Annotated in this window: 47 protein-coding genes and 1 tRNA gene (1 of these 48 running past the window's edge); 19 read left to right on the forward strand and 29 right to left on the reverse strand. The window is 63.1% G+C overall.

Translation table 11 applies throughout. The annotated features are described in order from the left end of the window. The 6 genes in view from bamB to ndk are tightly spaced (at most 55 nt apart) and all read right to left on the reverse strand, a layout consistent with a single transcriptional unit that may run on beyond the window. Positions 1-987, reverse strand: the 5' portion of a protein-coding gene (gene bamB / locus ACVOK8_RS01270; protein ID WP_481565218.1) for an outer membrane protein assembly factor BamB. It extends 210 nt beyond the left edge of the window; 987 of the gene's 1,197 nt are visible here — the first part of the coding sequence; its start codon is at positions 985-987; the stop codon falls past the left edge of the window. Beyond that, positions 987-1,628 (reverse strand): YfgM family protein, encoded by a 642-nt coding sequence (locus tag ACVOK8_RS01275; protein WP_481565219.1) that lies wholly within the window; start codon positions 1,626-1,628, stop codon positions 987-989. The genes bamB and ACVOK8_RS01275 overlap by 1 nt, the downstream gene beginning before the upstream one ends. Positions 1,629-1,683: 55 nt before the next feature. Then, positions 1,684-2,523, reverse strand: coding sequence for a helix-turn-helix domain-containing protein (locus ACVOK8_RS01280; RefSeq protein WP_481565220.1), 840 nt, complete (start codon positions 2,521-2,523; stop codon positions 1,684-1,686). 6 nt (positions 2,524-2,529) lie between these two features. After that, a complete protein-coding gene (locus tag ACVOK8_RS01285) occupies positions 2,530-3,321 on the reverse strand; it encodes a type IV pilus biogenesis/stability protein PilW (RefSeq protein WP_481565221.1) in 792 nt (263 codons plus the stop codon). Beyond that, a complete protein-coding gene (gene rlmN, locus ACVOK8_RS01290) occupies positions 3,308-4,513 on the reverse strand; it encodes a dual-specificity RNA methyltransferase RlmN (RefSeq protein ID WP_481565222.1) in 1,206 nt (401 codons plus the stop codon). Before rlmN ends, ACVOK8_RS01285 begins: the two co-directional genes overlap by 14 nt. 15 nt (positions 4,514-4,528) lie before the next feature. Then, the gene (gene ndk, locus ACVOK8_RS01295; protein WP_057628193.1) at positions 4,529-4,954 is read right to left on the reverse strand and encodes a nucleoside-diphosphate kinase; all 426 of its coding nucleotides are present in this window, start codon (positions 4,952-4,954) and stop codon (positions 4,529-4,531) included. A gap of 209 nt (positions 4,955-5,163) precedes the next feature. Here ndk and ACVOK8_RS01300 point away from each other — a divergent pair, with 209 nt between their 5' ends. The 3 genes from ACVOK8_RS01300 (at position 5,164) to ACVOK8_RS01310 (ending at position 9,512) form a co-directional block, all read left to right on the forward strand. Continuing rightward, positions 5,164-5,817 carry a TetR/AcrR family transcriptional regulator gene (locus tag ACVOK8_RS01300; RefSeq protein WP_481565223.1) on the forward strand — a complete coding sequence of 218 codons (654 nt, stop codon included), beginning with the start codon at positions 5,164-5,166 and terminating at the stop codon, positions 5,815-5,817. A gap of 34 nt (positions 5,818-5,851) precedes the next feature. Next, on the forward strand, positions 5,852-8,224 hold the full coding sequence (locus tag ACVOK8_RS01305; protein ID WP_282267644.1) for a 3-hydroxyacyl-CoA dehydrogenase/enoyl-CoA hydratase family protein: 2,373 nt from the start codon (positions 5,852-5,854) through the stop codon (positions 8,222-8,224). A gap of 79 nt (positions 8,225-8,303) precedes the next feature. Further along, entirely contained in the window at positions 8,304-9,512 is a 1,209-nt protein-coding gene (locus ACVOK8_RS01310; RefSeq protein WP_303749719.1) for an acetyl-CoA C-acyltransferase, read from the forward strand. Positions 9,513-9,796: 284 nt separating this feature from the next. Here the strand turns inward: ACVOK8_RS01310 and galU are convergent, their stop codons facing one another. The 8 genes from galU to cmk all read right to left on the reverse strand — a co-directional run bounded on the left by galU (position 9,797) and on the right by cmk (position 18,108). Then, positions 9,797-10,675, reverse strand: coding sequence for a UTP--glucose-1-phosphate uridylyltransferase GalU (galU, locus tag ACVOK8_RS01315; RefSeq protein WP_481565224.1), 879 nt, complete (start codon positions 10,673-10,675; stop codon positions 9,797-9,799). Then, positions 10,675-12,591 (reverse strand): polysaccharide biosynthesis protein, encoded by a 1,917-nt coding sequence (locus tag ACVOK8_RS01320; protein WP_481565225.1) that lies wholly within the window; start codon positions 12,589-12,591, stop codon positions 10,675-10,677. Before ACVOK8_RS01320 ends, galU begins: the two co-directional genes overlap by 1 nt. Before the next feature lie 14 nt (positions 12,592-12,605). Continuing rightward, positions 12,606-13,580, reverse strand: a complete 975-nt coding sequence (locus ACVOK8_RS01325; RefSeq protein WP_481565226.1) for an MraY family glycosyltransferase — start codon at positions 13,578-13,580, stop codon at positions 12,606-12,608. Further along, positions 13,581-14,759, reverse strand: a complete 1,179-nt coding sequence (gene lapB / locus ACVOK8_RS01330) for a lipopolysaccharide assembly protein LapB (RefSeq protein WP_481508284.1) — start codon at positions 14,757-14,759, stop codon at positions 13,581-13,583. It abuts the gene before it with no gap. Between the two features lie 6 nt (positions 14,760-14,765). Next, positions 14,766-15,065: a lipopolysaccharide assembly protein LapA domain-containing protein gene (locus ACVOK8_RS01335; protein ID WP_481534974.1), complete on the reverse strand. Its 300-nt coding sequence runs from the start codon at positions 15,063-15,065 to the stop codon at positions 14,766-14,768. A 96-nt stretch (positions 15,066-15,161) separates the two neighbouring features. After that, the gene (locus ACVOK8_RS01340; RefSeq protein WP_057628209.1) at positions 15,162-15,467 is read right to left on the reverse strand and encodes an integration host factor subunit beta; all 306 of its coding nucleotides are present in this window, start codon (positions 15,465-15,467) and stop codon (positions 15,162-15,164) included. Between the two features lie 87 nt (positions 15,468-15,554). Next, complete coding sequence (gene rpsA / locus ACVOK8_RS01345; RefSeq protein WP_481508286.1) at positions 15,555-17,240, reverse strand: 30S ribosomal protein S1; 1,686 nt, start codon at positions 17,238-17,240, stop codon at positions 15,555-15,557. A 193-nt stretch (positions 17,241-17,433) separates the two neighbouring features. Continuing rightward, positions 17,434-18,108 carry a (d)CMP kinase gene (gene cmk / locus ACVOK8_RS01350; protein WP_481565227.1) on the reverse strand — a complete coding sequence of 225 codons (675 nt, stop codon included), beginning with the start codon at positions 18,106-18,108 and terminating at the stop codon, positions 17,434-17,436. Positions 18,109-18,299: 191 nt separating this feature from the next. Here cmk and ykgO point away from each other — a divergent pair, with 191 nt between their 5' ends. From ykgO to ACVOK8_RS01380, 6 genes are all read left to right on the forward strand, one after another. Then, on the forward strand, positions 18,300-18,425 hold the full coding sequence (ykgO, locus tag ACVOK8_RS01355; RefSeq protein WP_057628212.1) for a type B 50S ribosomal protein L36: 126 nt from the start codon (positions 18,300-18,302) through the stop codon (positions 18,423-18,425). A 197-nt stretch (positions 18,426-18,622) separates the two neighbouring features. Beyond that, the gene (locus ACVOK8_RS01360; protein ID WP_481546213.1) at positions 18,623-18,952 is read left to right on the forward strand and encodes a hypothetical protein; all 330 of its coding nucleotides are present in this window, start codon (positions 18,623-18,625) and stop codon (positions 18,950-18,952) included. Positions 18,953-19,021: 69 nt separating this feature from the next. Beyond that, positions 19,022-20,059 (forward strand): agmatine deiminase family protein, encoded by a 1,038-nt coding sequence (locus ACVOK8_RS01365; protein WP_481565228.1) that lies wholly within the window; start codon positions 19,022-19,024, stop codon positions 20,057-20,059. 491 nt (positions 20,060-20,550) lie between these two features. Then, positions 20,551-21,438 carry a carbon-nitrogen hydrolase gene (locus ACVOK8_RS01370; RefSeq protein ID WP_481565229.1) on the forward strand — a complete coding sequence of 296 codons (888 nt, stop codon included), beginning with the start codon at positions 20,551-20,553 and terminating at the stop codon, positions 21,436-21,438. A gap of 11 nt (positions 21,439-21,449) precedes the next feature. Next, positions 21,450-21,980 (forward strand): N-acetyltransferase family protein, encoded by a 531-nt coding sequence (locus ACVOK8_RS01375; RefSeq protein WP_481565230.1) that lies wholly within the window; start codon positions 21,450-21,452, stop codon positions 21,978-21,980. Beyond that, positions 21,973-23,205 (forward strand): TraB/GumN family protein, encoded by a 1,233-nt coding sequence (locus ACVOK8_RS01380; RefSeq protein WP_481565231.1) that lies wholly within the window; start codon positions 21,973-21,975, stop codon positions 23,203-23,205. The genes ACVOK8_RS01375 and ACVOK8_RS01380 overlap by 8 nt, the downstream gene beginning before the upstream one ends. 344 nt (positions 23,206-23,549) lie before the next feature. On the opposite strand, the gene ACVOK8_RS01385 is transcribed toward ACVOK8_RS01380, so the two are convergent. The 3 genes from ACVOK8_RS01385 to ACVOK8_RS01395 are packed head-to-tail and all read right to left on the reverse strand — an operon-like array spanning position 23,550 to position 31,226. Then, positions 23,550-26,621 (reverse strand): efflux RND transporter permease subunit, encoded by a 3,072-nt coding sequence (locus ACVOK8_RS01385; protein ID WP_481565232.1) that lies wholly within the window; start codon positions 26,619-26,621, stop codon positions 23,550-23,552. 4 nt (positions 26,622-26,625) lie between these two features. Beyond that, a complete protein-coding gene (locus ACVOK8_RS01390; protein ID WP_481565233.1) occupies positions 26,626-30,093 on the reverse strand; it encodes an efflux RND transporter permease subunit in 3,468 nt (1,155 codons plus the stop codon). Beyond that, positions 30,090-31,226 carry an efflux RND transporter periplasmic adaptor subunit gene (locus ACVOK8_RS01395; protein ID WP_481565234.1) on the reverse strand — a complete coding sequence of 379 codons (1,137 nt, stop codon included), beginning with the start codon at positions 31,224-31,226 and terminating at the stop codon, positions 30,090-30,092. Before ACVOK8_RS01395 ends, ACVOK8_RS01390 begins: the two co-directional genes overlap by 4 nt. 222 nt (positions 31,227-31,448) lie before the next feature. Here ACVOK8_RS01395 and ACVOK8_RS01400 point away from each other — a divergent pair, with 222 nt between their 5' ends. Together ACVOK8_RS01400 and ACVOK8_RS01405 are read left to right on the forward strand one after the other, a co-directional pair. Beyond that, complete coding sequence (locus ACVOK8_RS01400; protein ID WP_481565235.1) at positions 31,449-31,841, forward strand: c-type cytochrome; 393 nt, start codon at positions 31,449-31,451, stop codon at positions 31,839-31,841. Between the two features lie 9 nt (positions 31,842-31,850). Then, positions 31,851-32,312, forward strand: a complete 462-nt coding sequence (locus ACVOK8_RS01405; RefSeq protein WP_481565236.1) for a c-type cytochrome — start codon at positions 31,851-31,853, stop codon at positions 32,310-32,312. A gap of 219 nt (positions 32,313-32,531) precedes the next feature. Here the strand turns inward: ACVOK8_RS01405 and ACVOK8_RS01410 are convergent, their stop codons facing one another. Further along, on the reverse strand, positions 32,532-34,331 hold the full coding sequence (locus tag ACVOK8_RS01410; protein ID WP_481565237.1) for a hypothetical protein: 1,800 nt from the start codon (positions 34,329-34,331) through the stop codon (positions 32,532-32,534). Between the two features lie 13 nt (positions 34,332-34,344). Next, a complete protein-coding gene (locus ACVOK8_RS01415) occupies positions 34,345-34,944 on the reverse strand; it encodes an NfuA family Fe-S biogenesis protein (RefSeq protein ID WP_481565238.1) in 600 nt (199 codons plus the stop codon). Positions 34,945-35,032: 88 nt separating this feature from the next. Here ACVOK8_RS01415 and ACVOK8_RS01420 point away from each other — a divergent pair, with 88 nt between their 5' ends. The 3 genes from ACVOK8_RS01420 to zupT are packed head-to-tail and all read left to right on the forward strand — an operon-like array spanning position 35,033 to position 36,617. Beyond that, positions 35,033-35,380: a 4a-hydroxytetrahydrobiopterin dehydratase gene (locus ACVOK8_RS01420; RefSeq protein WP_481514891.1), complete on the forward strand. Its 348-nt coding sequence runs from the start codon at positions 35,033-35,035 to the stop codon at positions 35,378-35,380. A gap of 1 nt (position 35,381) precedes the next feature. Further along, complete coding sequence (locus ACVOK8_RS01425) at positions 35,382-35,798, forward strand: energy transducer TonB (protein ID WP_481565239.1); 417 nt, start codon at positions 35,382-35,384, stop codon at positions 35,796-35,798. 9 nt (positions 35,799-35,807) lie between these two features. Then, positions 35,808-36,617, forward strand: coding sequence for a zinc transporter ZupT (zupT, locus tag ACVOK8_RS01430; RefSeq protein ID WP_481534962.1), 810 nt, complete (start codon positions 35,808-35,810; stop codon positions 36,615-36,617). Positions 36,618-36,823: 206 nt separating this feature from the next. Here zupT and ACVOK8_RS01435 read toward each other — a convergent pair whose 3' ends face one another. Further along, a complete protein-coding gene (locus tag ACVOK8_RS01435) occupies positions 36,824-37,795 on the reverse strand; it encodes an RluA family pseudouridine synthase (protein WP_481553680.1) in 972 nt (323 codons plus the stop codon). Positions 37,796-38,205: 410 nt separating this feature from the next. Here ACVOK8_RS01435 and rne point away from each other — a divergent pair, with 410 nt between their 5' ends. Then, entirely contained in the window at positions 38,206-41,391 is a 3,186-nt protein-coding gene (gene rne / locus ACVOK8_RS01440; RefSeq protein ID WP_481565240.1) for a ribonuclease E, read from the forward strand. A 347-nt stretch (positions 41,392-41,738) separates the two neighbouring features. Here the strand turns inward: rne and ACVOK8_RS01445 are convergent, their stop codons facing one another. The 3 genes from ACVOK8_RS01445 to ispG form a co-directional block, all read right to left on the reverse strand. Further along, positions 41,739-42,386, reverse strand: a complete 648-nt coding sequence (locus ACVOK8_RS01445) for a response regulator (RefSeq protein WP_481565241.1) — start codon at positions 42,384-42,386, stop codon at positions 41,739-41,741. A gap of 316 nt (positions 42,387-42,702) precedes the next feature. Then, positions 42,703-43,392, reverse strand: coding sequence for a phosphatase PAP2 family protein (locus tag ACVOK8_RS01450; RefSeq protein ID WP_481565242.1), 690 nt, complete (start codon positions 43,390-43,392; stop codon positions 42,703-42,705). Further along, positions 43,373-44,638: a flavodoxin-dependent (E)-4-hydroxy-3-methylbut-2-enyl-diphosphate synthase gene (ispG, locus tag ACVOK8_RS01455; protein ID WP_481565243.1), complete on the reverse strand. Its 1,266-nt coding sequence runs from the start codon at positions 44,636-44,638 to the stop codon at positions 43,373-43,375. The genes ACVOK8_RS01450 and ispG overlap by 20 nt, the downstream gene beginning before the upstream one ends. 82 nt (positions 44,639-44,720) lie before the next feature. On the opposite strand from ispG, the gene ACVOK8_RS01460 reads away from it, so the two are divergent. Beyond that, positions 44,721-45,947, forward strand: a complete 1,227-nt coding sequence (locus ACVOK8_RS01460) for an ATP-binding protein (RefSeq protein WP_481565244.1) — start codon at positions 44,721-44,723, stop codon at positions 45,945-45,947. Next, positions 45,944-46,510 (forward strand): response regulator transcription factor, encoded by a 567-nt coding sequence (locus tag ACVOK8_RS01465; protein WP_481534956.1) that lies wholly within the window; start codon positions 45,944-45,946, stop codon positions 46,508-46,510. The genes ACVOK8_RS01460 and ACVOK8_RS01465 overlap by 4 nt, the downstream gene beginning before the upstream one ends. Positions 46,511-46,692: 182 nt before the next feature. On the opposite strand, the gene pgi is transcribed toward ACVOK8_RS01465, so the two are convergent. The 6 genes from pgi to pcnB all read right to left on the reverse strand — a co-directional run bounded on the left by pgi (position 46,693) and on the right by pcnB (position 52,340). Next, positions 46,693-48,204 carry a glucose-6-phosphate isomerase gene (gene pgi / locus ACVOK8_RS01470; RefSeq protein WP_481565245.1) on the reverse strand — a complete coding sequence of 504 codons (1,512 nt, stop codon included), beginning with the start codon at positions 48,202-48,204 and terminating at the stop codon, positions 46,693-46,695. Then, positions 48,201-48,581 (reverse strand): aspartate 1-decarboxylase, encoded by a 381-nt coding sequence (gene panD / locus ACVOK8_RS01475; RefSeq protein ID WP_282268181.1) that lies wholly within the window; start codon positions 48,579-48,581, stop codon positions 48,201-48,203. The genes pgi and panD overlap by 4 nt, the downstream gene beginning before the upstream one ends. Before the next feature lie 195 nt (positions 48,582-48,776). After that, the gene (gene panC / locus ACVOK8_RS01480; RefSeq protein ID WP_481565246.1) at positions 48,777-49,619 is read right to left on the reverse strand and encodes a pantoate--beta-alanine ligase; all 843 of its coding nucleotides are present in this window, start codon (positions 49,617-49,619) and stop codon (positions 48,777-48,779) included. Then, entirely contained in the window at positions 49,616-50,431 is an 816-nt protein-coding gene (panB, locus tag ACVOK8_RS01485; protein WP_481565247.1) for a 3-methyl-2-oxobutanoate hydroxymethyltransferase, read from the reverse strand. Before panB ends, panC begins: the two co-directional genes overlap by 4 nt. A gap of 31 nt (positions 50,432-50,462) precedes the next feature. Further along, entirely contained in the window at positions 50,463-50,951 is a 489-nt protein-coding gene (gene folK, locus ACVOK8_RS01490) for a 2-amino-4-hydroxy-6-hydroxymethyldihydropteridine diphosphokinase (protein ID WP_481565248.1), read from the reverse strand. A gap of 6 nt (positions 50,952-50,957) precedes the next feature. Continuing rightward, positions 50,958-52,340 carry a polynucleotide adenylyltransferase PcnB gene (gene pcnB / locus ACVOK8_RS01495; RefSeq protein WP_481565251.1) on the reverse strand — a complete coding sequence of 461 codons (1,383 nt, stop codon included), beginning with the start codon at positions 52,338-52,340 and terminating at the stop codon, positions 50,958-50,960. A gap of 42 nt (positions 52,341-52,382) precedes the next feature. Here pcnB and ACVOK8_RS01500 point away from each other — a divergent pair. Then, positions 52,383-52,457 (forward strand) — tRNA-Glu (locus ACVOK8_RS01500). 174 nt (positions 52,458-52,631) lie between these two features. Further along, positions 52,632-52,955 carry a ferredoxin FdxA gene (gene fdxA / locus ACVOK8_RS01505; RefSeq protein WP_481509654.1) on the forward strand — a complete coding sequence of 108 codons (324 nt, stop codon included), beginning with the start codon at positions 52,632-52,634 and terminating at the stop codon, positions 52,953-52,955. Positions 52,956-53,110: the final 155 nt, after the last annotated feature.

Raw genomic sequence — 53,110 nt, forward strand, 5'->3', positions numbered from 1 at the left:
GCGGCGCGCCAGCGCCTGCTGTGACCACATTGCCGAGCCGGAGGTCTTATCCAGCCCGTACACCACACCCTTGCCATCGGTGACCACGACATTACCCGAGGACACCGCAACACCACCGCCACCGCCGTGGTCACGCGACCACATCGGACGACCGGTCGGGCCTTCGATGGCCATGGTTTCGTTCTTGAAGCTGGTCACGTACAGCGTATTGCCTTCCAGCACCGGCGCGCCATCGATGTCAGCCATGCGCTCCAGTTCGGTACGGCCTTCCGGCGTACCCACCATCTGTTCCCACAGCGGGCGACCATCCTGCATCGACAGGGCGGCGACGGTGCCGTCGTCGTTGCCGATGAACAGCACGCCCGGGCCGGTCACAACCGGCGCGTTGCCGCGAACGGTCAAGGACGGCAGTTCCTGCGAGTTGAACCAACGCTGCTCGCCAGTGGCGGCATCCAGCGCGGTAGTGCGACCATCGTTGCTGCGCACGAATACCAGACCCTGTGCGACGGCCGGAGCGGCAATCACTTCGCCAGTGACCTTGGACTTCCACTTTTCGCTGCCATTGGCCGCGTCCAGCGCAATCACCTGCCCGTCCAGCGTACCGATCACCACCAGGCCATCGCCAACGCCTGGACCACCGGAAAGACGAAGCTTGGGCTTCTTCTTTTCCTTGGCCGGGCTGTATTCCCAGACTTCCTTGCCGGTCTGCAGGTCAAGTGCATGCACGCCGCCCTGCACCGCTGCCGCGTATACGCGACCATCGGCAACCACCGGCGCCTGGCGCAGACCAATACGGCCTTCGCCTTTGCCAACGTTTGCCGACCAGATCTTGTTGACCTTGGCAGTCGGCTCGAACTTGGTCAGCTCAGCCGGCTCCAGCGCCTTCTTGGCCGCCGCGTCCTTGCCTGCAAACCAACCCTTGACGGTGGAACAGCCGGTCAATGCAACTGCCATCAAGGCAATGCCCGCAACTTGCTTGAACTTCATCAATTCTTCTCCGCTGCAGGATCAGCCACGGTGCCGCCGGCGTCCATCAATTTGGTTTCCAGCAAGCGGCGCTGCGGTGCAGCCACGTCCAGCTTGGCCAGCGCCTGGGTGTACAGCTCGCGCGCTTCATCACGTTTGTTCTGCGCCATCAAAGCATCAGCACGGATTTCCAGACCCGCGCTATCGTCAGCCTTGCCCAACAGGGCCGCCGCATCCTGCGGCTTGCCGGTTTCAATCAACAGGCGTGCAATGCGCTGGTCAATCAAGGCCTTGAATTCGCCCTCAGTCTTGAGCGCACGCAAGGTTTTGATCGCGTCATCGTACTTGCCCGCTTCGACCTGGGCCTTGGCCAGCTCCAGCGATGCCAGGTCGGCATAGATGCTGGCCTTGCTGCCGCCCAGCGCCGCAACCTCTTTGGCCGCCTCGTCCAGATTCTTGGACTGCAGACTGCGAGAAACGGCTTCGTAACGGACGTTGGCATCGGCAAGTTTGCCGACCTGCTCTTTCTGCCACCACTGCCAACCGGCAATAGCGCCAATACCGAGAACTACTCCGCCGAGAATTCCGGCGCCATTCTTGCGCAGCCACGTGCGGACACGTTCGCTTTGTTCGTGCTCGTCGAGCAGGTCGTCAATCGCCATGCGTACTCTCGCTCACCCTGGCGGGGAGCCTTGTTGTTTTGTCAGACGCCTGGTTTCAGTGTGAAACCGGCGCCACGGAGCCTTCAGAGGATACCGTAAAGCGGGCCACATTGCCGCGCTTGTAAGGAGCCAGGTCGACGTTACCCGCCGCCTGCTGAACCTCAACCTCGGCCGCATTGCCCAGCACCATGCGCCCCACCTGACCTGCTGCGAAGCTACGGCTTTCACCGGCGCGTATCAGGGCTTTTTCAACCGTCGTGCCGTCTGGAGCAGTGATGTCCACCCAGCTGTCACCCTTGAAACTTAGGGTTAATGCCGACGGAGCGGCGGCAGCCGGACGCGCAATGGGCGCCATTGAGGCGATGTAAGGGCCGGCATCTGCAGCTGGCGCAGCGGCCACCGGCTGAACAGGCGCGCTCGACTGCCCGGCAACTGCCGGCACCGACGCTGGCAGCACATCCAACGAAGCTGTGCTGGGCGGGGCGCTATTGGAATTGCCACTGATCACATACCAGACCGGCACCGCCAGCACTGCCGTGATCACCACATAGACCGCACGGCGCCCGATATTCTCAGCCGCCCGCCGCAGTCGCGGGGTATGGGTATGACTGACCAACTTGGGCGGCTCGACCGGCGCGATCCGCGCCTGTTCCAGCAAGCCCTCCAGGTCCACCTTCAGCAAGCGCGCATAACTGCGCAGCTGACCACGCACAAATACCGCTGCCCCAAGGCGCGACCAATGCTCGGCTTCCAGCGCGGCAACCACCTGCTGCGGCATGCGCAACTGAGCGGCGACCTGATCCAGGGACAACCCGGCGGCCTCTCGTGCCCTGCGCAGCTGCTCACCGCAACCCACTACACCATCTAAAGCATTTACACCCGGATCATTGATCACAATGCGTCAGCCTTGGGGATTCGAGGTTGCTGGCGAAGGAAACTCTTCGCGCAACCGCTGTTGGAACCGACCGGCAGCCATCCTGTCGCCGAGTCGCTCTTCAATCTGAATGGCAAGTTGTAACACGGAAACCGTGGCCGGCGCAGCCGCCAAACGCCGCTGGTAGAAGGCCCTGGCCTCAAAATAACGACCATGCAGCACTTCATTGCGGGTCATGGACTCCAGCGCATAGGCATTGCCCGGCGCCAACGCCAGTGCCTGGCGAAGATCATCTTCGGCCCGTTCAAGCTGCCCGGCATCCAGTGCACAGCCGCCTGCATTGGCCAAAGCATCGGCACGCCCGCCATAGTTCGGGTCAGCCAAGGCACGATCAAACCAGACCAAGGCCTCTGCCGGGTGGCCATTGCCACACAGCCAGGCACCGTAGTTATTGAGCACGTCGCCCTGCTGCGGGGCCAACTCGGCTGCCTTGCGGTAGAGCGCACCTGCCGCCGTGTTGTTGCCTTTATGCCCTTCGATCACTGCCTGCAGGGTGTAGGCAGCCGGCAAATCAGGCTCCATCTTCTGCGCTGAAAGCGCGAACTGCAGCGCCTCGTCCAACTGCCCACGCCCAAAGCGATCACCTGAAAGGCGCAGGAACTCCTGGTAGCGCATCCGCTTGTGTGCGGCCTTGTCCTGCTTGATGCTGTACTCCGGCGCCACTATCTGCGGGCGCTTGACCTTGAGATTGTCCCGCCCGCACGCTGCAGTGAGCGCGACCAGCACGATCCACAGCAGCCAGCGATCAGGCGACCGCATCCCCGCCTTCCTGTTCCTGCAGCAGGCGATTGAACTCGGCCTGACGACGAGTACGATCCATCACCTGGCCCTTTAGCTGGCCGCAGGCGGCATCGATATCGTCGCCACGGGTACGGCGCACCATGGTCAGCACCTGCGAATCCAGCAGGATCTTCTGGAACGCACGGATCTGTTCTTCGTCCGAGCGCTCATAGCGCGTACCCGGGAACGGATTGAACGGAATCAGATTGACCTTGCCCGAGTCCTTGGCCTGCACCGCGTTGTCGAACTGACGCATCAGCCGCGCCAGCTGGCGGGCGTGCTCAGGCTGGTCGTTGATGCCCTTCATCAGCGTGTATTCGAAGGTCACCGAGTCGCGCTTCTTGTTGCTGCGCAGGTAACGCGCGCAGGACGCCATCAACTCGGCAATCGGGTATTTCTTGTTGAGCGGCACCAGCGTCTCGCGCAGCTCGTCGTTCGGCGCATGCAGCGACACCGCCAGCGACACATCGCTCTCAACCGAGAGGCGATCAATCTGCGGCACCAGACCCGAGGTGGACAGGGTCACGCGCTTGTTGGCCAGGCCGTAGCCCAGGTCATCGCGCATGATGCTCATGGCGCGGATGACATTGTCGAAATTCATCAACGGCTCGCCCATGCCCATCATCACCACGTTGGTGAGACGACGCATCTGGTGCGGCACATTGCCCAGGTGGCGCGCAGCGACCCACACTTGGCCGATGATCTCGGCGGTGCTCAGGTTGCGGTTGAAGCCCTGGGTAGCGGTTGAGCAGAACGTGCAGTTCAGCGCGCAACCAACCTGCGAGGACACGCACAGCGTGCCGCGGGTTTTGTCCGGGATGTAGACGGTTTCGATGGCGTTCTTGCCATCCACGCCCATCGCCAGCAACCACTTGTGGGTGCCGTCGGTCGAGGGCTTGTCGAACACGATGTTCGGGACGACGACCTCGGCATGCTGCTGCAGCTTTGCGCGCAGCGACTTGCCGAGGTCGGTCATCTGGTCGAAATCGGTGACGTAGCGATGGTGGATCCACTTCATCACCTGATGGGCACGGAACTTCTTCTCGCCGAGGATATCGACGAAGAAATGCTCCAGGCCCGCGCGATCAAGGTCGAGCAGGTTCTGCTTGCCAGCTTTGGCTGCCGTTTTCGGCAACGGCTGGATGGCGGGTGTCTGTACGACCTCGTTCACGACTTCAACCTCTAATTAACGCGAAACAACTTCGGTAGCAGCAAAGAAGTAAGCCACTTCGTTGGCTGCGTTCTCGACCGAATCCGAACCATGAGCGGCGTTGGCATCGATCGAATCAGCGAAATCAGCGCGGATGGTGCCCGGCGCTGCGTCCTTCGGATTGGTGGCGCCCAGCAGGTCGCGGTGGGCCAGGACGGCGTTCTCGCCTTCCAGGGCCTGGATCATCACCGGGCCGGAGATCATGAACTCGACCAGCGCGTTGAAGAACGGACGCTCGCGGTGCACGGCGTAGAAGCCTTCGGCTTCACGGCGCGACAGCTGCTTGTACTTGGCAGCGACAACCTTCAGGCCGGCCTTTTCGAAGCGGGCGTAGATTTCGCCGATCACGTTCTTGGCAACGGCGTCGGGCTTGATGATGGAAAGAGTGCGCTCGAGCGCCATGGGAATTCTCCGGTAGTGGGCCGGTCGGCCCGAGGGTACATGAAAAAACCCGCGTGCGGACGCGGGCTTAGCCTGAATTGCGGTGGCTAATTCTACCGGGTGACCCCGGCGTTTGCACAGCGGCAGATGAATGATGCTGCGACGCAGCATGACCTGAACGACCAGCCGGGCGTAGCATCCAAACAATCGTTTGATTGACTGAGCCAACCATGGGCAAACCCGCCAGCTTCTCCACCAAGGACCGCATCCTCGGCGCGGCCGAGGAACTGTTCGCCCAGTACGGCTTTGCCGGCACTTCACTGCGCCAGGTAACCAGTCACGCCGATGTAAACATTGCTGCGGTCAACTACCACTTCGGGTCCAAGGACAACCTGGTCAATGAAGTGTTCCGCCGCCGTATGGACGAAATGACCGCCGCCCGCCTTGGCCAGCTGGAGCAGGCCCGCAGCGCTCACCCCGGCGATCTGCGCGCAGTTCTGGCCGCCTTCGTTGAGCCAGCACTGGCCTTGGCCCAGGACCGCCAAAGCGGCGGTGCCTTTGTCCGCGTCATCGCCCGCGCCTACGCCGAGAAGAACGACAACCTGCGCAAGTTCCTGTCTGACCACTACGGCCACGTGTTGCGCGAGTTCGGCAAGGCCATCGACGCCTGCATCCCGGGCCTGAGCAAGGAAGAGCTGTACTGGCGCCTGGATTTCCTGGCCGGTTCGCTGACCTACGCCATGGCCGATTTCGGGCTGATCAAGCGCCCGCACAACATCAGCGAGGCCGAGCACCGCAGCAAGGCCGCGCAGGAATTGATCCATTTCGCCGAAGCCGGGTTCCGCGCCAGCGTGCGTAATCCGACCTCCCCCGTCGTTCCCTGATCCAACCGTCATCGCAGACCAAAGGTTTATCGATATGTCCAATTCCCTGCTTGTCCGCCGCGCCGCCGTACTTGGCGCAGGCGTCATGGGTGCGCAGATCGCCGCCCACCTGACCAATGCCGGCGTCGACACCGTGCTGTTCGACCTGGCCGCCAAGGAAGGTCCTGCCGACGGCATCGTGCTCAAGGCCATTGCCAACCTCGGCAAGCTGAGCCCGGCCCCGCTGGCCAGCAAGGCGCTGGCCGAAGCCATCACCCCGGCCAACTACGACTCCGGCCTGGAACAGCTGCGCGACTGCGACCTGATCATCGAAGCCATCGCTGAACGGATGGACTGGAAGCAGGACCTGTACAAGAAGATCGCGCCGTTCGTGAACGAACACGCGGTGCTGGCCTCCAACACCTCGGGCCTGGGCATCAACAAGCTGGCCGACGTGCTGCCGGAAGAACTGCGCCATCGCTTCAGCGGCGTGCATTTCTTCAACCCGCCGCGCTACATGCACCTGGCCGAGCTGATCCCGGCCAAGACCACCGACAAGTCGGTGCTGGAAGGCCTGGAAACCTTCCTGACCACCAACTTGGGCAAGGGCGTGGTCTACGCCAAGGACACCCCGAACTTCATCGGCAACCGCATCGGCGTGTTCTCGATCCTGTCGACCATCCACCACACCCAGCAGTTCGGCCTGGGCTTCGACGAGGTGGACGGCCTGACCGGCCCGCTGGTCGGCCGCCCGAAATCGGCAACCTACCGCACCTCCGACGTGGTCGGCCTGGACACCATGGCCCACGTCATCAAGACCATGGGCGACACCCTGCCCGACGACCCGTGGCACAAGTACTTCAACGCGCCGGCATGGCTGGGCGCGCTGATCGGCAAGGGTGCATTGGGCCAGAAGACCGGCGCCGGCATCTTCCGCAAGGTCGGCAAGGACATCATGGTCGTCGATCTGGAAAAGCAGGACTACCGTCCGGCCGACCGCGTCGCTGCACCGGAAGTGGTCGAGATCCTGAAGATCAAGAACCCGGCCGAGAAATTCGCCAAGCTGCGCGAAAGCCAGCACCCGCACGCGCAGTTCCTGTGGGCCACGTTCCGCGACCTGTTCCATTACAGCGCCTACCACTTGGCCGACATCGCCGAAACCGCGCGCGACGTCGACCTGGCCATTCGTTGGGGCTACGGCTGGTCGCTGGGCCCGTTCGAGACCTGGCAGGCTGCCGGTTGGAAGCAGGTGGCACAGTGGATTGCCGACGATATCGCCGCCGGCAAGAGCATGAGCAATGCGCCGCTGCCGGCATGGGTGCTGGACGGCCGTGACGGCGTGCACGCCGCCGAGGGCAGCTACAGCCCGTCGCAGAACGCATTGGTGCCGCGCTCGTCGCTGCCGGTGTACCAGCGCCAGCGCTTCCCGGACGCTCTGCTGGGCGAGAAGTTCGCGCAGGGCGAAACCGTGTTCGAGAACGACGGCATCCGTCTGTGGACCGACGGTGACGGCATCGGCGTCATCAGCTTCAAGACCAAGATGAACACCGTTTCCGACCAGGTCCTGGACGGCATCCAGCATGCCATCGCCCTGTCCGAAAAGCAGTTCAAGGGCGTGGTGATCTGGCAGAACAAGGAGCCCTTCTCCGCCGGTGCCGATCTGTCCGGCGCACTGGGCGCGTTGAAGGCCGGCAAGTTCGCCGAGTTCGAGGCGATGGTTGCCAACTTCCAGCGCACCAGCCAGCGCATCAAGTACGCCACCGTGCCTGTTGTCACCGCGGTGCGCGGCCTGGCTTTGGGCGGCGGCTGTGAATTCCAGATGCATGCGGCCAAGTCGGTTGCAGCGCTGGAAAGCTATATCGGCCTGGTTGAAGCCGGCGTCGGCCTGCTGCCGGCCGGTGGTGGCCTGAAGGAAATCGCCGTGCGCGCATCGCAGGCAGCTGGTCCGGACGGCGACGTGTTCGCCGAACTGAAGAAGACCTTCGAAACGGTCGCCATGGCCAAGGTCTCCAACTCGGCGGTCAACGCCAAGGAACTGGGCCTGATGCGTGGCACCGACAAGGTCGTGTTCAATAGCTTCGAGCTGCTGCACATCGCCAAGGCCGAAGTCACCGCGCTGGCCGAAGGCGGCTACCGTCCGCCGATGCCGGCACGCCGCATCCGCGTGGCCGGCGACGTTGGCATCGCCACCTTCAAGATGATGCTGGTCAACATGCTGGAAGGCCGCTTCATCAGCCCCTACGACTATGAGATTGCCGAGCGCATCGCCACCGTGTTGTGCGGCGGCAAGGTCGACCGCAACAGCGTGGTCGACGAAGAGTGGCTGCTGACCCTGGAGCGCAAGCACTTCGTCGAACTGGCCCAGCAGGAAAAGACCCAGGCCCGCATCGCGCACATGCTGACCACCGGCAAGCCGCTGCGGAACTGAGTGAGCGTGCCTCGTGGTGGCGCTTCCATCGCCACCCTCGCCCGCCCTCACGCTCACACCTATTGAAGAGATCACTGCAATGACCAAGCAAATCCAGGACGCCTACATCGTCGCCGCCACCCGCACCCCGGTTGGCAAGGCGCCCAAGGGCATGTTCCGCAACACCCGCCCGGACGACATGCTCGCCCACGTGCTCCGCTCCGTGGTCGCGCAGGCCCCGGGCGTGGACGTCAACCGCATCGACGACGCCATCATCGGCTGCGCCATGCCCGAGGCCGAGCAAGGCATGAACGTGGCGCGCATCGGCGTGCTGCTGGCCGGCCTGCCCAACACCATCGCCGCGCAGACGGTGAACCGCTTCTGCTCGTCCGGCCTGCAGGCCGTGGCGATGGCAGCTGACCAGATCCGCCTGGGCAACAGTGACCTGATGCTGGCCGGCGGCACCGAGTCGATGTCGATGGTGCCGATGATGGGCAACAAGATCGCGATGGCGCCGAGCGTGTTCGACAACGACCACGTCGCCATCGCCTACGGCATGGGCATCACCGCCGAGAAGGTCGCCGAGGAATGGAAGGTCTCGCGCGAAGAACAGGACGCTTTTGCCTTGGCCTCGCACCAGAAGGCGATCGCTGCGATCCAGAACGGCGAGTTCAAGGACGAAATCAGCCCCTACGACATCGTCTCGCACCTGCCTGACGTCGCCGACGGCAAGCGCATCATCACCCGCAACAAGCTGGCCGATACCGACGAAGGCCCGCGCCTGGATTCGTCCATCGAAGGACTGGCCAAGCTGCGCCCGGTGTTCCGCAACGGTCAGTTCGGCGGTTCGGTGACGGCAGGCAACTCCTCGCAGATGAGCGATGGTGCCGGCGCAGTACTACTGGCCTCGGAGCAGGCGATCAAGGATTACGGCCTGACCCCGCTGGCCCGCTTTGTCAGCTTCTCGGTCGCAGGCGTGCGCCCGGAAGTGATGGGCATCGGCCCGATCGCAGCAATTCCGAAGGCACTGAAGCAGGCCGGCCTGAGCCAGGACCAGTTGGACTGGATCGAGCTCAATGAAGCCTTCGCCGCACAGTCGCTGGCGGTGATCCGCGATTGTGGCCTGGACCCGTCCAAGATCAACCCGCTGGGCGGCGCCATCGCCCTGGGCCACCCGCTGGGCGCTACCGGCGCGATCCGTACCGCAACCCTGCTGCACGGCCTGCGCCGTCGCCAGCAGAAGTACGGCATGGTGACCATGTGTATCGGCACCGGCATGGGCGCTGCAGGCATTTTCGAATCGCTGTAAGCGGCTCGTTGCAACGTTGACTGAAGAAGGCGGCCGCAAGGCCGCCTTCTTTGTTGCTCAATCCCAGCAATCACAACTGGAGCATGTAGTGCCGAGTCATGCTCGGCAGCGGCGTTCCCGATAAAGCTTCAGCGCAGCACGGCTACGCTCTACAAAGGCCCGCTCACCCAGAACAGCAGATATCTCTCTCGCAGGCAATCCAGGAACAGAAAGGCAGCCTCTTGGCTGCCCTTCCAATCCACAACGCCGACAAACGCCATCAGCGCTCAGAATGATCCCGCCGCTTACTCCGCCAGCATCTTCTGAATCAACTCGCGCGCCGGCCCGGCCAGCTTCTCGTTCTCCAGCGCGAAGCGTACGGTCGCCTCGACCAGTCCAAGATGCGTGCCACAGTCAAACCGTGTGCCTTCAAAACGATACGCATCCACCTGCTCAGTCTTGAGCAGCTGCGCGATCGCATCAGTCAGCTGGATTTCGCCACCTGCACCTGTGCCAGTAGCTTCCAGCAATTCGAAGATCTTCGGGCTGAGCACGTAGCGGCCCACCACCGCCAGATCGCTGGGCGCGTCCTCAGGCTTGGGCTTCTCGACGATCTGGGTGATATGCCCTTTGCGACCATCGAACTTGTCGGTCGCAACGATGCCGTAGCTGCCGGTCTTGTCATGCGGGACGTCTTCCACCGCGATGACGCTGCCACCACTGACCTCACTCAGGTCAGCCATCTGCTTGAGCGCGCCTTCGCCGCGATTCCAGATCAGGTCATCCGGCAGCAGCACCGCAAACGGCTCGTCACCGACAATCGCCTTGGCACAAAGCACGGCGTGACCAAGCCCAAGCGCCTCGGCCTGGGTCACGAATACGGCACGCACGCCCTTGGGCAGCACGTGGCGGATCAGCTCCAACTGTTCCAGCTTGCCCGCGCGCTCGAGCTTCTGCTCCAGCTCGTAGGCCTTGTCGAAGTAGTCGGCCACCGCGTGCTTGTAGCGGTTGGTGATGAAGATCAGCGTATCGCAGCCCGCCTCGATCGCCTCATCCACTGCATACTGGATCAGCGGACGATCAATGATCGGCAGCATTTCCTTGGGCACCGTCTTGGTTGCCGGCAGGAATCGCGTTCCAAGCCCGGCGACGGGAAACACCGCTTTTTTAATTCGACCGTGCATCAATGACTTCTTCCAGCTTCTTTGGAGGAGGGAAACGGAACGATGTTGGCCGTTCCCGTCTGTGTTGCTGCGTCTTTGGCTGGCATGAATTCGGGAATGGTTGTCGCAAGGATAGTGCGCATCGCCTCGATGTCATAGGCCGCAACAGCCTTCCTGAGCGCCGTCACGTTGTTCAAGACCAGCTCGGGAGAGAACTCACGCACCCCGGCCGCCATTACCTTCGGGTGCGCCGTCGGCTGGCAGTTCTCGTCTGCATAGAACAATCTCTCATGCAGCTTTTCACCCGGACGCAAGCCGGTATAGATGATAGGAACATCGATTCCCGGCTGCTTACCCGCCAGCCGGATCATCTGTTCGGCAAGGTGACGGATGAGCACCGGCTCGCCCATGTCCAACATATAGATCGCGCCGCGTGAAGATGATGCCGCCGCTTGCAAAATCAACAGGCAAGCCTCCGGAATCGTCATGAAATAGCGCGTTACATCAGGGTGTGTGACGCTGATCGGACCGCCCTTGCTGATCTGTTCGCGAAACATCGGCACCACGCTCCCCACCGAACCCAGCACATTGCCGAAGCGGACCGTGACAAAACGGGTGTGCGTGCTGCGCCGATTCAAGCTCTGGCAGATCATCTCGGCGTAGCGTTTGGTTGCACCCAATGCATTGGCCGGATCAACCGCCTTGTCGGTGGAAATGAAGACGAAGTTCTCAACCCGCGACTCGATACAGGCGGTTGCGACACACTCGGTCGACAAGGTGTTGTTACGCACCGCTTCGCGCAACTGCGCCTCCAGCAGCGGCACCTGCTTGTAAGCCGCAGCATGGAACACGGTGTCCGGGTTGTAGGTGCGCAGCGCGTGACGGATAACGGCCGGATCACCGCAATCGCCCAGCACGCCATGCACCTCCAGATCTGGAAAGCTCCGGTTCAATTCCGCCTGGATGTTGATCATCAGCAATTCGCTGATCTCCAGGACCACGATGCGAGATACGCCGTGCCGCGCACATTGGCGACAAAGTTCCGAACCAATGGAGCCACCACCGCCGGTAACCAGAACAGTACGGCCGCGCAACCAGCTGCGCAGCAGTTCCCAATCCGGCAGGATGGGCTTGCGCCCCAGCAGGTCTTCGATGGCGACTTCTTTGAGCTGACCCGGCAGCGAGCTGCCTTCGAGAATATCGGTCAGGCGCGGAACCGTGCGGAACGGCAAGCCAGTGCTTTCGCAAAGCCCGACCACCCGCTGCATTCCAGCCGCATCAAGCGTTGGAATGGCGATCACCAGCAGCTTGGCACTTGTCTCCCTGGCAACCACCGCGACCTCGTCCAAGGTTCCGAGAATCGCCGCACCATGCAGCCAAGCACCTTGCAGGTGTGGCGAGTCATCCAGCAGGCCCACAGGCTCATAGACACCAGAACGACGTAAATCCTTGATAAGTGATTCGGCTGCCTGGCCAGCCCCGAGCACCAGCACGCGCCGTGCGCGCGCATCGGAATGCTGCGCCTGGTAATCCTTCCATGCACGGTAAAGCAGTCGAGGCCCACCCAGCATCGCGGACAACGCGAACGGATAGACCATCAACACAGAAATAGGAATGCCTTCCAGGCGGCGATAGGAGAACACCATCACTATCGCCAACAGCCCGATGAAACTGGCCTTGAAGATGTTGATCAGATCGGCAACCGACGCAAATCGCCACAGCCCCCGGTACAGCCCAACCTTCCAGAAGGCGACCGCCTGAATCGCAATGACTGCCGCAACATCAAGCGAAAACCACGGATGCACAGGACCTGCATCGAGCAAGGCAAAGCGCGCCATGAGCAGCAACTGCCAGCACAACCACACCATGACCAGGTCGTGCAGCATCACCGCGTAGCGCGGACCACCGCCTACAAAGCGATCGAACCAAGACGCCATAGAAAACTCTGTCCTTAATTAAGTGCCTTTGCACGCAGGAACACCCACACCAGTGCCGCAGCAACCAGCCAGGTAACGCCCCCTGCCCACCCCCAACCTAGGGGAAGCCTTGAAAATTGCGCTGCAAGTGTAAGCCCCACAACGCTGAAGAGCGAATATCCCAATGTAACGGCTGCGTGACTGTATTCACGTTTCACAAACCGTTGATAAATATGCTGAGTATGCGGCTGCATCCAATGCTCACCCTTCAGCATGCGTGACAACAACGTGAAACCCGAATCAGCCAGAAATGCCGCTGGCAGCATCAACCACAGTACCGGCGCGGTGTCGGTTACACCCAGCCCAAGCGCCAGCAGACCTGCCACCAGGTAGCCCAGCGCGCCACTGCCGACGTCACCCATGAAGATGCGAGCCCGCGGGAAGTTGAACGGCAAGAACCCCGCACAGCCAGCTGCCAGCACCAAGCCTGCCAGCGCATAGGGCGCAGGCAGCAACCAGGTCGAGCCCAGCCCGACCAGAATGGCTTGGGTAGTTGCCAAGCCATTGATGCCATCCATGAAGTTCCAGATGTTCACCAGCGACACGGCCAGCCCAAAACAGAACACCGCTTTCAGCAGGCTACCGGTACCCGACCACACCAAGGCCGCGAGCATCAGTCCGGCCAATAGATGGACACATAAACGCGGCAACGCGGGCAGTGAGCGGTGATCGTCCCACCAGCCAATCCCCGCCACCATCAACAGGCCCAACGCGAATACCAGCAGAACCAGCGCATGGTCCGGCAACAACAGCGCACCCAGCACACAGGCCAGCAGCTGCGAAACGACGATGCCGACACCACCGCCACGCGGGGTCGACTCGTTGTGACTGCGTCGCTCACCGGGCTGATCAATCAGCTGCTGCCAGCGCGCGTAGCGGATCGCCAGCCAGGTCACCACAGCCGCTGTAACCAATACCAGCAGCACCACCCAGTAATGCAGTTCCAGCACTCAGAGCACCGCGAAGTTCAATAGCGGCTTGACCGTGCCCCACTCCTTGCAGCTGGGGCATTGCCAGTGGTGCGTGCGCGCACCGAAACCACAGCGCGTGCAGCGATAGGCCGGGTTGCGGACCAGCAATTGATCAGTGATGTGCTTCAGATCCTGCAAGGTGGCGACCGGGTCGGCACCTTCGGCCAGGGTCAGGTCGATCAAGGCGGACTCACCACGTACCGACGGGCGATCCTTGAGCTGGCGCCCCAGGTAGGCACGCGCAGGCGCAGGCCCCTCCTGCTCTTCCATCAAGCGGGTCAGCGCCAATACCGGCGCGATGCCGCGATAGTGCTCGGTCATTTCAGCCAGGAACGCGCGTGCGCCAGCGAGATCACCGACATTGCGGTAGTTCTTCAACAGCTGCGGCAGGATCTCAGGCAGGTAGTCCGGATCATTGCGTGCAGCCCTTTCGAACGCACGTACCGCTGCTTCGTCATTGCCGAAATCGCTCTCCAGACGCCCTTCGATGATGCCAGCGCGCACACTCATCGCATCGGCGACATTGGCCCGATTGATCGCCGCACGTGCATCATCCAACCGCCCCGCCGCACGGTAGCGTTCGGCCAGCTCGCATTCGAACTGACCGATCAACTTGCCCATCGGTTCGTCGGTGACCGCTTCATAGCGGGTTGCGTTCTCGATGGCCTTCTCCCAATCACGCTCGGCCTGATAGATGCCGATCAGATGCTTCAAGGCCTGCGGGGCACGTTGATCGAGCTGCGCCAATTCGGTGAATACGGTTTCGGCACGATCCAGCAGGCCGGACTTCATATAGTCCTCGCCCAGCGCAAGCAATGCCTGCACACGCTGCGTGTCACTCAGATCGTTGCGATTGACCAGCCCTTGATGCAGGCGGATCGCACGGTCCACTTCGCCACGACGGCGGAACAAGTGACCCAAGGCCACCTGGGTTTCGAAGGTTTCCTTGTCCAGCTCTGCAATATGCAGGAACAACTCGATGGCCTTGTCCGGCTGCTCGTTGAGCAGATAGTTCAAACCACGGAAATAGGTACTGGAAAGACGAGTGACCTGATTCTCGCTGTGGCGCTGACCACTGCGGCGACCAATCACCCAGCCGGCAATCGCGGCAACTGGCAGGCACAGGAAAAACCAGAACCATTCACTGATGAAGTCCATCGTTGCTCAGCGTCCGTCAAAAGGAGAAGGCGTCTGCGCGGCAGGCGCAGCAGGCTCGGATGCCGTCACGGCGGCCGCTTTGTTGGCGCGGCGCAGCTTGGTGTACATCGGTACCACAAGGGCTGCCATCACCATGCCACCGCCTACCAGGGCGCCGAGCAACAGTGATGCAATGATTGCGATACCCGAGGTGGTTTTGAGCACCCAGAACGCAAGGCTGATTTCGATGGGCTGCGAGTTGAGCGAGCCGATCACCAGGCCACCTATCAACACCGCCAGCAGAATCACTAATCGAACGGTCTTCATGCGCCGGCTTACTCCTGTTACAAGAGCCCGTAGCTTACCGTTCAGCGGATGAAATGGCAGCAGTCAATCTGCTACGAGGCACTCAGGCAAGATTACTCAGGCAGGGTCGCTTTCCAGCGGGACCACCGAACTGACGCGCTCGCGCAGTTCCTTGCCAGGCTTGAAATGCGGCACATGCTTACCCGGCAGCGCAACCGACTCACCCGTCTTCGGGTTACGGCCCAGGCGCGGCGGGCGGTAATGCAGGGAAAAACTACCGAAACCGCGGATCTCGATGCGGTCACCGGAGGACAGCGCCCCTCCCATCATTTCCAGCAACGACTTCACCGCCAGATCGACATCATCAGCCTTCAGGTGCGCCTGATGGCGCGCGAGGATTTCGATCAATTCGGATTTGGTCATTGCGTACTCGTCAATGGCAGGGTCTTACCCTGAAACGGCCCGGACTGATGTCCGGGCCGCCAGGTCAAATCTACAACAGGAAGCCGATTACTCGGACTTGTTGCCGTTCAGCTGTGCACGCAGCAGTGCGCCCAGCTGGGTGGTGCCGCTGGATGCCGAAGAGGACTGGTATTCCTCCAGCACTTCGCGCATTTCGGCATCGTCCTTGGCCTTGATCGACAGCTGCAGGGTACGGCCCTTGCGGTCCATGCCCACGAACTTGGCTTCGACCTTGTCGCCGACCTTCAGGAACTGGGTCGCGTCGTCGACGCGCTCGTTGGCAACGTCACGTGCCGAAACGTAACCTTCGATGCCGTCAGCCAGCTCGATGGTTGCGCCCTTGGCATCAACTTCCTTGACAACGCCTTCGACCTTCGAACCCTTCGGGTTGGCAGCCATGTACTGACCGAACGGGTCCTGCTCAAGCTGCTTGACGCCCAGCGAGATGCGCTCGCGCTCCGGATCGACGGCCAGGACCACTGCGTCCAGGGTGTCGCCCTTCTTGAAGTTGCGAACCACGTCTTCGCCGGTGGTGTTCCAGCTGATGTCCGACAGGTGAACCAGGCCGTCGATGCCGCCGTCCAGACCGATGAAGATACCGAAATCGGTGATCGACTTGATCTGGCCGGAAACCTTGTCACCCTTCTTGAAGATGGCAGCGAAGGTTTCCCACGGGTTGGCAGCAACCTGCTTCATGCCCAGCGAGATACGACGACGCTCTTCATCAACGTCCAGCACCATCACTTCGACTTCATCACCAACCTGGACAACCTTGGACGGGTTGACGTTCTTGTTGGTCCAATCCATCTCGGAGACGTGCACCAGGCCTTCAACGCCCGGCTCGATCTCAACGAACGCGCCGTAATCGGTCACGTTGGAGACCTTGCCGAACACGCGGCTGTTGGCCGGGTAACGACGTGCGATGTTGTCCCACGGATCTTCGCCCAGCTGCTTCAGGCCCAGCGAAACGCGGTTGCGCTCGCGGTCGAACTTCAGCACGCGCACGTCCAGCTCGTCGCCGACGTTCACGACTTCGGACGGATGGCGCACGCGCTTCCATGCCATGTCGGTGATGTGCAGCAGGCCGTCGATACCGCCCAGGTCCACGAATGCGCCGTAATCGGTCAGGTTCTTGACGACACCCTTCAGGATTGCGCCTTCCTGCAGCTTGTCCATCAGCTGCTCGCGCTCTTCCGAGTGCTCGCTCTCGACAACTGCACGACGCGACACGACCACGTTGTTACGCTTGCGGTCCAGCTTGATGAGCTTGAATTCCAGCTCCTTGCCTTCCAGGTAGGCCGGGTCGCGCACGGGGCGCACATCGACCAGCGAACCGGGCAGGAATGCGCGGACATCCTTGATGTCCACGGTGAAACCACCCTTGACCTTGCCGCTGATGCGGCCGGTGATGGTTTCGTTCTTTTCCAACGCTTCTTCCAGCTCGTCCCACACCATGGCGCGCTTGGCTTTCTCGCGCGACAGGATGGTTTCGCCGAAGCCGTTTTCGATCGAGTCCAGTGCAACCTTTACCTGGTCGCCCACGCCCACGTCGATTTCACCAGCGTCGTTACGGAACTGTTCGATCGGCACGATGCCTTCGGACTTCAGGCCGGCGTTGATCACGACCACGTCGCCGCGGACTTCAACGACGGTACCGATAACGATGGCGCCGGGCTTCAGCTTGGCCAGATTGGCCTGACTGGCTTCAAACAGTTCTGCAAATGATTCGGTCATTAGATTTACTCAGTTGAACATATGGACAGCGGATCTGTTGCGAAAACCCGTACTGCCCAGCCTGTTGGACGACCCCATGGCAGCGGCCGAATGTGAATGAAAAAGCCCACCACGCACCATTGCGCAGCGGGTTGTTGCAACATCTTTGCTACGACTGCGATCGATCAACTGACCGCACTCAACGCTGCGAGGATCAGGCTTCCTTGGAAACCAGACCCAGCACCTTGGCAACGACGTCGTCGATGCCAATACCGCTGGTGTCGATGAGGATGGCGTCTTCGGCCGGCCTCAGGGGCGCCACTGCGCGCTGTGCATCACGGGCGTCGCGGGCCATGATCTCACGCAGGAGGTCTTCAAAGTTAACCGAAACCCCTTTTTCTTTCAACTGTTTATGGCGCCGCTCGGCCCGCTCCTCGGCGCTCGCAGTCAGAAAAACCTTGTATGGCGCGTCCGGGAAGATGACGGTACCCATATCGCGGCCATCGGCCACCAACCCGGGCAAAACCCTGAATGCGCGCTGGCGCTCCTTCAGCGCAGCCCGCACCTCCGGAATGGCTGCAATCGCTGAAGCCAGCGCACCCGTAGTCTCCAGGCGCAGCTCATCGGTGGCATCGGTACCATTGACCAGCACCCGCAGGCTCTCACCCTGCTCCACGAACTGCACCTTGGTGTCAAAGGTGCAGCGCACCAGCGCCGAGGCGTCGGAGGTATCGATATCGGCCCAGCTGGCGGCTACGCCCACTGCGCGGTACAGCGCACCGGAGTCCAGGTAATGCCAACCCAGCTGGCGGGCAACGATGCGGCTGACGGTACCCTTGCCAGCCCCGGAGGGGCCATCAATGGTAAGAACGGGGGGCAGCTGGCTCATTTAAAGGCCTGTCTGGAACGAGAATCGGGCTATTCTAACGCCCCGCACCCCCCTACCTGCACCCGCTTGCACGCAAGCACTTGAACTGGCGCAGAAATACCCGGTAGAATGGCGGGCTTGAACGGGCGTTATCCTGCATATCCGCGGCCACGCTCCTAAGATCTCCTTACCAGTATCCGCCGAGGTATGTCATGAAAGTTCTGTCCTCCCTGAAGTCGGCGAAGACCCGTCACCGTGATTGCAAAGTTGTGCGCCGTCGCGGCAAGATCTTCGTGATCTGCAAGTCGAACCCGCGCTTCAAGGCTCGCCAGCGCTGAGCCAACTGGCGCAAGCCAGCGCTCGATCCGCAAGGATCGGGCAACGCCAAAAAGCCGCCTCTGGGCGGCTTTTTGCGTACCGGGCCAAGCGCAGTGATGACGCATTGCTGAGTGCGCGCAGCAATACCGACGTAGGACTGCGCTTTCTTCGCCGTTTTTTGCTGTAATCGCACCCTGTCCTCTGGGGAGATGTGACCATGAAGCACGCATTCAAGATTTTGAGCCTGATCGCCGTACTGGCTACCGCACCGGCGGTGCACGCTGACACCTTGTTGATCGAACGCGCGCAGGAAAAGCCTGCCCAGGCCATTCCGGCACGCGGCCAGAGCATGGCCGAGGTGGAAGCCCGCTTCGGTGCACCCAGCGAACGCATGGACCCGCGCGGCGGCCAGAAGCGTCAATGGCCGACCATCAACCGCTGGGTCTACCCGGCGTTTACCGTGTACTTCGAAAAGCAGCGCGTGATCGACGTAGTGGCCCGCCAGGCCAGCCCGGATGAAATCGGGCCCAAGCCGCCGATCCGCTGAATCCTTTCCAGGCAGCAGGCCCTGGCCTACTGCTCCAATGCCCACCCGGGCCGAACGCATCCGAGAAGAATGAACGACACGCTCCGCTTTCCAGCCGAATGGGAAACCCAGTCCGGCGTATTGATCGCCTGGCCGAACGCCGACACCGACTGGGCCGAGCGCCTGGCAGAGGTTGAGGAAACCTACATCGCGCTGGTCAGCGCCATCACCCGCTACCAGCCAGTGCTGATCTGCGTGGCCGATGACGACATCGAGACCTATGCGGAAATGCGCCTGCGCTCGAACCGCGTGGACATGGAGCGCGTGCAGTTCGTCACCGCGCCTTACGACGACACCTGGCTGCGCGACTCCGGCCCGATCACCCTCAAGCGTGCCGACGGTAGCTTCCAGCTGCTGGATTTCCGCTTCACCGGCTGGGGCGGCAAGTTCGAAGCCAGTCTCGATGACCAGTTGGTCGGTGTACTCGACCAGGCGCAGGTATTCAACAACGCCCAGGTCCACAGCATTCCGTTCGCACTGGAAGGCGGCGCCATCGACACCGACGGTGCCGGCACCTTGCTGACCACCTGGAAGTGCCTGCACGAACGCCACCCGGAGCGCGACCGCGACTCGCTCAGCGCCGACATGGCCGCCTGGATGCAGCAGGACCGCGTGCTGTGGCTGGACCACGGCTACCTGGAAGGCGACGACACCGACGCCCATATCGACACCCTCGCCCGCTTTGCCTCGGTCGACAGCATCGTTTACCAGAACTGCGACGACCCACAGGACTCGCATTATGCCGAACTGCAGGCAATGGGTGCCGAACTGGCCGCCCTGCGCACCACCGGGGGCAAGCCTTACCGCCTGTTCCCGCTGCCGTGGGCCGAACCTGTTCTCGACCAAGGTCGCCGCCTGGCAGCCTCGTATGCCAACTTCCTGATCATCAACGGCGCGGTGCTGATGCCGGCCTATGGCGACGCTGCAGATGATATCGCGCGTGACGTACTGGCCCAGGCCTTCCCGGACCGCGAAATCGTACAGGTTCCCTGCCGCTCGCTGATCTGGCAGAACGGCAGCCTGCACTGCATCACCATGCAGCTGCCAGCCGGCCTGCTGAAAAACTAAGAGCAGCAACTGTAGTGCCGAGCCATGCTCGGCAGGGGCTTTACCAGCGAAAAGCCACCCTCACCCCAACCCCCGCTCCGCGCCCCGGCCTTTGCACTGGCGCAAAGGCGCTCGATCGACCGCGAACCAATGGTTCGCAAGCGGCCTATCTCCCCCCGCGAGCGGGAGAGGGGCTCAAAGCGTAGTGCCGAGCCATGCTCGGCAGGGGCTTTCCCGGCGAAAAGCAGCCCTCACCCCAACCCCTCTCCCGCCTGCGGGAGAGGGGCTCAAAGCGTAGAGCCGCGCCATGCTCGGCAGCCTTTCGACCAGCACCGTGCAATCCGGACCTGCTACGCACATGTTCAGCCGAGCATGGCTCGGCACTACCTGAAAAGCTTCCGCGAGCACGGATCTGCCTCGAGTGTGCCCTGCTGTTCTCTCCGTTCAGCCCAGACCGCATGGCCGGCGCGCATCCGCGTTAACATGCGCGTTTTCCCCCGCAGGATCGCAGCATGAACTCGCGCAGCCCTCTTACCGTCGCCTTGGTGCAGGAACAAAACCACGGTGATGCCGCCGCCAACCTGGCCGTGATCGACGCGCGCGTAGCCGAGGCTGCCGCGCAGGGCGCGAAACTGGTGCTGCTGCAGGAACTGCACAATGGCGCGTACTTCTGCCAGCACGAATCGGTGGACGAATTCGACCTGGCCGAGCCGATCCCCGGCCCCAGCACCGAGCACCTTGGCGCACTGGCCAAGAAGCATGGCGTGGTCATCGTGGGTTCGCTGTTCGAGCGCCGTGCCGCTGGCTTGTACCACAACACCGCCGTGGTCTTCGAAAAGGACGGCACCTTGCTGGGCAAGTACCGCAAGATGCACATCCCCGATGACCCGGGCTTCTACGAGAAGTTCTACTTCACCCCGGGCGACATCGGCTTCAAGCCGATCGAGACTTCGGTGGGTCGCCTCGGCGTGCTGGTCTGCTGGGACCAGTGGTATCCGGAAGCCGCCCGCCTGATGGCGCTGGCTGGTGCCGAACTACTGCTCTACCCGACCGCGATCGGCTGGGACCCGGACGACGTGCAGGACGAGAAAAACCGCCAGCGCGATGCCTGGGTGCTGAGCCACCGCGGCCATGCCGTCGCCAACGGCGTGCCGGTACTGAGCTGCAACCGCGTCGGCCACGAAGCCTCGCCGCTGGGCGCTTCCGGCATCAATTTCTGGGGCAACAGCCACGTGCTGGGCCCGCAGGGTGAGTTCATCGCCGAAGCCGGTACCGACCCAACCCTGCTGGTCTGCGAAGTCGACCTGCAGCGCAGCGAGCACGTGCGCCGGATCTGGCCGTTCCTGCGCGATCGCCGCATTGACGCTTACGGCGACCTGCTCAAGCGCTACATCGACTGACCGGACCCGACATGAGCCTGCAACTGCGCCCCGCAACACCTGCTGACATCCCGGCCATCACCGCGATCTACGCGGTGGAGGTGCGCGAGCTGGTCAACACCTACGAATACGAGGTGCCCAGCGCAGCGGACATGGCGCAGCGCATGCAGGACATCACTGCACGCGGCTTTCCCTACCTCGTCGCCACCATTGACGACGAGGTCGCCGGTTACGCCTATGCCAACAGCTACCGTGCCCGCATCGCCTATCAATGGACTGTGGAGAACTCGGTCTATGTCGATGGTCGCTTCCAGGGCCAAGGCGTTGGCAAGGCCTTGATGCAGGCACTGATCGACGAATGCACTGCGCGCGGTTACCGGCAGATGATCGCGGTGATCGGCGAACCGACCAATACCGCTTCGATCAAGCTGCACGAACGCTTTGGCTTCGAGCTGGTTGGCGTGTTCCGCGGCCTTGGCCGCAAGCATGGGCGTTGGCTGGACACGGTACAGATGCAACGCGCACTCGGCGACGGTGCCGACAGCGCCCCTTCCAATGAATGAAGCAATGACTGACACCTCTATTGAAACCGGCGGCGAACTGCTGGCCGGTCAGCCCGTGCGCGTGGTTGAGCGCGACGGCGTGCGTTACACCTTGCTGGGTACTGCCCATGTCTCTGCAGCCAGCGTACAGGCGGTTGAGCAGGCTATCGCCAGCGGTCAGTACGACGCGGTCGCGGTTGAGCTGGACCCGCAACGCCTGCAAGCACTGACCAACCCCAATGCCTTGGCCCAGTTGGATCTGGTCGAAGTGATCCGCAAGGGTCGCGTGGCATTGTTTGCCGCCAACCTCGCCCTGGCCGCCTATCAGCGTCGCCTTGCCGAGCAACTGGGCATTGAACCCGGTGCTGAGCTGAAGCGCGCGGTGGAACTGGCCAAGGCCAATGATCTGCCAGTACACCTGATCGATCGCGATGTCGGCCTCACTTTCCGCCGCGCCTCTCAGAGCCTGGGTTTCTTCGGAAAATTGAAACTGGTGATGGGTCTGGGCGCCGGCCTGTTCTCATCCGAGGATGTGGGCGAAGAAGAAATCGAGAAGCTCAAACAAGGTGACATGCTGGAGTCGAGCTTCGGCGAGTTTGCCAACGAAAGCCCGGCACTGTATCAAGCCATCATCGGCGAGCGCGACCGCTACATGGCCACGCGCCTGCGCGAAGAGCGCACCAGCGAGCAGCGCAATGTGCTGGCGGTTGTTGGCGCGGGTCACCTTGCAGGCCTGGCCCGCTATCTGGAAGCCGATACCGACGCCCCTGGCCCACTGCGCGAGCAGCTGGAGTCGGTGCCGAAGAAGCGCAACATCCCGTGGATCACGCTGGGCATTCTGGCCATCGTGCTGGGCGGGATTGGCTTTGGTTTCTGGAAGGGCGGCATGGGCATGGGTGCCGATATGCTACTGACCTGGGCGATGTTTACCGGCGGCTTGGCTGGTTTGGGCGCCCTGCTGGCGGCCAGCCATCCGCTGAGCATTCTGACCGCGATTGTTGTTGCGCCTTTCAAGCCTTTCCGTCTGAGCATTCCTACCGGTGCGTTTTCGGCGCTGGTGGAAACCCGGTTGCGCAAGCCGACCTATCAGGATTTCCTGCAACTGCGTGATGATGCGCAGAGCCTGAAAGGCTGGTACCGGAATCGCGTTACCCGCATCGTGCTGACTTTCATGCTGACCAATATCGGCAGCATGCTGGGGCTGTGGCTTACCGGTTTCAGTGTTTATGGGAAGTTGGCCGGGTGAGGCTTTGGCCTTGAGGCCTTGGCCTTGAGCTTTGGTTTAAAAACTGTAAGTGCTTTAAAAGCTTAGAAGCGCCCTCACCCCTACCCCTCTCCCGCATGCGGGAGAGGGGACTAGCTCTCATGCATTTTCTTTTGCTGCTGCATCGTCGGCTTCGGCAGCGGAAGCCTGATCGCCAGCTGTTGCTTTGGCTGTTGCTTCGGCCCTTGATCCAGCCTTTGCCTTGGCTGTCCCCTCTCCCGCATGCGGGAGGGGGGTAGGGGGGCGGGGAGCTCTTGCTTCAGCTGTTGCTATTGCCTTCGCTGCTTGCAGTCGCAGCAGCTACAGCCACCCTGCCCTCCAAGCAATCAGCCCTCTGCAACAGCCGCATGCTCTACCGGCGGCAAGCCGCGCGCACGCCGCACCAACCGCGCCGTGCCCGTGCGCAGATCATCCAGCAACGCATAGATGGTCGGCAGGAACAACAAACTCACCACCGTCGAGAACGCCAGACCGCCAGCAATCGCGCGTGCCATCGGGTAGTACGGCGGCATGCCATCAGCCGTGGTCGTGTTCAAGGCAATCGGCACCATCGCCAGGATCGCGGTACCCATCGTCATCATGATCGGCCGCAGACGCTCACGACTGCCTTCAATCAACGCTTCGGTACGCGATACACCACGTCGCCTCAGGTTGTTGATGTGCTCGATCATCACGATGCCGTTGTTCACCACCACGCCCATCAGCACCAGGATGCCGATCACCGCCATGATGTTCATCTCGGTGCCGGTCAGCCAGAACAGCCAGTACACGCCATAGATCGAGAACAGCACGCAGGACATGATCGCTGCCGGGAACAACAACGACTCGAACACCGCCGCCATGATCACCACCATCAAGATCAGGGCGATGAAGATCGCCGTCACCATCTGGTCCATGCCGTCGAAGTTGATGTTGAAGCCCGCACCGTTGAACGTATAGCCATAGCCAGGCGGGAACTGCACGCGATCCAAGGTCTCCTCGACGGACTTGCGCGCTTGGTCCATCGGCACGTCCTTGGCCAGGCCAGCCTCGATACGCAGCATGGTTTGCCGGTTCAAGCGTTGGATGGAGTTGGCCGCCGGATTGACGTTCACGTCCACCATCGCCAGCAGCGGAATCTCCTTGCCGCTGGAGCTGCGCACCATGAACGAGGACAAGTCCTCGATGCTGTAGTTCTCCGAGCCCGAGAAGCGCACGTTGACCGGAATCTCGACGTCATCGCGGTGAAAGTCACGCAGCGATGAGCCACGCAGCGCCATGCCCACGAACTGCGCCACCTGCTGGGCACTGAAGCCATACGACGCTGCACGTTCGCGGTTGACCCGCACCGCCAGCTCGGCATTGGCATCGCCCACGTCCACGCGCACATCGCGTAGCTTGGGGTTACGCGCCAGGATCGGCACGATGTCATCGGCCAGCTCGCGCAAGGTCTGGCTTGAGTCGCCGACCAGGCTGAAACGCAGGCCCTGCCCTTCGCTGCCCATGCCGCCCGGCCAGCCAATACCGATCTTGGCGCGCGCCGACTGTGGCAGCCCCTTGCGTACCTCTTCCTCGATCTTCTTGCTCTGCTCGCGGTCGTCGATGGTCAGGTACAGGCGCGTCTGCGCCCAGCCCTGCTCGGCAAAACGGCTGTAGACACGCTTGATCTTGAACTCGTCGCGGTTGGCGTTGACGAAGTCCTCGACCCGCTGCACCTCCTTGCCCATCTCTTCCTTGGAGTAGGAACCCTTCCACTGGTAGAAGATGTTGATCTCATCCGGATCGTTGTCGTCACCACCGCCGGTGGTCTGGGTCATCGGCCACACGCTGAGCACCGACACCAACACGATGCCAGCCACGCTCCAGCCGCGATTCTGCAAGGTCCAGCGCAGCAACCGCGCGTAACGCGCCTGCAAGCGGCTGATGAACGGTGACTTCAATGCCGGCGGCGTCTTCATCCGCGCCGACAGCATCGGAATCAGGCTCACCGCCACCAGCCACGAGGCCAGCAGCGAGAACGAGATGGTCAGCGCCAGCTGGGTCAGGTAGATGGTGATGATGTTCTTCTCGCCGAACATCATCGGCAGGAACACCACGCAGTGGCACAAGGTGCCGGCCGACAGCGCGATCGCCACATGGCGGGTACCGATGATGGATGCCATCTCCGGTTTGCCGGGGTATTTCTCGCGCTCCTGGTAGATGCTCTCCACCACCACCACGGCGTTGTCGACCAGCATGCCCACCGCCAGCAACAAGCCCATCATCGAGATGATGTTCAGGCTGATGCCGGTGAAGTACATGAAGCCCAAGGTCATGATGAAACAGATCGGGATCGCCATCGACACCATCAGCGTCGATGGCCAATGGCGCAGGAAGGCATACAGCACGATCACCGACAGCAACAGACCAATCGCACCGGCCTCGGCCAGCGCAAGCAGCGAACTGGTGACCGCCTTGCCGGAGTCCCAGGCAATCTCGATGTCGACGCCGCGCAGTGCCGGATCCTCGCCCAACAACGCGACTTCCTTGGTCACAGCGCGCGACAGGTCCACCAGGTTCGCCGAGCGCTCCTTGTAGATATCCACGCCCACGCTGGGCTTGCCTTCCATGCGCCGCACATAGCTCATGCGCTGCGGCTGCAGGCTGACCTCGGCGATGTCGGACAGGCGGGTACCGCGGTTGTTGACCGGCAGGTCACGCAGTTCCTGCACTTCCAGCAGCTCCCCCCTGGGTTGCACGCGCAGGCGGCGGCCGTCCTCGGTGATCTGTCCGGCCGATACCGCGAAGTTGGCCGCCTGCAGCTTCTGCACCAGATCATTCAGGGCAACGCCATGCGCGCTGATGCGGTCCTTGTCCAACGCGATCAGCACTTCCTGCTTGGCAACGCCTTCCACTTCAACACGGGCCACGCCGGGTAGACGCTCCAGGCGCTGCTTGATGGCACGCTCGATCATGTCAGCGCGCGCGGTCAGGTCCTCGGCACTGTTCAGGCGCAGGCTGATCGCTTCCTGGTCGCTGGTACTCCAGCGCTGCACGTAATAGCGGCGGAAGTCGTCCGGCAACTCGTCACGCACCGCGTCGATGCGCTCACGCGCTTCGGATGCGGCCATGGCGATGTCGCGGTTCCAATCGCTGAACTCGACCTGGATCTGCCCGCCTTCGGCGTTGGCGCGCGAGTTCATCGTCTTGATGCCGGGCATCGTGGCGATGGCCTCTTCAACCGGCCGCAGCAGGTTGCGCTCCACTTCTTCCGGGGTCGAACCCGGATACGGCAGTGCGATGAAGAAGAACGGGATCGATGCTTCCGGCTCCGACTCCAGCGGCAGCTTGAACGCAGCAATCAGGCCGATCACCACCATCGACACAAACAACATGATGGTGGTGACAGGGCGGCGGATGGACAGCTCGGTGATATTCATCCGCTCAATCCTTGATGCCGCCAATGGGGTCCTGCTCGTGGCTCAGCACCTGCTCGGCCTGGGCCATCGCCTGGCGTGCACGACGGCCGCGTTCGGCGTAGTACTCGTCCGGCTTGCGATCCAGCAAGTCGTACACCACCGGGATCACCAGCAAGGTCAGCAGGGTCGACACCAGCAGGCCACCGATCACCGTGATCGCCATCGGCGAGCGCACTTCGGCGCCTTCACCGAAGGCCAGAGCCAGCGGCAGGAAGCCGAATACCGCGCACAGCGTGGTCATCATGATCGGGCGCAGGCGCGAACGTGCGCCCTCAACCAAGGCCTCACGCTTGGCCACACCTTCCTCGCGCAGCTGGTTGACCTTGTCGATCAGGATGATGGCGTTCTTCACCACCAGACCGACCAATAGGATCAAGCCGATGAACACCACCACCGAGACCGGTGAACGCGCCAGCAGCAGGGCTGCAACCGCACCAACCAGGGCCAGCGGAATGGTGAACAGGATGACGAAAGGATGCAGCAGCGATTCGAACTGCGATGCCATCACCAGATAGACCAGGAACACCGCCAAGGCGAAGGCGAACAGCAGCGAGCGGATCGACTCACCCAGCTCCTGGCCCTGGCCACCGATATGCATGCCGACATCGGTGCCCAGCGGGTTCTTGGCGACCATGCTCTGCACTTCGGTGATGGCCTTGCCCAGGTCGATATCGCGCAGGTTGGCCGAGACGATGGCCACACGGCGCTGGTCGGCACGGTGGATTTCGCTTGGGCCGGTGGTGGCGATGACATCGGCCACCGAACCCAGCTCGATCGGCTTGGCACCGCTCGGATTGACGATCAGGCGACGGATGTCGTTGACCGAGGAACGCTCCGACTCCTGCACGCGCACCAGCACGTCGATCTTGCGATCGCGGAAGCTGTAGCGGGTAGCGACATTGCCCTTGACCTTGTTGACCACCGCATCGGCGATCTGGCGCGTGGTCAGGCCAAGTGCCGCGGCGCGGTCCTGGTCGAATACCACCTGGATTTCCGGGAAGCCCTGCTCCACCGTCGACTTGACGTCGGCATAGTGCGGGTTCTCGCGCAGCATGCCAGCCAAGCGATTGCCGGCGACGCGGATGTCTTCGAGATTATTGCCCTCGATTTCGATTTCCAGCGGCGGCGACAGCGCGAACAGTTCCGGGCGGGCGAAATCCACCTGCGCTGACGGCCAGGCCTTCATGGTCTCGCGCAGTTTTTCGGTCAGTGCCGGCTCCAGTTTGGTGTCATTCATCACCACCGACAGCTTGCCGATGTTCTCGCCGCTCTCGGTCGGGCTGGCATCCAGTCGCGTACCGGTACCGGAGACGCCATACAGCAGGCGCACGCCTTCTTCGCCGGCATGCTTGCGCTGCACTTCGCGCACCAATGCATCGGTCTGCGCCAGCGGCGTGCCCGGCGGCAGCTTGGCAGTCATCTCGAAGCGATCCTGGGCCAACTGCGGCAGCAGGTCCACGCCCAGCAACGGCAGCGCAGCCAGGGTCAGGCCAAAGGCCAGGGTCGCGAAACCCAGAATCGGCCATGGGCGCTTCAATGCCGCCGGCAGCGCGCGCAGATAACCAGCTTCCGCGCGGCCATACGGCGCCATTGCCAGGTCGCTGGCCTTGCGCATCACCGGGCCGACTACTGCAGAAATGCCACGGAAGATCCGCACCACGCTCCAGGCCAGGAAGTAGAAGCCATAGCGGAACATCGCGCCGATGCCACGGCCTGCATAGGCAGCCGGCTTCTTCCAACGACTCTCGGGACGCCACGGCTCGCGCGGGTCTTCGGCCGGGAACTCCAACGGCGGACGGCCCTTCAGCGCGCTCAGCATCGGAATCAAGGTCATCGACACCACCAGCGACACCGCGATGGCGATCGACACGGTCAAGGCCTGGTCGCGGAACAACTGGCCGGCGATGCCTTCGACAAACACCAGCGGCAGAAACACCGCGATCGTGGTCAGGGTCGATGCAACCACCGCCATGAACACTTCACGGGTGCCCTTGATCGCTGCTTCCAGAATGCCCATGCCACGCTCACGCGCCTTGGCAATCGATTCCAGTACCACGATCGAGTCATCCACCACCAGACCGGTGGCCAGCGCCAAGCCGCCCAGCGACATCACGTTCAAGCTCAGGCCGAGCTGGCCCATGAAGAAGAACGTGGCGATGATCGAGATCGGCAGCGACAGCGAGATCACGAAGGTGCTCCAGCCATCACGCAGGAACAGGAAGATGATCAGCACCGACAGCAGGCCGCCGATCACCGCATCGATCTTGACGTCCTTGATGGCGTGGCGGATGAAGACCGACTGGTCCTCGACCGTCGTCATCTCAATGTCCTTGGGCATTTCCTTGCGGATCTGCTCCAACTTCGCTTCCAGCGCATCGGCAGTGGAAACGGTGTTGGCGTCGCCTTCTTTGTAGACAGCGAGTTCGACCGCTTCATGGCCGGCAGCGCGGATCACCGCTTCGCGCTCCTTGTAGCCCTGGCGCACTTCGGCCACGTCCTTCAAGCGCACGCTGGGCGCACTGCTGCTGCCATCGCTGCGCATCGCCGCAATCACGTTGGGATCGCTGCTGCCGAGGATGGCCGACATCAGCTGGCGGTTCTCACCGGTAGAGCTGGCGGTGCTGGAGCCACTGGCGGTGGTCAGCAACATCTCGCGCATCTGTTCGACCGTGGCGAACTGGTTGACGGTACGCACCAGGTAACGCTGCGAACCTTCTTCCAGACGACCGCCGGACAGGTTCACGTTCTCCTGCTGCAGACGCTGGATCACCGTGTCCAGTGACAGACCGAGCGCGGCCAGCTTGCGCTGGTCGATATCGACCTGGATCTCGTCTTCCAGACCACCGCCGACCTTGACCGCAGCCACACCGCTGACCGGCTCGAGCTTGCGTTTGAGGTCCTCATCGGCATAGCGACGCAGCTCCATCAGGCGACGCACGGCATCGGCGTCGTTGCCGGCTTCCTGCTTGGACGACAGCGCCAGCCGCATGATCGGCTGGGTCGAGGGATTGAAGCGCAGCAGTACCGGCGGCTTGGCCTCCAGCGGCAGCTGCAGCGTCTCCATCTTGTCGCGCACGTCCAGCCCGGCCTGCTGCATGTCCGTGCCCCAGGCGAACTCCAGCACCACGTCGCTCTGACCGGTGCGCGAAATAGACTTGAGCTTGCGCAGACCCTTGACGATGCCCAGCGCCTCTTCGGCCGGCTGCGAAATCAGGGTTTCCACCTCGGCCGGTGCCGCACCTTCGTAATCGGTACGCACGGTCAGGGTGGGATAACTCAGGTCCGGCAGCAGTTCGACCTTCAGGCTGGACAGCGAGATCAGGCCAAACAACACCAGGGTCAGCGTCATCATCGCGATGGTGACGCGGCGGCGGGTGGCGAACTCGATCAGATCGAAGCCACCGCCGGAAGCCGACGGTCCGTGGTCACTCATTGCTTGGTCGCCTGTGCGGCTGCCGGCGCCTTGGCCGCCGCTGCGACCGCCTTCTCCTTGCCGATCACCTGCACCGCACTGCCTTCGCGCAATGCAGCCTTGCCGGCGATGACGACTTCATCCCCCTGCTTCAATCCGTTGCGCACCTCGATGAAGCCGGCATCGTCGTAACCCAGGGCCAATTCGGTACGCACGGCCTTGCCGTCACGCACCACATAGACTGCCGGCTTGCCACCGTCTTCCAACAGCGCGGTGCGCGGCACCACCAACGCATCGGCGCGCTGGTCATAGTTGATGCTCAGGCGACCGAACATACCTGCCTGCAATGCATCTTCGCCGGTGAACGTAGTCACCACACGGAAGGTACCGGTGCCGTTGTCGACCACCGGCGCAACGCGATCCACCGTACCGGTGAACGGCTTGCCCGGCAGCGCGTCTACCTGCAGCGACACCGCCTGGCCCGGCTTGAGCTTGGCGATCTCACGCTCGGGCACATTGAGGGTTGCTTCCAACTGCGCGCTGTCGACGATGCGGATGATCGGCGAGTTGATCTGCACAAAGTTGCCCGGCTTGATGTCGCGCGAGGCGACCACGCCGCTGATTGGCGCAACCACCGTCGTGTAGGACAACTCCAGCGTCGCCATCCGGTACATCGCCCGTGCGTTTTCCAGGTCATAGCGCAACTGGTCCACGTCAGCGGCGCTGACCAGCTGTTGCTGCACCAGTTTCTCGGCGCGGTGATAGCTGTTCTCCAGCTTGCGCATCTGCGCCTCGCTCTGCGCAACGCTCAAGCGGGCTCGGTCCGGGTCCAGCCGTACCAGCGGCTGGCCAGCGCGCACCAGTTGGCCTTCTTCGACCAGCACCGCCAGCGCCACGCCGGAGGTCTTTGCGACCACCTGCGATTCAGCGCGCGGCTCCAACGCCGCAGTACCGGTATAGCTGGCGGCGATGGCACGGCGCTCGGCCTTGGCCACTTCCACCGGCACGGCGTCGCTGGCCTTCTGCTCATCCGGCGTCTTGGCCTTGGCTTCCTCGCCACCGGCTTTGCAACCGCCGAGCAACAGGGAAGTGGTGATCAGGAGTGCAGCAGCGCAGCTTCCGGTGCGGGCGTGCAGAGTGAAAAGTCGCGACATCGTCTTGTCCCTGGGGATGCGTAGGCAGGTGTTGTAGCAAAGTATTGCACCACCCCACACCAACACCATGCCCCGAAAGTCATGGGTACCTGCACCTTTGATTCCGCCTACCGCATTGCAGCATCCAAGTGCCTGTTCCGAACGGGTAAATACGCGGGCTATACTCGGTCCGTTCCGTATCCCACGGCGGAACCCCAGACCCGCTCACCGGATAAGGAAACCATGCGCTCGCAGCCGCTCGCCGCTTGTTTCGCTCTGGCTTTTGCCCTGACCTTCGGGGCCGCCCAAGCTGATCCGCAGTCTGCTACACCCGCCGTCGCCCCCGCCACTACTGCCTCCGCCGTCACATCGGCGCCGGCCGGCACTGGCAATGCCGCTACCGGCCGGACTCTGGCCTATACCTGCCAGGGCTGCCACGGCATCACCGGCTACAAGAACGCCTACCCCAGCTACCGTGTGCCGAAGATCGGTGGGCAGTCGCCGCAATACCTGACCCAGGCGCTGACCGAATACCGCGAAGGCAAACGCAAGCATCCAACGATGCAGGCGCAATCGATGAGTTTCAGCCCGCAGGACATTGCTGATCTCTCCGCCTACCTGTCCACCCTCAAATAAGCGCCGACCATGACGAAAGCCACGCACGCAATGCGTTTGTCCATCGCCCTGTTCGCCGCCATGGGTCTGGCTGCCTGCACGCAGTCGGAAGTCGAGTCCAGCGGCAAATCCGCGGCCGACCCCGGCCATGCCAGCGGTGAACACGGATCCAGTTCCTCCGCCGGCTTGCCTGCCGGCCGCATCGCCGCCGGTGAGCACCTGGCCGCTGCCAAGGGCAAGGCCACCGGGCAGAGTTGCATCGACTGCCACGGCGCCGACGGCAACAACCCGATCGATCCGACCTATCCCAAACTCGGTGGCCAATACGGCGACTACCTCGCCCACGCGCTGCAGGCCTACCGAGCAAGCACCCGCGACCATATGCTGATGACGCCGCAGGCGCAGAACCTGAGCGATCAGGACATCGCCGACCTGGCCGCCTACTTCGGCTCGCGTCCCAGCCAGTTGCGCGACCTGCACGGCGTCGATTGACGGCAGCTGTCGCAGCACCGCTGCTTGAACCAACAAAGCCGTCCTTGGGCGGCTTTGTTGTTTATTGGTCAACTCACGCTGCGTTTGAGACTGCTTGTGGGAGCGGCGTAAACCCCGCAGCTGGCATTTCAGGAACCACAGGCATATGGAGGATCTGATTCGGGACGAGCATAGCGGATTTAGCACCGCCGAAAAAAAACAGAATAAACATTCGCGCCCTCAACGGCTACCGTTGTCTTCCTGCAGCTCTTTCTTGAACGGGATATCCGGCGGTGGCCGTGCCTCTGCCGGCTGCTCCTGCATGTTCGGATTGGTCAGGCCGCAGCCGCCGCCGAACTGCAGCATCGATACCACGCAGGAAATCTTGCTGTTTGAGCCTGGAATCGGAATCTCCACGCTTTTGATGCCCCTGCGCACCCACTCGGCCAGCAAGGACTCGTTCGGTGCCCAGTACTTGTCGAACGAGGTGGGCGTGTAGTCATACGGCGGGCGTTTGAGCCAGGTGCCGGACTCGGCGATGCGCTCGCGGCTCCAGGTGTCGGCGTCGCCGCCCGGTGCGCCACGCTTGGCCGCGTCCTGCGCCAGCCCCTCGTTGCCGCCCAGCTTTACGCTGCCATCGGCATTGAACAATCCCGTGCCCTTGTCAGCCTGACCGCCAGCGCTACCGGCAACCTGGCGCTGCGCTGCACCCCAATCATCGCCACGGCTGGGCGCCGCCCAACCGCCGCTGCGATCCTCCGGTTTCGGACCTGCGCCAGCACTGGTTGCAGCGCGCGGACTCGGATTGGCAGCCGCCTGCCCGCCAGCCCGCGACGAGCTGGTCGATGCACTGGCTGCCGGCGTACCGGCTGATGCCTGCGTCGTGGCAGCTGCACTAGTCGCCGCCTGCGCCGCTGGCTTGTCGGGAACACCAGGTACCGCACGCTCGCGCACCGCCATCGTCGGCGTCTTCATTTGTACCTGGGCTGCGCGCGCTGGCAGCGTCGCCATCGCCACCGATTCCTGCGTTGCGGTCTCGATCTGACGTTCGCGTACGCCTAACTCGGGCGTGCGGATCTGCACCTGGGTTTCGCGCGCGCGCGGCTGCGTCACCGCTATCGGTTGCTGGGTGGCAACCTCGATCTGGCGTTCGCGCACCTGCACCTGGGTCGAACGCAGCTGCACCGCAACTTCCGCAGGCTGGCGCAGCGCCTGCGTTGGCTGCGGACGATCAACTGCGGTTTCGATCGTGCGTTCGCGCACCTGCGCTTGGCTGCTGCGCAACGCGGGCGCCGTCACCGTGGCCGGAGGCACAACGAACTCGCTGGTCGGCCGGCTTGTCTCCGTCACCTGCAGCGGCTGCTCGCTGGCAACAGGCGGCTCCGGCACAGGTTTGGATGCATCAACCTGCATCGATTCGGGCTCGCGTGTTGGCTTGGCGACAGACGCTGCGGCCTGCGCAGCGCTTGCAGCCGGGGCTTCAACCGCTTCCTGTGCTGTCGGCGCCGATGGCTCGGCCGCAGCAGCGCCAGCCTGCGCTGCAACTGCCGCCTGCGCGCCCGCCGCCTCGGCAGCCTGCGGGGCACCGCCACCCTCTTCGTCCGGCGTACCACGCCCGACATACTCCACCTGCACGCGTTCGCCTTCCTCGGCGTCCGGTTCCGGTACGTTGCTGCGCACCAGCGCTACCCACAGCAACAGCAGCGCGAACAGCACATGCAGACCGGCGCTGAAGAAACCGGCAAACCAACGCAGGCCGCGCTGATCGCGCGGCGGCGGTTCGCCACCATTCCAGAACAGCAACACGATGTGTTGCCACAACGGCAACGGCGCAGCTGCAGCCTCGCGTGGTCGCGGCGGCCGCGCCGCCATGACTTCAGCAGCATCGGCATCGACAAAAGCGGACAGGCCATTGGATACGCGCGTGCGCAACCAGTTGCTCCAGCTATACGGCATGCCGGTGCGGCGATCGTGCAGGATGCTGGTCTGCCGGCGCGAGGCCAGCAGATCGATCAACTCGGTAACCGATGCCACCGGCATGCAGCGGCGCGGCTCAGCCCGCGCCGTCGCGCGGAATATACGGGGCCTGACCGGTTTCGTGGTCGGTGGCGTCACGCACGGCAGTGATGCCCGGCACCCGGCCCATCAAGGTTTTCTCGATCCCCTGCTTCAAGGTCACATCGGCCATGCCGCAACCGTGGCAGCCACCGCCGAAGCGCAGCAACACCACGCCATCGGCCGACACTTCCTGCACCGCGACGCGGCCGCCATGCGACGCCAGCTGCGGATTGATTTCGTTTTCAATCACCCAGCGCACACGCTCGACGATGGACGCTGCATCACCCGGGGCTTCGCCCTTGATCTTGGGCGCCTTGATGGTCAGCTGCTGGGTACCGGCAGCCTGGGTGACGATGTCGATCTCGGCGCCGTCCAACCACGCCACGCTGGTGGCAGCGACATACAAAGTGAAGCCATCGCAGTCCACCGCCCACTCATCGCCGAGCAGGTCAGCCGGTTCGGCAAATTCGAGGCGCGCATCGGCGGTGGGGGTTCCGGGGTCCATCGCGCTCAGGCGCACGCCCATCCCGGGCACGGCCTCGCGTTCGATCAACTTGCGGAAATGCGTTTGGGCGGTATCTGATATCTGGATCATGCGGGTATTCTAGCCGTGTCTTGGTTGCCACCGATGGGACAGTGATTCCAAGGTCGGCATAGTTCAGTCACCTGTTATGGAGGTATGCATGGCCCCTGATCTCATTCCGCTGGCACAAGCGCACTGCAGCCCGCGCCGGGGCAGCGAGTATCGCCTCAGCCAGGCCCGCGTTGCCGAGTTGCTGCCGCAGGTCCCGGGCTGGGAGCTCGCCGAGAACGGCCAGGCCCTGACCCGTACATTCCGCTTTGACAACTACCACGGCACCATGGCGTTCGTGAACGCGCTGGCCTGGGTTGCGCACCGCGAAGACCACCATCCCGACCTGGGCGTGCACTACGACCGCGCCGTTGTGCGCTTTTCCACCCACGATGTAGGCGGGCTGAGCGAAAACGACTTCATCTGTGCCGCCAAGGCATCCGCATTAACGGAGCAATGACATGAAACTGCGCCTGCTGTTCGCTGCATTGGGCACCGTGGTCGCTTTGAGCGCCTGCAACTCCTCCGACCAACCGACAGCGCCGACCGTCGCCCCGACCGAAGTAGCCGCCGTGCAGACCCCGCCGCCGGACTACCCGGCCGAACTGGCCTGCACCGGCGTTGGCGGCAAAAGCGTGCTGCGCGTGGTGGTTGGCCCGCAGGGCACGCCCACCGAGGTGTCGCTGGTCACCAGCAGCGGCAACAGCCAGCTCGACGACTCCGCCGCGCGTCGCGTTCGCGAGTGGAAATTCAACCCGGCCACCCGTAACGGCCAGCCGGTGCCGACCACCATCCAGGTACCGGTCAGCTTCAACCCACCGGACCCGAAACCGAATGAGTGCTTTGCCATCGAAGAACGCGCGCGTCGTGGCGGCTGATCGCGACTGATGCATCCAGTAACCCCCGAAAATCTCTGGATGGCCTTCGGGCTGACCCTGGCTGCCGGCCTGGCTACCACCGTCGGCAGCCTGATGGTGGTGTTCTCCAGGCGCCCCAACCCGCGCCTGCTGGCCTTTGGCCTGGCCTTTGCCGGCGGCGCGATGGTGTACGTGTCGCTGTCGGAGATCCTGAACAAGTCCGTGGCTTCTTTTGCACTGGCATACGGCGACCGTCTCGGTTTCACCTACGGCACGCTCTGGTTCCTGGGCGGCGTGCTGCTGGTGGTGTTGATCGACCATTTCGTGCCCAACCCGCACGAAACCCTGGACAAGCAGGACCCTGCCTTCAAGGAAAAGACCCGCAGCAACATCCGCCGGGTTGGACTGCTCAGCGCGGTGGCGATTACCGCCCACAACTTCCCGGAAGGCTTGGCAACCTTCTTCGCCACGCTGGAAAGCCCGTCGGTCGGCCTGCCACTGGCCTTCGCCATCGCCATCCACAACATCCCGGAAGGCATCGCCATCGCCGTGCCGGTGTACTTCGCCACCGGGCGCAAGTCCTATGCGGTTTTCGCCAGCCTGTTGTCGGGGCTGGCCGAGCCGGTTGGCGCCGCCATCGGCTACTTCGCCCTGGCCGGCTCGCTGTCCCACGCCACCTTCGGCGCGGTATTCGGGCTGATCTCGGGAATCATGGTGTTCCTGGCCCTGGACGAACTGCTGCCAGCAGCCAAGCGCTACGCAAAGGGCCATGAGACCGTTTACGGACTGGTGATCGGCATGGCCACGATTGCGGTGAGCCTTGTGCTGTTCAAGTGGTAGGACGCCCTGGCCGGCAGGCAACCCAGCCGGCCCCGAACACGGCCCCTTGTAGGAGCGGCGTAAGCCGCGAAGCCGGCATTGCTGAAATCGCCAGCATGTTCGCGGCCTGACTGATCTGTGGCTTCGCGGCTGACGCCGCTCCTACAGACACCTGTCAGACCATGGGGAACCGCCGCACTGGCGGACCCCAACCCAACTCCAAGGCCTCAAAGCCTGTTCATCGCCTCAACCAGATCCGGCGGCAGCGGCGCATTCAATACATAAGGTGTCTTGCCGCCATCCAGCGCGAACTCCAGCGAGGCCGCGTGCAGGAACAAGCGTTTCAGCCCGATCTGCTCACGAAAGCGCTTGTTGACTGCAGGATCGCCGTATTTGTCGTCACCTGCCACCGGATGACCGATGTGCTGGGCATGCACGCGGATCTGATGGGTGCGGCCGGTTTCGATCCTGACTTCGCAGTAGGACTGCCCGCCGCGACGCTCCAATACCTTGAAATGGCTCAGCGAGGGCTTGCCGATCGCGTTCACCTGAACATGGCGCTCACCGCCTTGGCGCAGGCCGACGTGCAGCGGGGCGTCCACACTCATCACGCCATCAGGCATGCGTCCGGCCAGCAAGGTCAGGTAGCGCTTCTGGATGCCGCCATGGTCTTCACGCAGCAAGGCCTGCAGCTCGACCAGGGCCGAACGCTTCTTGGCCAGGATCAGCAGACCAGAAGTATCCCGGTCCAGCCGGTGCACCAGCTCCAGGTTCATGTTCGGGCGTAGCGCGCGCATCGTCTCGATCGCACCGTGGCTGATGCCGCTGCCGCCGTGGCTGGCCACCCCGGTCGGCTTGTTGATCACCAACAGCTTGGCATCCTCGAAGACGATGGCTTCTTCCATACGCTGCAGGAAGCTGCTCGGCGGCGGCGCCTTGTCTCCAATCTCATTGAGATTGACCGGCGGGATACGCACCTCTTCACCGCCGTCCAGCTTGCGGTCGGCCTTGGCACGGCCGCCATTCACACGGACCTGGCCACTGCGGACCAATTTGTAGACCAGGCTGCGTGGTGCGCCCTTCAGCTGACCCAACAAAAAGTTGTCCAGTCGCTGTCCTGCCCTGTCTTCGGGCACTTTGATCATGCGCACGCTGCTCTTGGCGGCAGGCGGTGCGTGGGGCTTGTCGGAATCAGTCATCGGCCTATTTATTCTGCTACACTCGGGGGGCGATATAAGGGTTTGATTTCGTTGGAAGTTGGTCAGGGCCAGAAGCCCCGCTCCCTACGAATCCGGCACAGTGCGCGGCCACCGCCCCCGGGGCGGCCATGTTAGCGGCTCGTCGGCGTTCCCGGCCATCGCCGGATGCCAAAAAGCATCCGAGCTGGACGAAACCCATGTCCCGCGCGACGCCATCGGCCCCGGCCGCGGGCGGCCGCCGGCCCTGAAACACCTAAAACAAGAAAGAAGCGCTCCCGCGGCCTGCCGTGGTGTCGTAGCGCTGGAAACCCAAGCCGCCCTGCCCGCGCCTGCGCGAATGGGCGGCGAACCGTGTCCAGAGGCGAAACCCCATGGCGTTCCGCGCGGTAGCAGCGCGCGAGGAACGCACAATGAAGCGAATGCTGATCAATGCCACGCAGGCTGAAGAACTGCGCGTGGCCATCGTCGACGGGCAAAACCTGTACGACATCGACATCGAGCAACCGTCCAAGGAACAGAAGAAGTCCAACATCTACAAGGGCCGCATCACCCGTCTTGAGCCGTCGCTCGAGGCCGCCTTTGTCGAGTACGGCGGCGACCGCCATGGCTTCCTGCCGCTCAAGGAAATCTCCCGCGACTATTTCCAGGCGGGCGTGGACCACAACAAGGCCTCCATCAAAGAGCTCCTGCGCGAAGGCCAGGAAATCGTCGTGCAGGTCGACAAGGAAGAGCGTGGCAACAAGGGCGCCGCCCTGACCACCTTCATCTCCCTGGCCGGCCGCTACATGGTGCTGATGCCGAACTCCCCCTCTGCCGGCGGCGTTTCCCGTCGCATCGAGGGTGAAGACCGCGCCGCCCTGAAGGAAGCGCTGGACAAGCTCAACATCCCCGACGACATGGGCGTGATCATCCGCACCGCCGGCGTTGGCCGCGATGCCGAAGAGCTGCAGTGGGATCTGGACTATCTGCTGCAGGTCTGGCGTTCGATCGCCGAAGCCGCACTGACCAAGCCGGCCCCGTTCCTGATCTACCAGGAATCGCGCCTGATCGTGCGCGCCCTGCGCGACTACCTGCGTTCGGACGTCGGCGAGATCCTTGTCGACACCGAAGAGCTGTACGAGACCGCACGCGACTTCATGCAGCAGGTGATGCCGCAGACCCTGCGCAAGCTCAAGCATTACAAAGACGACATCCCGCTGTTCAATCGCTTCCAGATCGAATCTCAGATCGAGGCGATCTACGAGCGCAACGTGCGCCTGCCGTCCGGCGGCTCGATCGTGGTTGACCAGACCGAAGCGCTGACCGCGGTCGACGTCAACTCGGCCCGCTCCACCAAGGGCAGCGACATCGAAGACACCGCCTTCCAGACCAATCTGGAAGCGGCCGAAGAAGTCGCCCGCCAGCTGCGCCTGCGCGACCTGGGTGGCCTGGTGGTCATCGATTTCATCGACATGTCCTCCAGCAAGCACCAGCGCGAAGTCGAAAACCGCCTGCAGAACGCCCTGAAGTACGACCGTGCCCGCGTCCAGCTGGGCCGCATCTCGCGCTTCGGACTGATGGAAATGAGCCGCCAGCGCCTGCGTCCGAGCCTGGGCGAATCCAGCCAGATCGTCTGCCCGCGTTGCGACGGCCAGGGCCGCATGCGCAGCATCGAGTCGCTGTCGCTGTCCATCATCCGCGTTGCCGAAGAGCATGCGATGAAGGAAAACACCGGACAGGTGCTGGTGCAGGCCCCGGTCGAGATCGCCAATTACCTGCTCAACGAGAAGCGCAGCGCCCTGCGTGAAATCGAGCAGCGCCACGACGCACCCATCGTCATCGTTGCCGATGAGCAGCTGCACACCCCGCATTACGAAGTCACGCGCCTGCGCGACAACGAACTGGGTGAAGAGTCGAACAAGCCCAGCTACCAGCGCGGCACCCCGCGCAAGCTGCCGGTGCATGCACTGACCAAGGCCCAGCTGAACATCCCGGCCCCGGCCGTGACCCACGTCAAGCACAGCCAGCCTGCGCCGATCCGTGAAGTCGTCGAAGCCGCCCCGGCCCCGGCACCGGTTGCCGCACCCGTCGCTCCCGCCGCCGGCGGAGTGATGGGCTGGCTGAAGCGCGTGTTCGGCGGCGAGCCGGCTCCGGCCGCACAGCCGGCCCAGCCGCAGCGCCAGGACAACGGTCGCAACAACCGCAACGAGCGCGGCAACCAGCGCCGTGACGGCCGCAACGGCCAGCAGGGTCGCGGCGGCAACGGCCATGCAAACGCCAACGGCAACGGCAACCGCCGTGACGAGCAGCGCCGCGAGGATCGTCGCCAGAACGCTGACAAGCCGCAGCAGCAGGCCCAGCCGCAGGCGCAGAACAACGCCCAGCAGCAGCCCAAGCAGCGCAATGAGCAGCCGCGCGGTGAGCAGGCACAGCAGCAGCCCAAGCAGCAGCGCAACAACGAGCAGCAGCAGGCCAAACAGCCCAAGCAGCCGAAGCAGCCCAAGCCGCAGCAGGACGCCGACAAGCAGGCACAGCAGCAGAACGTGCAGGGTGAGAAACCCACACGCCAGCAGCAGGCACAGCCGGAAGCCGCGCGCGCAACTGCACCGGCCGCCGCAGCGATTGTTGCCAACGAAGCCGTTGCCAACACCGATGCCGTGGTGAAGGAAAACACCATTGCTGCCGAGATCGCCAAGCCGGCGGTCGTCGCCGAGGAGCAGCCGGCAGTGGCTGTGATTCTCGACGAGAACGGCAACCCGGTTGCAGCAGCTGAAGACGGTGCCGGAGAAGCCGGTGGTCGTCGTCGTCGTGGTCGTCGCGGTGGCCGTCGTCGCCGTCGTGGCAACGGTGAAGGCGCCGCCGGCGGTGAAAACCTGGGCGGTGACGAGGATGGTTTGGACGCTTTTGATGACGCCGACGGCGAAGTCAATGAAGCTTCGGCCAAGCCCGCCAGCAGCCAGCCCGAGTTCGAGTTCGATGACGAGCCTGCAACTCCGGCCGCTCCGGCTTCCGCGCCAGTAGCAGCCAAGCCGGCTGCTGCTACACCGGTACAAGCTGCTGCAGCCGTTGTTGCGGTTGTTGCCGCAGCACCTGCCGCTGATGTCGAAGTGCTTGCTGTCGAAGCAGCCGTTGTCGAAGTGACCACGCCGGCAGCAGCCGCTCCCGTCGAAGTGGCAGCTGCCTCTGAGCCGGTAGTCGTCAAGGCCGAGCAGGCAATCAGCACCCCGGTGGAAACCGTCGCTGAAGCAGTCGTCGCTGCACCGGTGGTCGCCACCGTGGAAGCACCTGTCGCTGCTCCGGCAGTTGTCAGCGCACCGGCAGAAGTCACCGCTGCGGTGCCGGTCAGCGCAGCACCAGCCCCGGTCAGTGTCCAGCAGCCGGAAGCGGCCGCTGCTGTAGTTGCACAGACTGCAGCACCCGAAAACGGGCAGCTGTTCGCCCAAGCGCCGACTGTTGAGGAAACTACTGAAAAGCCGGTCGTCGAGGCTGCAGCACCAGCCCCTGTGGTTGCACCGACGCCTGTCGTTGTCGCCCCTACCGTAGACGCGGAAAGCGTCGCAGCAGAGGCGGAAGCTGAGGCCGAGAAGCAGGAAGACGATCAGCCGCGTAGCGTCTGAACCGTGCAAACAGTTTGAAAGCAGAAAGCGGCCTTTAGGCCGCTTTCTGCTTTTCCGGGCCACGCAATCACATCGCCGAAGCCCCCTCCCCTCTTGTAGGAGCGGCGTAAGCCGCGAAGCAAACAGATCATCAGATGGCATAGGCCCTTGGCGCTTCAGCAACGCCAGCTTCGCGGTTCGCACCGCTTCCACAAACAGACAGTCGCCAAATCATTGCCTGCAAGGTCGAGTCGCATGCGACCATCGCGCGCCCAAACAAAAGGAGCACAGCGTTATCGCTGTGCTCCCTTTGTTTGCAGTTGAAGGGCGCTTTTACGCACAACGATGCCTGTCAGAACCCCATCGACTCAGATCGCCTTGGTGGGATCACCCACGCCATACTGCGCAGAAAGCCTGGCCAGGGCGATGTTGTCCTGCACCCCCAGTTTCTGGAACAGACGTGCCTTATGGGTATTCACAGTCTTGGCACTGAGGCTCAAGCGGCGGGCGATTTCTTCCTGGCGGTGCCCCTGGATCAGCAACAAGGCCACTTCAAGTTCACGCGGCGAGAGCAGGTCGAACGGCGATGCGCCGCCCTCCAGATTGGACAGCGCCAGATTCTGCGCAATGCTGGTGGCCAGGTAACGCTTGCCGATGGCAACGTCATGCACAGCGCGGATCAGCTCTTTCGAATCCCCACCCTTGCCCACGTAGCCGGACGCACCGGCCTCCAGCAAACGCTTGGGCATCGGCCCATCTTCCAGCACCGAAACGATGATTACCTTGGTGCCGTGATCGCCCTTGACGATACGCTCGGTGATCTCCAGGCCACTGAGACCAGGAAGGTGCAGGTCACACAGTACGACGTCCGGCTTCAGGCGACGGATCTGCGGCAGTGCGACGTCGCCGCTGTCCGCTTCACCGACGACTTCTATCCCGGTTTGCCCCGAAAGAATCATCCGAATGCCCGTGCGCACAAGTGCGTGGTCATCGATAAGAAAAACGCTGATGGTCATGAAGGATTCCTCGCGGCGAGGTGACAGTTGAAGCCTTGGGCGCGGCAAAATCCGAGCATGCGAGGCGACGGCCCTCCCCCGTCCCTCATGGCAAGGCCATGTGTATTATCAAGCAGAAGTGGCCCAACTGGGCTCTATCGGACACCCGCTCGCAGGAAATGTGTCTGTTGTTTTGAGCATCAGGATGATGCGGTTTATGTGCCTGCGGCTGGCGAGCTCACTATGCCGTCGCAGCCAATACTGTATCCATCAGGTCAATTCGTCCAATGACTTAGGACTTCTCTTACGTTTTGGACATTACCAATTGCAGTGCACTTCAGGGCGCTGGCAAGGACCAGCGTTGACGGAACATCACCATATACACGCCTGTAACCCAGATCGTTGCGGCACACCAGCCGCCGAGGATGTCCGAGGGGTAATGCACCCCCAGGTAGACCCGTGACAGGCCAACCGAAACGACAAAACCGCTGACCAGCGCCACCACCGGCCAACGCCAGCGCGTGCGCCAGGTCAAGAACACCAGGGTCAGGGCCAAGGTCATCGAGCCCATCGCGTGCCCACTGGGGAAGCTGAATGTGCTTTCCGGCGCAATCGATTCCCACAGGCTCGGGCGCTCGCGCTGGAATACCTGCTTGCTGCCCAGATTCAACAGCGCCGAGCCGATGAAGGCCGTCGCTGCGAACGCAGCCTTGCGCCAGCGTCGCCACAGCAGCAACACCGCCACAATCACGATATCCAAGGGGATGACGCCCCATTGATAACCAAGCTTGGACATCAGCACGAAGAAGCCGTTCAGGCCAGGCGTGGCGATCGCATGCATGCGTAGCAGCAGGGCTGCGTCGAAGTGGAAAGCCTCGGCCTCGTGGATCTCATCGGCCAAAGCCACGAAGCCCGCCAACGGCAGCAGCACGCCGATGAACAACACCACCAGCCGCCACGCATTGTGGGCGAGCCAGCGGCGTAGACCGGCAGCTTCGCTCCGGGAATCAACCCGAGCTTCGGGCATAGCGGGTCTCGACATAGTCATCGATCAAGGCGACGAACTCGTGGGCGATGTTGTCACCGCGCAGGGTGATCTTCTTTTCGCCGTCGACAAACACCGGCGCGGCCGGGGTTTCGCCGGTACCAGGCAGCGAAATGCCGATATTGGCGTGACGCGACTCACCGGGGCCGTTGACGATGCAGCCCATCACCGCAAGCGTCATGTTCTCCGCGCCGGGGTGACTGACGCGCCACACCGGCATCTTTTCGCGCACGTGGTTCTGCACCACCTTGGCCAACTCCTGGAAGAACTCGGAGGTGGTACGGCCGCAGCCCGGGCAGGCGGTGACCATCGGCGTGAAAGCGCGCTGACCGGTGGTCTGCAGCAGCTCCTGGGCGACGATCACTTCCTGCGTGCGCGATTGGCCCGGTTCGGGCGTCAGCGAGATACGGATGGTGTCGCCGATACCTTCCTGCATCAGCACTGCCAGCGCTGCCGACGAAGCAACAATGCCCTTGCTGCCGATGCCAGCCTCGGTCAGACCAAGGTGCAATGCGAAATCCGAGCGCAGCGCCAGATCACGATAAACCGCGATCAATTCCTGCACGCCGCTGACCTTGGCCGACAACACGATGCGATCCCGCGGCAAGCCGAGTTCAACTGCCGTTTCAGCCGAATCCAGCGCCGAGCGGATCAAGGCCTCGCGCAGTACGCGCCCTGCATCCCAAGGCTGCGCACGCTGGCTGTTCTCATCCATCAACTTGGCCGCAAGTGCCTGATCCAACGAGCCCCAGTTGGCACCGATACGCACCGGCTTGTTGTACTTGATGGCGAATTCGATCAACTGAGCGAACTGGGTGTCTTTCTTCTTGCCGAAGCCGACATTGCCCGGATTGATGCGGTACTTGGCCAGCGCCTCGGCACACGCCGGTTCACCGGTCAGCAGCTGATGGCCGTTGTAATGGAAGTCACCGATCAGCGGGACCTCGATGCCCATCATCGCCAACTTCTCGACGATGCGCGGAATGGCCGCGGCCGATTCGGGATTGTTGACGGTCAGTCGCACCATCTCCGAGCCCGCGCGCCACAGTTCAGCCACCTGCTTGACGCTGGCAGCCACATCGGCGGTATCGGTATTGGTCATCGACTGCACGACTACGGGGTTACCTCCGCCCACCTTTACGCCGCCGATAGCGACGGACTGGGTGATGCGGCGGGGCCACGCGGTAGCGTCGGTGGGCGGTGTTGGGCGGGTCACGGCGTCATGCATTGCCCATTTTAGCGCGCCAGCCGCCCGTACGGCATGAACCTTGGATTGCGTGGTAGCCACCGCGACAGCATACGATTGCGCCATGGAAACCCGAGACACCTCTTTTCTGCGCACCCTGTGCAGCCTTCGCTGGCTGGCCACCGCCGGCCAGGCTGCCACCATCCTTGTCGCCACCTGGCTGTTGGGCCTTGAACTGCCGCAGGAGCCGCTGTGGGCCGGCGTCGCCGTACTGGCCTTGTTCAACCTGTACGTGCAGTTGCGCGTGCACGACACCGACCCGGCACCGGTTACTGCCTTCGGCCACATCCTTGTCGATGTCACGGTACTGACCTGGATGGTTGGCTGGAGCGGCGGCATCGCCAACCCATTCGGCTCGCTGTTCCTGATCCTGATCGCGCTGGCCGCATTGGCACTGCCGCTGCGCTGGACCCACGCCGTGGCCGCTGCCTGCGTCGGCGGCTATGCACTAAGCGCGGTGTTCGGACTGCCACTGAAGGGCGGCTACTTCGACACGATGAGCCTGCACCTGTGGGGCGCGGCGGCCAACTTCCTGCTGTCCAGCGTGGTGGTGCTGGTGTTCTCCACGCGACTGGCGGCTGCGCTGCGCGAACGTGAGAACCAGCTGGCAATGCTGCGCGAACGCTTCGTCCGCAATGAAGGCATCGTTGCGCTGGCCACGCACGCCGCATCTGTCGCCCATGAACTCAACACGCCGCTGGCGACCATGACCTTGCTCACCGACGACATCGTCGAGCAAGGCGCCGCCACCCCGGAAATGCGCGACGATCTGGAAACCCTGCGCGAGTTGCTGGTGCAGTGCCGGGAGAAGGTGCTGGCATTGGCCGCACCAGCCGAAGGCGCCGGCAGCCGCGCGCCGGTATCCATCGCCAGCGTGCTGGAACAATGGCGATTGGTGCGCCCGACCATCCAGTTGCGCCGCAACCCTGACGCCCCGCTGCATCTGAAGCTGGACCCCGGCATTGGTCATCTGCTGCAGGTTCTATTGAACAATGCCGCCGATGCCGGCGAACACGCTGGGCGTGCGCAGATAGACCTGGACATCCGCATCCACGAAGGTCAGCTGTATGGCGAAGTACGCGACTACGGCCCCGGCTTCAACGCCAATGATGCTGCCCTGCCCGGCACCTTGTTCAACAGCGGCAAAAGCAATGGCATGGGTGTCGGCCTGGCACTGTCGCATGCCACCATTGAGCGTCTGCACGGCGAATTGTGGCTGCGCCCGGCCGAAGGCCAGGGAGCACGCGTCGGCTTTCGTCTGCCGTTGAACAACATCGAGGTAAGTTCATGAATGCTGCTGCCACCCACGGCCTGCTGGTCGATGACGACCCGCTCTACCTGCGCACCCTGCAGCGCACTCTGGCCCGCCGCGGCATCGAAGCGATCACCGCCACCGACATCTCCAGCGCCATGCAACTGGCCACGCAGACGCCACCAGCGTTTGCGCTGATCGACTTGAAGCTGGGCAGCGAATCCGGCTTGAACCTGATCCAGCCGCTGCGCGAACTGCGCCAGGACATGCGCATCCTGCTGGTCACCGGTTATGCATCCATCGCTACCGCAGTGGAAGCGATCAAGCTGGGCGCCGATGACTATCTGCCGAAACCGGCGACCGTGCAGATGATCCTGCGCGCGCTTGGCGAAGAGGACGAGGCCGGCGAGGAACCCGAGGATGTTGAACCGCCGGACGCGATGACGCCGATCAGCCGCCTGCAGTGGGAGCATATCCAACAGGCGCTGCATGAGACCGGCGGCAATGTCTCCGCTGCAGCGCGGTTGCTCGGAATGCATCGCCGCTCATTGCAGCGCAAGCTGACCAAGCGGCCAAGCCCGGAGCGGGACCCGAACAGGTAACCCCGCTTGAAGCCCCTCTCCCGCCTGCGGGAGAGGGGTTGGGGTGAGGGCAGTTTCCGGCGTTTGCTTGAACAGCAAAGGCTTACCCCTCCCCAATCCTCCCCTTGCCTTCGGCAAAGGGAGGGAGAAAAAAAGCCGCGCATCTCTGCGCGGCTTTTCTCCCACCAAGCAACAAGCCGCTATCAGCGCAGCCGCGCCAACAACTCCCGGGTCATCGGGTCGGCTATCTCCACTGCCTCACCCTGCACGGCAGGCAACAACTGGCTGGCCAGCTGCTTGCCCAATTCAACACCGAACTGATCGAAGGCGTTGATATCCCAGATCAGCGACTGCACGTACACCGCGTGTTCGTACATGGCGATCAAGGCGCCCAGCGACTGCGGGGTCAACGCATCCAGCAGGATCATCGTGCTCGGGCGGCCACCCGGGTACTGGCGGTGCGGGTCTTCGCTGTCCTGGCCGTTGGCCAGGGCTTCGGTCTGCGCCAACAGGTTGGCCAGCAAGGCCTGATGGTTGATCTCGTAGGGATCATCATTGCGCACGCAGCCGATGAAATCGGCCGGCACGATGCTGGTGCCCTGGTGCAGGGCCTGGAAGAAGCTGTGCTGCACGTCGGTGCCCGCACCGCCCCACCACACCGACACCGTGTCACCGTCGACCGGGCTGCCGTCGCGCTTGACCCGCTTGCCCAGGCTTTCCATCACCAGCTGCTGCAGGTATGCCGGCAACAGCGCCATGCGCTGGTCGTAGGTCATCACTGCGTGGGTGGCATAGCCCAACACATTGCGGTTCCAGATATCGGTCAGTGCGTGCAGCACCGGCAGATTGCTTGCCAGTGGCGCACTTGCCGCGTGCGCGTCCATCTGCGCAGCGCCTTCCAGCAGCTGCCCAAAGCGTTCGAAACCAATCGCCAAGGCAATCGGGAAGCCCACCGCCGACCATAGCGAATAACGACCACCCACCCAGTCCCACATCGGCAGCACACGCTCGGCGGCGATGTCGAAGGCCTTGGCGGCGCGCTCGGGATTGGCACTGACGGCGTACAGACGCTCGCTGCCGCCCAGCCAGTCGCAGAGGATGCGGCCGTTGAGCAGGGTTTCCTGGGTACCAAAGGTCTTGGAAATCAGGATGCCAGCGGTGGTCGCCGGGTCCAGCGTCGCCAGGGTGCGCTGCATCGCTGCGCCGTCGACGTTCGAAACGAAATGCACACGAAAACGCGCGCCCGACACCGGACGCAGCGCATCGGCAACCAGACGCGGACCCAGATCCGAGCCGCCGATGCCGACACTGACGATATCGGTGACGTTGCTGGCTTCCAGCGCCTTGATCAAGCCACCCATCTGCGCCTGCACCGCCACAGCTTCAGCGCGCGCAGCCACTGCAACCGGCGCATCACTGGCATCGCCGCGCAGCGCGCTGTGCAGCACCGCGCGATCTTCGGTGTGGTTGATCTTCTGGCCAGCGAACAAACGCTGGAAACCGCCGGCGACATCGCGCGCGGCGGCCAGTTCCAACAGGGCGTCCAGGGCCGCGCGGTCGTATTTCTGCCGCGCGAAGTTCACATACAACGGACCGACTTTCAGCGCCAGGCGCTGCACCCGGTCAGGCTCTGCGGCCATCAGCGAGGGAATGCCGGTGCCCTGCAGACGCTGGGCGTGGGCGTGCAATACGTCGAATCCGTTGTTGGTGATCATGCGGCCTGTGTGGGGATGCTGTCGTTGGTGTGGGAAATGCGGTTGTCGCCGTCAACGTAGACAAGCTTGGGCTTGAACGTGCTGGCTTCTTCTTCGCTCATGCCGGCGAAGGCAGCGATGATGATGATGTCGCCCACCTGCACATGGCGCGCTGCGCCGCCGTTGAGCGAGATCACGCCGCTACCGGCTTCGGCCCGCAGGGCATAGGTGGTGAAACGGGCACCGTTGGTTACGTCCCAGATGTGCACCTGTTCGAATTCGCGGATGCCGGTCGCCTGCAGCAGGTTGTCGTCGATCGCGATGGAGCCTTCGTAGTTCAGCTCCGAATGGGTGACGGTGGCGCGGTGGATCTTGGTCTTGAGCAGGGAAAGTTGCATGACAATGCCGAAACTGCGTGAGAAAGGGCGCAGTCTAGCACCGGCGCGCGCCCTTGCCCGCACCGCAACATGACCTTTCCAGCGGTGCTTGCGTGGATACAGCAATGGCGCCACGAGGGCGCCATTGGCTGTCATTCATGGGCCCACCGACGGACACTGGAAGTCCGTCAGTTGCCCTATTCAGAACTCTCGAGTTCAGAACTCAATGTTATCGATCAGGCGGGTACTACCCAGCTTGGCCGCCACCAGCGCCACCCGCGCGCCTTCGTGACTGGCGCCCGGCTCGCTCAGGTCGGGCATGCGCACCACCGCGTAATCCACCTGGTAGCCGGCAGCTTCCAGCTGCGCCGCCGCCTGCTGCTCCACGGCCACACGCTCGGCGCCACCCAGGTAGGCATCGCGCGCGGCCAGCAGCACCTTGCGGATGACCGTGGCCTGCGGCCGCACATCGGCAGTCAGGTACTGATTGCGCGAGCTCATCGCCAGACCATCGGTCTCGCGCACGATCTCGCCGCCGAGGATCTGGATCGGGAACGCCAGGTCAGCCACCATCTGCTGGATAACCGCCAGCTGTTGGTAGTCCTTGCGCCCAAACGCGGCCACGTCCGGCTGTACCTGGTTGAACAGACGGCTCACCACCGTGCAGACACCGTCGAAGTGCCCCGGGCGGTGTGCGCCCTCCAGCAGCGAACTGACACCGGGCACATGCACGTTGGCAGCCAACTCCACGCCAAACGGGTACATGGATTCCACCGTGGGCAGCCACAGCACGTCACAGCCGGCCTTCTCCAGGCCACTGGTGTCGGCCTCGGGCGTGCGCGGGTAACGGGTGAAATCCTCGTTCGGACCGAACTGGGTCGGGTTGACGAAGACGCTGGAGACCACCTTGTCGGCATGCTCACGCGCCAGCTTCACCAACGAGTAGTGGCCAGCGTGCAGATTGCCCATGGTCGGCACCAGCGCGACGCGCAGGCCCTCGCGCTTCCAACCGCTGACAATGGCGCGCAGCCGGGAAAGTTCGGTAACGGTTTCGATCATGATGCGTAAGCGTGTTCTGCGTCGGGGAAGATGCCAGCGCGCACGGCGTCGGCATAGGCACGGACCGCACCGGCCACCGAGCCGCCTTCGGCAAGGAAATCCTTGACGAACTTGGGACGCCGGTGACCACTGTCCAGACCGAGGAAGTCATGCAGCACCAGAACCTGCCCGTCGCAATCGGGACCGGCGCCAATACCAATGGTGGGAATCGTGATTTCGGCAGTAACGCGACCGGCAATCGGGGTCGGCACGCATTCCAGCACCAGCAGGCTGGCGCCCGCCTCGGCCACGGCCTTGGAGTCCTCGAGCAACTGCCTGGCAGCATCGCCACGGCCCTGCACGCGGTAACCGCCCAGGCGCAATACCGACTGCGGGGTCAGGCCCAGGTGCGAGCAGACCGGGATTTCGCGCTCGACCAGGTGACGAATGATGTCCAGCTTGAAGCCGGCACCTTCGATCTTGACCATCTCCGCGCCGGCCTGCAGCAGCTTGAGCGAGGCATCCAGCGCGCGCTCGGCGGTGGCGTCAGCGCCGAACGGCAGGTCAGAGATCAACAGCGCGCGCTCCAGCACGCCCGCTACTGCGCGGGTGTGATAGATCATGTCGTCAACGCTGACCGGCAGCGTCGAATCGTGCCCCTGCACCACCATGCCCAGCGAATCGCCGACCAGGATCAAGTCCACGCCATTGGCGTCGAAGGCACGGGCAAAGCCGGCGTCGTAAGCGGTCAACATGACCAGCTTCTGGCCATTGCGCTTGGCCTCGGCCAATGCGGGGACGGTCCAGGGCTTGCTATCTGCGTGTGTGCTCATGTGGTCATAACGGTGGCTTATGAGCCGACCATTATCCCCCTATCGGGTCGATACCGCAGGTATTGATGCCTACCAATACGTCCCGCACTGTTCCATGGCCCGGAATCAGGGCGTCTGGCGCCACGTCTGCGAGCGGCAGCAGGGCGAAGCCGCGCTGGTGCAAGAAGGGATGTGGTACCTGCAGCTGCGGCAGGTCGATCACCTGCTCGGCATACAAGAGCAGGTCCAGATCCAACAGCCGCGGACCCCAATGCTGGCCCGGCTCGCGCACCCGCCCGAACTGCTGCTCGATCGCCAGCAGCTGCTCCAGCAGCTGCGGCGCCGCCAGATCGGTCTGCAGCGCAACGGCTGCATTGATGAAGTCCGGCTGCGCCTCGTTACCCCAGGCCGGGGTGCGATACAGACGCGAGCTGGCCAGCAGCTGTACATCCGGCAGCTGCGCCAGCACATCGATTGCCGCACGCAAGGTGGCGGGCGCGTCCCCAAGGTTCGCGCCCAGCCCGACACACGCTACAACCATCGCTACTTACTCGCCCGCAGTCGCGCTGCCACCGCCAGGACGGCGACGACGGCGCCGGCGACGAGGTGCCGCACCTTCCTCCGCCTCGCCGTCGGTATGCACCGAATCCAGCCCAGCGCCAACTTCGTGCCCGGCCTCGGCCTGGGCCTCGCGCCAGAACGCGATGTCTTCCTGATGTTCGCTGGAAGCGGCCTGACGCAGGGCCAGGAAATCGAATGCTGCGCGGAAGCGCGGATGACTCAAGGTGCGCAGCACGCGCTTGCGCTGACGGGTACTGAAGCGCGACTGCAGCAGCCAGATTTCCTGCATCGGCAGCGAGAAGCGGCGCGGCAGGGCAATCGTGCTCAGCTGGTGCAGGGTCACCCGGTCGGCGGCACGGCGCTGTGCCTCTTCCGGCGCCAGGCCCTGCTTCTGCAGGCCGATCAGCGCGCGGCAGAAGGCCGGCCACAGCAGCAGCGCGAACAGGAAGGCCGGCGACACCGGCTCCTCGTTGGCGACACGCTCGTCAGTGTTGCGCAGGCCTTCGATCAGGATGCGACGCAGTGCGCCGGTGCGGTTGCTCTTCAGCGCAGCGGCACTTTCCGGGAACAACACCGCCAGCAGTCCGTAGCGCTCCAGGCCTTCAAAGCTGGCCACGCCATGCCCGGACAGGAACAGCTTGAGCACTTCTTCGAATAGTCGGGCCGGCGCGGCCTCACTCAACAACGAGGCCAGGCGCGGAATCGGCTCGGCCGTAGCCGCTTCGATCTCGAAGTTGAGCTTGGCCGCCAGCCGCACAGCGCGCAGCATGCGCACGGGATCTTCGCGATAGCGCTGCTCCGGATCGCCGATCAGCTTCATCCGGCGTGCCAGCACGTCTTCAAAGCCGCCGGTGTAGTCACGCACCGAGAAATCCTCGATGGCGTAATACAGCGCGTTGCAGGTGAAGTCGCGGCGGACCGCGTCATCTTCAATAGTGCCGTAGACGTTGTCGCGCACCAGCATGCCGTTCTCGACCTCGCGGTCGCCGCTGCCGTCATCGCTGTTGGCGCGGAAGGTGGCTACTTCGATGATCTCGCGGCCGAATACCACGTGCGCAAGGCGGAAGCGGCGGCCGATCAGCCGGCAATTGCGGAACAGCTGCTTGACCTGCTCCGGGGTGGCGTCGGTAGCCACGTCGAAATCCTTGGGGCGTCCACCTACCAGCAGGTCGCGCACAGCGCCACCGACAAGATAGGCGCCGAAGCCGGATTCGCGCAGACGGTAGAGCACCCGCAGCGCATTGGGGCTGATGTCCCGACGCGAGATGGTGTGCTGATCGCGCGGGATCACGCGGACGGTGAACGGCGTTGTAACTATGGAATTGATGTTGGCGCTTCCAGTTGGGTTTACGGGATTGCCGAGCGGCAACCAGATGCATATACTAGCGCGCTCGCCAGACGCGAACAAAACGCTCCCTTCGTCTAGAGGTTAGGACGTGGCCCTCTCAAGGCTAAAACAGGGGTTCGAGTCCCCTAGGGAGCACCAACTCCGTCTGCGATAGCAAAAGCCCCGCCCTGCGGGGTTTTTTGCTTTGTACACCTGCCAGAGCTCTGGCTCCAGCATGCCTCTTTGCGCACCGCAGCCCGGGCCAATGAGAATGCCCCCGCCCACCCCCTGCATCCTGATCTAGAATTGCAGGGTTCAAAGCCGGACCCCGTCATGCCTTTTGTCGTTACCGAAAACTGCATCAAGTGCAAACACACCGATTGCGTCGAAGTCTGCCCCGTGGATTGCTTCCACGAAGGCCCCAACTTCCTCGTGATCGATCCTGACGAATGCATTGATTGCACGCTGTGCGAGCCCGAATGCCCGGTCAACGCCATCTTCCCCGAAGATGATGTGCCCGCCGGCCAGGAAGGTTTTGTTGCGCTCAACGCCGAACTGGCCAAGGCCTGGCCGGTGCTGACCATCCGTAAAGATCCGCCGGCCGATGCGGCCGAGTGGGACGGCAAACCAGACAAGCTGAAGCTGCTGGAACGCTGAGCCGCCGCATAGCCAGCTCAACAGCCAGCCAATGAAAAGGGGGGCGCCCGGCGCCGCGGCGCCCGGTTTTTTTTGAAAAAACCCCCCCACCCCCCCCCCCCCCCCCGCCCCCGGCCCCAACGACAGGGTGGGGGAGCCAAACCGGGTCGGGCGGC

Source organism: Stenotrophomonas sp. STEN083 (genome assembly GCF_056759195.1).

What these genes read in the sequence shown, in the direction of transcription:
- ACVOK8_RS01465 (WP_481534956.1), top strand. Translation starts at nt 45,944, where the DNA reads ATGAATGCTGCTGCCACCCACGGCCTGCTGGTCGATGACGACCCGCTC.
- panB (WP_481565247.1), bottom strand. Translation starts at nt 50,431, where the DNA reads ATGAGCACACACGCAGATAGCAAGCCCTGGACCGTCCCCGCATTGGCC.
- ndk (WP_057628193.1), bottom strand. Translation starts at nt 4,954, where the DNA reads ATGGCGCTCGAGCGCACTCTTTCCATCATCAAGCCCGACGCCGTTGCC.
- ACVOK8_RS01335 (WP_481534974.1), bottom strand. Translation starts at nt 15,065, where the DNA reads ATGAAGACCGTTCGATTAGTGATTCTGCTGGCGGTGTTGATAGGTGGC.
- ACVOK8_RS01360 (WP_481546213.1), top strand. Translation starts at nt 18,623, where the DNA reads ATGAAGCACGCATTCAAGATTTTGAGCCTGATCGCCGTACTGGCTACC.
- ACVOK8_RS01450 (WP_481565242.1), bottom strand. Translation starts at nt 43,392, where the DNA reads ATGCCCGAAGCTCGGGTTGATTCCCGGAGCGAAGCTGCCGGTCTACGC.
- fdxA (WP_481509654.1), top strand. Translation starts at nt 52,632, where the DNA reads ATGCCTTTTGTCGTTACCGAAAACTGCATCAAGTGCAAACACACCGAT.
- ACVOK8_RS01425 (WP_481565239.1), top strand. Translation starts at nt 35,382, where the DNA reads ATGAAACTGCGCCTGCTGTTCGCTGCATTGGGCACCGTGGTCGCTTTG.
- ACVOK8_RS01415 (WP_481565238.1), bottom strand. Translation starts at nt 34,944, where the DNA reads ATGATCCAGATATCAGATACCGCCCAAACGCATTTCCGCAAGTTGATC.
- ACVOK8_RS01300 (WP_481565223.1), top strand. Translation starts at nt 5,164, where the DNA reads ATGGGCAAACCCGCCAGCTTCTCCACCAAGGACCGCATCCTCGGCGCG.
- ACVOK8_RS01275 (WP_481565219.1), bottom strand. Translation starts at nt 1,628, where the DNA reads ATGGCGATTGACGACCTGCTCGACGAGCACGAACAAAGCGAACGTGTC.
- ACVOK8_RS01380 (WP_481565231.1), top strand. Translation starts at nt 21,973, where the DNA reads ATGAATGAAGCAATGACTGACACCTCTATTGAAACCGGCGGCGAACTG.
- ACVOK8_RS01305 (WP_282267644.1), top strand. Translation starts at nt 5,852, where the DNA reads ATGTCCAATTCCCTGCTTGTCCGCCGCGCCGCCGTACTTGGCGCAGGC.
- ACVOK8_RS01370 (WP_481565229.1), top strand. Translation starts at nt 20,551, where the DNA reads ATGAACTCGCGCAGCCCTCTTACCGTCGCCTTGGTGCAGGAACAAAAC.
- ACVOK8_RS01390 (WP_481565233.1), bottom strand. Translation starts at nt 30,093, where the DNA reads ATGAGTGACCACGGACCGTCGGCTTCCGGCGGTGGCTTCGATCTGATC.
- ACVOK8_RS01385 (WP_481565232.1), bottom strand. Translation starts at nt 26,621, where the DNA reads ATGAATATCACCGAGCTGTCCATCCGCCGCCCTGTCACCACCATCATG.
- ACVOK8_RS01365 (WP_481565228.1), top strand. Translation starts at nt 19,022, where the DNA reads ATGAACGACACGCTCCGCTTTCCAGCCGAATGGGAAACCCAGTCCGGC.
- ACVOK8_RS01375 (WP_481565230.1), top strand. Translation starts at nt 21,450, where the DNA reads ATGAGCCTGCAACTGCGCCCCGCAACACCTGCTGACATCCCGGCCATC.
- ykgO (WP_057628212.1), top strand. Translation starts at nt 18,300, where the DNA reads ATGAAAGTTCTGTCCTCCCTGAAGTCGGCGAAGACCCGTCACCGTGAT.
- ispG (WP_481565243.1), bottom strand. Translation starts at nt 44,638, where the DNA reads ATGCATGACGCCGTGACCCGCCCAACACCGCCCACCGACGCTACCGCG.
- folK (WP_481565248.1), bottom strand. Translation starts at nt 50,951, where the DNA reads ATGGTTGTAGCGTGTGTCGGGCTGGGCGCGAACCTTGGGGACGCGCCC.
- pgi (WP_481565245.1), bottom strand. Translation starts at nt 48,204, where the DNA reads ATGATCACCAACAACGGATTCGACGTATTGCACGCCCACGCCCAGCGT.
- ACVOK8_RS01400 (WP_481565235.1), top strand. Translation starts at nt 31,449, where the DNA reads ATGCGCTCGCAGCCGCTCGCCGCTTGTTTCGCTCTGGCTTTTGCCCTG.
- ACVOK8_RS01310 (WP_303749719.1), top strand. Translation starts at nt 8,304, where the DNA reads ATGACCAAGCAAATCCAGGACGCCTACATCGTCGCCGCCACCCGCACC.
- ACVOK8_RS01285 (WP_481565221.1), bottom strand. Translation starts at nt 3,321, where the DNA reads ATGCGGTCGCCTGATCGCTGGCTGCTGTGGATCGTGCTGGTCGCGCTC.
- ACVOK8_RS01445 (WP_481565241.1), bottom strand. Translation starts at nt 42,386, where the DNA reads ATGACCATCAGCGTTTTTCTTATCGATGACCACGCACTTGTGCGCACG.
- panC (WP_481565246.1), bottom strand. Translation starts at nt 49,619, where the DNA reads ATGATCGAAACCGTTACCGAACTTTCCCGGCTGCGCGCCATTGTCAGC.
- ACVOK8_RS01410 (WP_481565237.1), bottom strand. Translation starts at nt 34,331, where the DNA reads ATGCCGGTGGCATCGGTTACCGAGTTGATCGATCTGCTGGCCTCGCGC.
- lapB (WP_481508284.1), bottom strand. Translation starts at nt 14,759, where the DNA reads ATGGACTTCATCAGTGAATGGTTCTGGTTTTTCCTGTGCCTGCCAGTT.
- rpsA (WP_481508286.1), bottom strand. Translation starts at nt 17,240, where the DNA reads ATGACCGAATCATTTGCAGAACTGTTTGAAGCCAGTCAGGCCAATCTG.
- zupT (WP_481534962.1), top strand. Translation starts at nt 35,808, where the DNA reads ATGCATCCAGTAACCCCCGAAAATCTCTGGATGGCCTTCGGGCTGACC.
- ACVOK8_RS01320 (WP_481565225.1), bottom strand. Translation starts at nt 12,591, where the DNA reads ATGGCGTCTTGGTTCGATCGCTTTGTAGGCGGTGGTCCGCGCTACGCG.
- ACVOK8_RS01435 (WP_481553680.1), bottom strand. Translation starts at nt 37,795, where the DNA reads ATGACTGATTCCGACAAGCCCCACGCACCGCCTGCCGCCAAGAGCAGC.
- ACVOK8_RS01340 (WP_057628209.1), bottom strand. Translation starts at nt 15,467, where the DNA reads ATGACCAAATCCGAATTGATCGAAATCCTCGCGCGCCATCAGGCGCAC.
- ACVOK8_RS01395 (WP_481565234.1), bottom strand. Translation starts at nt 31,226, where the DNA reads ATGTCGCGACTTTTCACTCTGCACGCCCGCACCGGAAGCTGCGCTGCT.
- panD (WP_282268181.1), bottom strand. Translation starts at nt 48,581, where the DNA reads ATGCAACTTTCCCTGCTCAAGACCAAGATCCACCGCGCCACCGTCACC.
- ACVOK8_RS01405 (WP_481565236.1), top strand. Translation starts at nt 31,851, where the DNA reads ATGACGAAAGCCACGCACGCAATGCGTTTGTCCATCGCCCTGTTCGCC.
- rne (WP_481565240.1), top strand. Translation starts at nt 38,206, where the DNA reads ATGAAGCGAATGCTGATCAATGCCACGCAGGCTGAAGAACTGCGCGTG.
- ACVOK8_RS01420 (WP_481514891.1), top strand. Translation starts at nt 35,033, where the DNA reads ATGGCCCCTGATCTCATTCCGCTGGCACAAGCGCACTGCAGCCCGCGC.
- ACVOK8_RS01460 (WP_481565244.1), top strand. Translation starts at nt 44,721, where the DNA reads ATGGAAACCCGAGACACCTCTTTTCTGCGCACCCTGTGCAGCCTTCGC.
- cmk (WP_481565227.1), bottom strand. Translation starts at nt 18,108, where the DNA reads ATGAGCCAGCTGCCCCCCGTTCTTACCATTGATGGCCCCTCCGGGGCT.
- galU (WP_481565224.1), bottom strand. Translation starts at nt 10,675, where the DNA reads ATGCACGGTCGAATTAAAAAAGCGGTGTTTCCCGTCGCCGGGCTTGGA.